This is a genomic window from Sphingomonas carotinifaciens (assembly GCF_009789535.1).
Lineage (GTDB): Bacteria > Pseudomonadota > Alphaproteobacteria > Sphingomonadales > Sphingomonadaceae > Sphingomonas > Sphingomonas carotinifaciens.
The window spans coordinates 1,178,217-1,233,286 of sequence record NZ_WSUT01000005.1 but is presented as its reverse complement, the minus strand read 5'-3'; the positions used below and the strand labels follow the sequence as shown (position 1 = coordinate 1,233,286).

Genomic DNA, 55,070 nt, shown 5'->3' with positions numbered 1-55,070 from the left:
ATATACCGCCCATCCCCCGCGCACGGCCGTTCCAATATTGCGCATCGGTCAGGGCCCCGATGCGCACATCGTAGTGCTTGCGCTCGCACCGGGTCAGCGCAGGGTCGTTGCGTTCCGGCTTCTTCCAATCGCGCTGTTCGGGAAGATCGGTCGTGCCCTCTTCGGTCGCCATGATCGCGATCCGCAGGCCACGCGCGATCATTCAGTGCCGCAGGTCGGGCCGTTCGGTCAGCATGTCTTCAACGATGTCACGCGCGAACAGCAACGCCACGGACGGCACCTTGTGCGACGCCGCGATCGGAATGCCATGCGCATCGAGATAGCGTGTGTAAAAGGAGTCGAGCTTCAGCGCAGCCAGCGGCTTTCCGATCATGGCGGCGGCATAATCGGGCAGTGTATGGGCGGGGTCGGCGGGGGCCTGCGCCACCGCTTGGCTGGCCAACAGCATGGCGATCATCGCACCCGGCGTCTTCATTATGCCCCCCTTCGTAGATAATATACGAATAAGTCAGGCAGTCCAATTCTGCAATGCGGGCGTCAAGCCATCGCCATCATCACACCGGCCGAGGCAAGCGCACCCGCAAACACCGCCTTGGCCTTCGGCGCCGCTTGCGCACAGCGCGGCAGCGTCGCCACCCGCCGGGGATCACGCAACAGGTCGATCAGCAATTCGACATCGGTCTGCGAACCGAAGGGACAGTCGCGGCACGGCGTCCTGCCCAGGCATTGCTCGCCCAGCCGAAGCACGCTGTCGATCACCGGGGCCAGCATGTCGTGGCCGATCGGTGCAAGCAATGCGTGGAGCGGGGGCAACACCGGGCGATCCGCCGCGCGCGCCGCGCGCCACACCGCTACCGCCCGCACGATCGTCTCCGCCGCGATCGATGATGCGGCAAGACGATCGGCTGTGACAGATGCTGCGACACGCATGGCCTTCTCCTTGGAGGTCAGGATTAACGCTAATGCGAGTCTATTGCAAGTTCATGGGATCAATCGATCCGCCCGCAAACGGTTGAACAAGGCGAAGAACGCATCATCCGTCGGCTGGTAGCTGGTGAAGCCCAGCCGCCGGCTCTTTGACATGTCGGTCACCACCTCGATCGGGCGGCCGAGATCGGCATCGCTATGCCAGGGCGAGGCCAGCCGCGACAGGTCCGGCTCGATCAGCTGGTGCCGCGCCGCGATCTCCCGCCACGCCTGCGCATCGCCAGCCATCTGCGTCTCCAGCGGCCGGACGACGCCGTCGAACGGCGCCGGCTCGATCCCGAACCATGCGGCGATACGGCCCCACATCCATTCCCAGCGGAAGATGTCGCCATTGACCACGTTGAACGCCTCGTCATGTGCCGCGGGCGTCTCCACCGCCCAGAGCAGGTGGCGGGCAAGCTGGCCCGCATCGGTCATGTCGGTCAGCCCATGCCACTGCGCGGCCGATCCCGGAAAGACGAATGGCCGCCCGGTTTCGCGGCACAGCGTGGCATGAACCGCCAGCGTCGTCCCCATGTTCATCGCATTGCCGACCGCCTTGCCGATCACCGTGTGCGGCCGGTGCACGCTCCAGGTGAGACCGTCGCGTGCCGCCGCGGCGAACAGTTCATCCTCCTGCGCATAATAGAAATTCTCGACGTCCAGCCGCCCCTGCTCTTCGCGGAACGGCGTTTGCGGCAACGTGCCTTTGCCGTAAGCCTCGAACGGCCCCAGATAGTGCTTGAGCCCGGTGACCAGCGCGACATGCCGCGGCCCAGTGGCGGGCGTTAGGCCATGCAGCAGGTTGCGCACCATTGCGGCATTGACGCGGATATTCTCCGCCTCGCTGTCCTGCCGCGCCCAGGTGGTGATGAACACCGCATCGGGCGCGATGTCGGCCAACGCCGCACGCGTGTTCGCCGCATCGTGCAGGTCTGCGACGACGGGCCGCACGCCGTCCTGCGCCACCGGTCGGCGTGCCAGTCCGTGCACCGTCCATCCCTGCTCTGCCAGCAATGCCGCCGCCGCACTGCCGACAATCCCGCTCGCCCCTACTACCAACGCCGTTTTTGCCATGATCCTCGCACCTTGATCGTTCAAAGATCACAGCTAGGCGTCGCCGGTCGCAGCTTCTAGACGGCACCAAATAGGAACCTAGTCACCAAAAGGTAACCACCCATGCGCCCCGGATCGAACGACGAGGAATGGCGGGAGGATTGCGCCCCGCGCCGCGTGCTGGCGCTGTTCGCGACCAAATGGACCAGCATGATCCTCCACGTGCTCCACGCCCGTCACGCCGGCGCGGCCCGCACCGGCGTCCTCCACCGCAGCCTGCCCGGCATCTCCAAGAAGATGCTGACCCAGACGCTGCGCGAGATGGAAGATACCGGCCTGTTGACGCGTCATGTCGAAAGCGTGGTACCGCCAGCGGTCGAGTACCGCCTCACCCCCCTCGGCACCCGCTTCGTCGAGCCGGTCGAACTGCTCTACGCCTGGGCCCGCACCAACCCCGACGCCCTCGACCAGCTCGCCCCCCGCCCTACGGCCCGACGTACTTAGACCGGAACGCAGAACGCCCGCACGGATGATCCGCACGGGCGCTCCTGCTCGATCGATACGATCGGCGCGTCAGTAAACGCGCTTCTTCGGCTTGATATAGTCGATATCGTCGGTCAGCGTGTAGTCGTGGACCGGGCGATAATCGATCGCGGTCGCACCGCCCTTGCCGCCCCAGCCGTCGAACGTGGTGATCGTGTGCTTCATCCAGTTCGCGTCGTCGCGCTCGGGGAAGTCCTCGTTCACATGCGCGCCGCGGCTTTCCTTGCGGTTCAGCGCCGACTCCATCGTCACCACCGCCTGCGACACCAGATTGTCGAGCTCCAGCGTCTCGATCAGGTCGGTGTTCCAGATCAGCGAGCGATCCTTGATGCCGACATCCTGCATCCGGTTATAGGTGCCGCGGATCTTCTCGCGGCCCTCGGTCAGCAGTTCGTCGGTACGGAACACCGCGCAGTGACGCTGCATGGTCTTTTGCATTTCCGAACGGATCTCCGCGGTCGGCGAGCCGCCGGCGGCGTTGCGGAAATGGTCGAGACGGCCGAGCGACAGTTCCTCCGAGCCCTTGGGCAGCGGATTGTGCGCCGTGTTCGGCTTCAACTGGTCCTTGATGCGCAGGCCCGTCGCCCGGCCGAACACCACGAGGTCGATCAGCGAGTTGGAGCCCAGACGGTTGGCGCCGTGCACCGATACGCACGCCGCCTCGCCCACCGCGAACAGGCCGGGGACGACCGAGTCCGGGTTGCCGTCCCGCAGGCGCACGACCTCGCCGTGATAGTTGGTCGGGATGCCGCCCATGTTGTAATGGACGGTCGGCGTCACCGGCAGCGGCTGGCGCGTCAGGTCGACACCGGCAAAGATCTTGCCCGTCTCGGTAATGCCCGGCAGCCGCTCGTGCAGCACCTTGGGATCGATATGATCCAGGTGCAGGTGGATATGGTCGCCTTCCTTGCCGACGCCGCGGCCTTCGCGCATCTCCATCGCCATCGAGCGCGACACGACGTCGCGGCTGGCGAGGTCCTTGGCGGACGGGGCATAGCGCTCCATGAAGCGCTCGCCCTCGGAGTTGGTCAAATAACCGCCCTCGCCGCGCGCGCCCTCGGTGATGAGCACGCCCGCGCCGTAGATGCCGGTCGGGTGGAACTGCACGAACTCCATGTCCTGCAGCGCGATGCCGGCGCGCAGCGCCATGCCGCCGCCGTCGCCGGTGCAGGTGTGCGCCGAGGTGGCGGAGAAATAGCAGCGGCCATAGCCGCCCGTCGCCAGCACCACGTTATGCGCGCGGAAACGGTGGATCGATCCGTCTTCCATGCACAGCGCGATCACGCCGCGGCACGCGCCGCTCTCGTCCATGATCAGGTCGAGCGCGAAATATTCGACGTAGAAATCCGCGTCATACTTCAGCGACTGCTGGTACAGCGTGTGCAGCATGGCGTGACCGGTACGGTCGGCCGCGGCGCAGGTGCGCTGCGCGGGCGGCCCCTCGCCCATATTCTGCATCATGCCGCCGAACGGGCGCTGGTAGATGCGGCCCTCGTCGGTGCGGCTGAAGGGCATGCCGGCATGCTCCAGCTCGTACACCGCGGCGGGTGCCTCGCGGCACAGATATTCGATCGCGTCCTGGTCGCCGAGCCAGTCGGAGCCCTTGACGGTGTCGAACATGTGCCAGGTCCAGTGGTCCGGACCCATGTTGCCGAGCGAGGCGGCGATGCCGCCCTGCGCCGCGACCGTGTGGCTGCGGGTCGGGAACACCTTGGTGATGCACGCGGCCTTCAGGCCCGCCTCGGCGATGCCCATGGTGGCGCGCAGGCCCGATCCGCCGGCGCCGACCACCACCGCGTCATAGGTGTGGTCGATGATCTTGTAGGCAGCAGGCATTACGCAGCGGCTCCAAAGGCGATCTTGAGAACGGAGAAGATGGCGACCGATGCGGTCACCGCGGTGAACACGTTGAGGGCGACGAGCGCGGCGACGCGGCTCTCGTCATGCTGGTAATCCTCGATCACCACCTGCAACCCCATGCGGAAGTGCGAGAAGACCGACAGGACGAGCAGGATCATCGGGATCGCCACCCACGCGCTCGACAGCCACATGCGCATCGATTCGTAATCGAATGCGGGCTGGCGCAGGATCGACACGAGCAGCCAGACGAGCAGCAGGAAGTTCGATCCCGCGGTCAGCCGGTGGTGAAACCAATGCTTGGCGCCCTGCTTGGACGAACCCAGACCGCGCACGCGGCCGATGCTGGTTCCCGAACGCATCACTTGATGATCCCCAGATAGAGCCAGAACAGCACGGTCAGCGTCACCGACGCGACCATGGTCAGTACGGCATAACGCTTGTTGGTCTTCAGCTCGAACCCCGCGCCCAGGTCGAGTACCAGGTGGCGGATGCCCGTCATCATGTGCTGGAACAGGCAGGCGGTCAGGCCGATGCCGATGACATAGCCGATGATGTTCAGATTGCCGGCATCCGTCGTGAACACGTCGCGGAACGTCGCATAGCTCTCGGCTCCGCCCGCGATCGCGGCCAGGAACCAGACGAGCAGCGCGGTGCCGACGGTCGCCATGCCCGACCCGGTCGCGCGGTGGAGGATGGAGACCAGCATGTGCGGGCCCCAGCGCCAGATCTGGAGGTGGGGCGATAGCGGGCGGGCGGGGTTGCGGGAAGCCAAGGGCAGGTCCTCAGAGCAGTCGATGTCCGGATGATCGCAAACGCCTATGAGGCGAGCGCCCGCGCGATGCAACCCAAGAGCGCATTGCAAGGCCTGGCACCCGGTACCGGTCCGCCGGTGCCACGTTCCTCTAACCGCGCCTTAACCTGTTGGCGGCATATGGATCGACGATCAACAGGGGGATCATTCCTTGGACCATATCGACCTTCCGGCGCCGACCACGATTGCCGCCACCATCGATCTCGACGCGCGAATTCGCGCGTTCGACGGCGGCGACGGCAATCTGCGCCGTCAGGCGGCCGAGTTGTGGGAACTGGTCGAGCCGCGCATCGACGACATCATCGAGGCCTATTGGGACCATTGGCGCCGCTCCCATCCTGGTGAGGCCGAGTGGACGGTGCTGGACCGCGAACGCCGAATGGCCGCTGGCCGCGCCTATCTGCGCAACCGCCTGTGCAACTTGAGCGGCCGCGAATGGGTCGAGTCGCTCGAACGCTCGGTGGCTGCTGCCTATGCCAAGGGCGTGGCGACCATGGAGGTGCTTGCCATGTCCTGCGCCAGCGACCGTGCGCTGCTGGCCGTACTGATCGAGCAACTGCCCGCCGGCGATCCCCGGATGCAGCCCGCGATGCATACGCTTCTTCGCCTCTTCGGCATGGAAACCGAACTGACGGTCGAGCTGTTCGCCGGCTTTGCCGCACATACCGCGCAGCGTTCGCGCGAACGGCTGGCGATCGATTTCCAGGGGGGTATCGCCTCCATGGTCGATTCGGCGACGATCGACGGGCAGGATCTCCGCTCCCAGGCGCAGAACGCCTCCACCGCGACGCGCGGCATGCTGGGCAAGTCGAGCGAAGTCGCCGCCGCGGCCGAGCAGTCCGCAGTCGCCATGCGCGAGGCGGCACAGACCGCCGCCGGCCTGATCCGCGCAATCGAGGATGCCCGCTCCGAGGTGGAGGCCGCGGCCGAGATCGCCACCCGTGCCTCCGTTCAGGCGAGCCAGGCGGTGGGCATGTCGGAAACCCTCTCCGATCACGCCAAGTCGATCGAATCGATCCTGGGGCTGATCCGCGACATTGCCGGCCAGACCAACCTGCTGGCGCTGAATGCCACCATTGAGGCGGCGCGCGCCGGCGACGCGGGCCGCGGCTTTGCCGTCGTCGCGCAGGAGGTGAAGAGCCTCGCCAGCCAGACCGCGCGCGCCACCGACGACATCGCCGCCAAGATCGCCGCGATCCAGGCGGCGACCCGCTCCACCGTGGACACCAACGCCTCGATCAAGGCGACCGTGGCGGAGGTTCAGGAATCGGCCGAGCGGATCCGCTACGCCATGGAGGCGCAGGCCGGCACCGTCACCGCGATCACCGCCGCGGTGGATGAAACCGCGCTTGCGGCCGATTCCATGTCCAACACCATCGCCGCGATCCGCGAGGATACCGAAAGCGTCGCGGACGAGATCGACGCGGTCGGTCGCGGCTTCGACATGCTCGATGGCCGGCTGGGCGATCTGAAGTCGAGCGCGGACCGCTTCATCGCCCGCGTCGCCGCCTGATCCGCGCCGGCCCGGAAAATCAGATGGCAAGGCAAGAGATTGCGGTCGGAACCTGGAGCAGCGCCGAGGAATCCACCTCGGCGATCATGCGCAACTATGACTGGGACAACAGCGTCACCTCCACCTGTGCGGAGATCACGTCGCTGCTGACGGACGAGGACATCGACATGATCTCCCGGACATTCTGGGATCATTATCTCGGTCAGGCCGAGTTGCGCGACCGGCGCTCGGCCCTCACGCCCGACCGGCTGCGCGACCGCATCGCCAGCAGCGCGCGCTATACCCGCGAGAAATATGGCCGTCCGTTCGACCAGACATGGCTGGATATGGCGGTGAACTACGCAATGCGCGCGCGCGACAGCGGCGTTTCGCTGCGCACGCTGATGAACGCGCTCAACTATTCACAAAGCCGCACCATGCATGCGCTGGAACAGCGGGTGAAGGGCGACAGCGCGCGCATGTGCCGCCTGGCCGACATGACCGCGCGCATCTCGCTTGCGGAGGCGGGCATCATGGCCAGCGCGCTCGGCCGGTCGGATGCGATGCTGTCCAGGGACGCCCGTCACGAACAGGCGGAAGCGTTTCGCCAGACCATCGCCGGGGCGATCGGCAATGCCGCAGCGCGCGGCGACACCTTGCGCGAACAGGCGAGCCACGCCGCCGGCTCCACCACCCGCATGCTCGGCAAGTCGCACGAGGTGGCGATCGCCGCCGAACAGTCTGCGCTGGCGATGCGCGAAGCGGCACAGACCGCCGCCGGCCTGATCCGGGCGATGGAGGCCGCGCGCGAGGAAGTGGAAAGCGCCGCCGCGATCACCACCCGCGCCGCGGCGCAGGCGGACGAGGCGGTCGCCCTGTCGGGTGCGTTGTCCGGTCATGCCCGCTCGATCGAATCGATCCTGGGGCTGATCCGCGACATTGCCGGCCAGACCAACCTGCTGGCGCTCAACGCCACCATCGAGGCGGCGCGCGCCGGCGATGCGGGTCGCGGCTTTGCCGTCGTCGCGCAGGAGGTGAAGAGCCTCGCCAGCCAGACCGCGCGCGCCACCGACGACATCGCCGCCAAGATCGCGGCGATCCAGGCCGCGACCCATGCCACGGTCGAGACCAATGCCTCGATCAAGACCACCGCGGGCGATGCGCTGCTGATCTCGCAGCGGCTGCGCGGGGCGATGGCGGCGCATGCGCAAACCGTGATCTCGATCACCGCCGCGGTGGACGAGACCGCGCTGGCCGCCGATTCCATGTCGGGCAGCATCGCCGCCATTCGCGAGGATACCGAGACGGTTGCCGGCGAGATCGCGGCGCTGGGCGGCGGCTTCCAGGATGTCGACCGCCAGTTGCACGACCTGTGCGCCGCAGCCGAGGTGTTTTCCGCCAGCGTCGGTTGACGCCTCCCCGGCGCTTGCGGCAGGCGGGCGCGATGACCACCATTCTCCTGACCGGCTCCAGCCGCGGCATCGGCGCCGCGATCGCCGACACGCTGTCCGCCGCGAATGCCACCGTTATCGGCCACGGCACCGCAAGCGGGATCGCCGCCGACTTCGCCGATCCCGCCGCGCCCGCCGCCTTGTGGCAGGCCGCGCTGGCCCGCGCCGGCGGCGCGATCGACGTGCTGGTCAACAATGCCGGCGTGTTCGAGGCGGCACCGCTCGACGCCGGGGACTGGTCCGAGCGTTGGGAGCGCACCATGCGCATCAACCTGACCGCCTCGGCCGAACTCTGCCGCCTTGCCGTCCTGCACTGGCAGGAACGCCGCGCCGCCGGATGGCAGGGGGATGCGCGCATCGTCAACGTCGCCAGCCGCGCCGCCTATCGCGGCGACTCGCCCGCCCACTGGCATTATGCCGCGTCCAAGGCGGGCATGGTCGCGATGACCAAGACGATCGCGCGCGGCTATGCGGGTGCGGGCATTCTCGCCTTTGCCGCCTGCCCCGGCTTCACCATGACCGGCATGGCCGACGATTATCTCGCCAGCCGCGGCGGCGACACGCTGCTGGCCGACATCCCGCTCGGCCGCGTCGCCATGCCGGATGAGATCGCCACCACCGTCCGCTTCCTCGCGCTCGACGCGCCCGCCTCGATGACCGGCGCGGTGCTCGACGTGAACGGCGCCAGCTACGTCCGCTGAAGGAGTTCGCATGAGCTGGAAACTCACCCTCCCCTGCACCCGCGCCGAGGCCGAGGCGATCGACGCCGCCGATGATCTCGGGCTGGACGCGGCCCCCGTGCTGATGACCACCGAAACGGTGGAGGACGATACCGAGACATGGCGCCTCGACGCCTATTTCGAGGATGAGCCGGGTGCGGCCGCCATCGCCGCGGTCCGCGCGCTGGTACCCAGCGCCAGCGACACCGCGCCCGCGATCGAGGAACTCGGTGACCAGGACTGGGTGACGATGAGCCAGTCGGGCCTGGAGCCGCTGCGCGTCGGTCGCTTCTTCGTCCACACCAGCGCTCATCCCGCCGAAGTACCGGAGGGCGGCCGCGCCTTTCTGATCGAGGCAGGGCAGGCGTTCGGCACCGGCCATCATGAAACCACCAGCGGTTGCCTCGCGATGCTCGATGCGATGGCGGGCACGCCCGTGTCGAACGCGATCGATGTCGGCACCGGTACCGGCCTGCTTGCCTTTGCGGTGCGGCATCTCTGGCCGGATGCCGCGGTGATGGCGACCGATATCGATCCCATGGCGATCATCGTCACCCGCGAAAATGCGCAGGCCAATGCGATCGACCGCGTGGAGTGCATCGTCGCAGACGGGGCGCTGGATGACGCGATCACCGCCGCGGCGCCTTACGACCTCGTCATCGCCAACATCCTGGCCGGCCCGCTCGTCTCGATGGCGCCCGAACTCGCCGCCATCGCCGCACCCAACGCCACGATCCTGCTCGCCGGCCTGCTGGAAACGCAGCGGGACGATGTCACCGCCGCCTATGCCGCCCGCGGCTGCACGGTGGAGGCGGTCGACCGCCGCGGCGACTGGAGCGTCCTGCGCCTCATGGCCGGCGCCGAACGCTATGTCCCCGCCGCCCCCTTCGACCCCAAGGGCCGCGACGGCTGGGCACTCGATCTGTAGGCGTCCCGCAGTCGCCGCAAAGAGGCGCCATCCCTTTTCCCGTTCGTGCCGAGTAGAGATCGAGTAGGCTCGTCAGAGCCGTATCGAGAGCTCGTATCGAGGCATCCTCCGCGCGCGGACCTATCGCTCGTTACACGGCTTTGCCGCTACTCGGCACCTGCTCGGGACGAACGGGTAGCTGGCTGCTATCTGATCCCAGACTTCATCCAGCACCCGGCCTTCACTCGGCCGGATGCGTCCCCAGCTTGCCCTGCGCACCGGGTAACGCCGGGGGTTCGCCCGGCCCCTCGATCAGCGGCCCGCCATCGTCGCCCGGACGGTAGGTCAACAGCTTGTGGCCGAGCTTCGGCCCCAGCCACTGCTCCATCCCGATCGCCAGGCTGAACCCCGCCGGCACGATCAGCAGCGTCAGCAGCGTCGACAGGAACAGCCCGCCGATCACCGTCACCGCCATCGGCTGGTTGAACGATCCGTCGCCGGTCAGCGACAGGGCGGTCGGGATCATCCCCGCGATCATCGCCACCGTGGTCATCACGATCGGCTGCGCGCGCTTGTGCCCGGCATCAAGGATCGCGGCCAGCGGCGGCACGCCGGCGCGCATCTCCTCCAGCGCAAAGTCGATCAGCAGGATCGAGTTCTTGGCGACGATGCCCAGCAGCATCAGCAACCCGATCAGCACCGGCAGCGACACCGGCATCCCGAACAGGTGGAGCGCCACCGCACCGCCCAGCGGCGCCAGCAGCAGCGAGCCCAGGTTCACGAACGGCGGCATCGCGCGGCGATACAGCAGGATCAGCACCGCCAGCACCAGCATCACGCCCGCGAACACCGCGATCACGAAGTTCAGCAGCATTTCCGCCTGCCACTTCGCCTCGCCCGATGCGGCATAATGCACGCCCAGCGGCAGCTTGCTCATATAGGGCAGCTTCAGCACCTTAGCGCGTTCCTCGCCCGCGATCGCGCCGGGCGCCAGGTCCGCGCCGATGATGACGCGGCGTTCCTGGTTGAATCGCCTGATCTGCGACGGTCCCGCGCCAAAGCCGATATCGGCCACCACGCGCAAGGGAACGGTGCTGCCGCGCGCGGTCTGCACCGGCAGGTTCTGGATCGTCGACAGGTTGCGCCGGCTATAGGGATCGAGCGCGACGCTGATCGGGATCTGCCGGTCGGGCAGCGAGAATTTCGCCGCATTCTGCGCGATCTCGCCCTGCGTGGCGATACGGATCGTCTGGCTCAGCGCCGCCGTTGTCACGCCCAGATCGGCGGCAAGGTCCAGCCGCGGCCGGATAACGATCTCGGGCCGCGGCAGATCGCCCTCGACCCGCGGGGAGCGCAGGTTGGGCAGCGCCTTCATCTCCTGCACCAGCCCTTGCGCCGCCTTTTCCAGCGCTTCCGGATCGGAACCGGCCAACATGATGGAAACCGCGCGGCCGCCGCCGCCACCGCCGCCGCCACCGAAATTGATCCGCGCATCGGCGATCTTGTTCAGCTCGGCCGCCGTTTCCCGCTCGAAATCGGTCGAGGTCCGCACCCGGTCCTTGCGCAGCGTGATCTCCAGGATCGCGCTGCCCGCCTTGATCGTCTCGACCGCGGACTTCACCTCTTGCTGCTGGCGCAGGATGCCCGACACCTGATCGGCCACCGCCTCGGTCTGCTCCAGCGTGGTGCCAGGCACCATGGTGATCGACAAACGGCTGAAATCATTGTCGCGCGGCGGCTGGAAGGTGAAGGGCAGCGTCGCGAACGCGACGATCGTGGCGACGAACGCCAGCCCGCCCAGCCCCATGGTCTTCCACCGATTGGCCAGCGTCCAGCGCAGCACGCTCATATAGCGGTCCATCGCCGGGCCCTCGCCATGCTCGGCATGGCCATGCGCCTTCAGGAAATAAGCCGCGACCATCGGCGTGATCAGGCGTGCGACCGCCAGGCTCATCAGCACCGCGACGACCACGGTGATGCCGAAATTCTTGAAGAACTGGCCCGCAATGCCCGGCATCAGCCCGACCGGCAGGAACACCGCGACGATCGAGAAGGTGGTCGCGACCACCGCCAGCCCGATCTCGTCGGCCGCGTCGATCGATGCCTGATAGGCCGATTTGCCCATCCGCATGTGGCGCACGATGTTCTCGATCTCCACGATCGCGTCGTCGACCAGCACGCCCGCGACCAGGCTGAGCGCCAGCAGCGTCATGAAGTTCAGGCTGAACCCCATCAGCGCCATGATCCAGAAGGTCGGGATCGCCGACAGCGGAATGGCGAGCGCCGAGATCAGCGTCGCCCGCTTGTCGCGCAGGAACAGGAACACCACGATCACCGCCAGCACCGCGCCCTCGATCAGCGCGCGGATCGCCTCCCGGTACTGGTGCTTGGTGTAATCGACGCTGGTGAACTGCTCGACGAAGCGGAACTTGGGGTTCTCCTTCTGGATCTTCGCCAGTTCCGCCACCGTCGCATCGTACAATGCGACCTCGGACGCGCCGCGCGCGCGCTGGATGCCGAAGCCGACCACCTGGCGCCCGTTCGCCTTGAACAGGCTGGTCTGTTCCAGCGAGGTGTCGCGGATCTCGGCGATGTCGGCCAGGCGCACGGTGCCCGGCTGGCCGTTGCCCAGAGGGATCTGCAACTGCGCCAGCTCGCGCGCCGTCTCGGCGCTGCCGACGATGCGCAGCGACTGTTGCGCGCCGCCGATATCGGCCCGGCCGCCTGCCGCGTTCTGGTTGATCGCGCGCAGCGTCTGGTTCACCTGCGCGGCGGTGATGCCCAGTGCCTGCATCCGGCCCGGGTCCAGGATCACGCGCACCGCGCGCTCGACGCCGCCGGTCATCTCCACCTTCTGCATGCCCGGAATACCGAGCAGCCGCTTGACGACCACCGTGTCGACAAAGGCGGACAATTCTTCCAGCGTCACGTCGGTGCTCGCCACCGACCAGGTCGCGATCGAATCATTGTTGATGATCACGCGGCTGACGTTCGGCTCGATCACGCCGTCGGGCAGTTCGGACCGGACCTGCGCCACCGCGTCGCGCACGTCGGTGACTGCGCGGTCCACCGGCGTGGCGAAGCTGAACTGCACGAAGGTGCCGCTCGATCCTTCGCTGATCGTCGAATTGATCTCGTCCACGCCTTCCAGCCCGCGGATCGCGGCCTCGATGCGCGTGGTGATCTGCGTCTCGATCTCGCTGGGCGCCGCGCCCGGCTGGCTCACCTGCACCCATACCGCCGGAAACGTGATCTCCGGGCTGTCGTTCACCTGCATGCGGTTGAACGAGATAAGCCCGGCGATCGTCAGCGCCATGAACAGGACGAGCGGGACGACCGGGTTGCGGATCGCCCAGGCGGACATGTTGCGGAAGCCCATGGGATCAGCGCGCCTTCTGCACCGACGGTTTGATGACCTGGCCCGGCGTCAGGAACGCGCCCGCGGTCAGCACCACGCGCTCGGTCCCGTTCAACCCGTCCAGCACGGCAACGCCGTTGTCGGATGCCTCGCCGGTCTTCACCACGCGGCGCTCCACCTTGTTGTCCTTGCCGACGACATAGACATAGGTCGACTTGTCGTCGCTCAGGATCGCCGTCTCGGGCAGCAGCGGCGCCACCGCGGTGCTGCCGTTGATCGCGGCCGTGGCGAAGCCGCCGGGGCGAAGCGCCGAGTCGTGGCGCAGGGCGATGCGGACCACGCCCTGGCGGGTCTGCGCGTCGATCACCGGCGAGATCTGCCAGACCTCGCCCTCGAAACTGCGGTTCGACCCGACGGGCGTCACCCGCGCGCGCGATCCCACCGACAGCCCGGCCAGATCGCTTTCCGACACCGCCGCGCGCAGCTCGACCTGCCCGTCCTGCTCCAGCCGGAACAGCACGCCGCTGCCCGAACTGACGATCTGTCCCGGCTCGGCGGTGCGCGTCAGGATCAGCCCGGCGGCCGGCGCGCGGATGTCCAGCCGGCCGTTGCGGGCCCGCGCTTCCGCCAGGCTCGCCTGCGCCGCCTTCACCCGCGCCGCCGCCGCATCGCGCGTCGCCTCGCGCCGCTGCAGATCCGCCTTCGAGATGAACCCGCGGTCGACCAGCGTCTTGGCCCGGTCCAGCTCCGCCTGCGCCAGCACCTGGTCCGACCGTGCGACCGACACCTGCGCCGCCAGTTGCGCCGCCGTCTGCGTCTGCACCGACCGGTCCACCGTCGCCAGCACCTGCCCCGCCTTCACCCACTGCCCGGGCTCCACCAGCACCCGCGTGATCATCCCGCCCTCGCCGGCGATACCGATCGGCAGATCACGGCGTGCCGCCAGCGTGCCCGTCGCCGACACCGTACGCGCCACCGTCTGCCGCCCCGGTACGCTCACCGTCACCACCGGCGCCTGCGACGCATCGTCCCCCGCCGGCCTGGCAGCCTCGTTCTTCTTGCCCCCGAACAGGAACCACGCCGCCACCGCCAGCACCACGATCGCCGCCACGATCCACGGCCACCGCCGCCGACGCGGCGCCTCCGGTGCCGGCAACGCCAGCCGCTCCTCCTGCTCGATCGCCCCGGTTTCGTAGTTCATGCCCGCCATCAATCCTCGCCCGGCCCACCGGCCCCTGACAGGGCTGTGTTATCGGAATATATCACTTCGCTCAAGCCCGTGATTGCCCTTGCTTATGTCGGACGATTACGGCGTCCATGTGTCGATCCGGGGCACCTGTACGTTCAGCCCCCGTTTTGCGCAGGCACGCCAAGGAGCGTCCACCGCTATTTAGGGGAAACAGGCATGAAGACGATGTTCGCACTAGCGCTGGCCACCGCACCGCTGATGGGCGGTGCCGCCGCCGCGCAGGGCGTGCCGCAAACCGTGGAGCCGCTGGTGCCCGCCGCCGGCACGATCCTGGACGTCAGCGCAGAAGGGCGCACGACCCGCGTTCCCGATCTGGCGACGATTCGCGCAGGGGTCGTCTCGCAGGGGGCCACAGCCGCCGCCGCGCTGTCGGACAACGCCCAGCGCATGGCCCGCGTTCTCGCCGCCCTCAAGCGCGCCGGCATCGCCGAGCGCGACGTGCAGACCGCCACCGTGCAACTGCAGCCGCAATATCGCTACGGGGAGAACGTGCCGCCGGTCATCACCGGCTATCAGGCGACGAACAGCGTCGCCATCCGCTTCCGCGACGTCGCCCGGTCGGGCACGATCCTCGACACGCTGGTCGCGCAGGGCGCCAACCAGATCGAAGGTCCGAACCTATCCATCGACAAGCCCGATGCCGCGCTGGACGAGGCGCGCCAGGATGCGGTCGCCCGCGCCCGCGCGCGCGCCGACCTGTATGCAAAGGCGTCGGGCCTGCGCGTCCTGCGTATCGTCTCGATCGCGGAGGGCGGCAGCGATGCCGGCGGCCCTGAGCGCCCCATGGCCTTTGCCGTCTCGATGCGGGCCAAGGCCGATGCCCCGACCGAGATCGCGGCGGGCGAGCGCGACGTGACGGTTTCGCTCAACGTCCGCTTCCTGCTCGGGCAATAGGCAAAGGAAAACCCTCTTCCCGCATCGGGGAAGAGGGTCGGGAGGCAAAAGAAAACCCTCTCCCCGGTGGGGGAGAGGGTCAGGGGGCCGCCCAACGGCTTTGAGCCTGCGAGCCCCCTCAAGCCTTTCCGGAGAAAGGCAGCGTTCCGATTTAGCGCACCCGGCCGCGACGGACCAGGTTCACGATCGCGAGCAGCACGACCGCACCCAGCAGCGACACCAGGAACGAATAGATCGTCAGGCCCGAATTGTTGATCGAACCGCCCGAGAAGATCAGGCCGCCGATGAAAGCGCCGACGATACCGACGACGACGTTAAGCAGAATGCCCTGCTGGGCGTCGGTGCGCATGATGATGCTGGCCAGCCAGCCGATGACGCCACCGATAATCAGCCAAAGAATAATACCCATGGTCTTCCCTCCGTTGGGCCCGCAAGCGGGTCGCAGGGATAGACGTACAAACCCATATTGTTGTTCCACCCGCGTATCGTAAAGCTTGACAATCGCTGGGGAAAGGATCGGTGCACCGCGCAGGCAAACCGCCCCCCGACGGGAGGGCGGCCCACCGTTCACCGCAACATGTTCACCGCGTTCAATATTTCTGCTGGCGCTCGTACAGGGTGCGGTAATGCTGGATGCGCGTCACCCGCAGCCCCGGCATGCCCGATCGGTCGATCGCGCGCTGCCATCCGGCAAATTCCTCCACCGACAGGCCGTAGCGCTGGCACACCTCGTCGACGGACAACAGGCCGCCATTGACCGCCGCGACCACCTCCGCCTTGCGGCGGACGACCCAGCGCGTCGTGCTGGGCGGGGGCAGCGTGTCCAGGGTCAACGGTTCGCCGAGCGGACCGATCACCCTGGCGGGGCGGATTTTCTGGTTCTCGATCATCATTGTCCCCCGAAATGCTCCGCTCCTGCCCAGGCGCGGTCGTACCAGTCGAGCTTGAAGATCGGCTGAAATGCCACGGTTAACAGCGCCTTCACTCCTTCTTCCATGCGGTCAGCGCGCCTGCCATCGGCCCGTTGAACGCTCCGTCCAGCGGCGCGAACAAACGGGGATCCGCCGCCGCGCGCACGAATCCGGCCTGTCGCACCGCGGTGGGGCTCGCCGCCTGGCGCGCCGCCACCCCCACCATCAACACCGCAAGGTCGCTTGGCAGAACCGTGAGCTCGATCTCGCGATCGAAACGAGGAAAGCTCAGGTCCAAGAAGGCGCCTCTTGCTGCCGGGGTGGAGTGACCCGCTTAGCGACGGAGGATGAATGGCTGGTAAAAATGCTGTAAATTTCTGATGTTCACGGCCAGTCAGTTGATCGAAATCAAAACCGCGGGATGCCGACGAAAGGCGCGCATCCCGGCTCGGCTTTGCATGTTCGCTCTCCCGCCCCTATGTGCGCGTGCATCATGGACGAAGCGGTGGATTTCCAGCTCGGCGGCGACGCGCGGGGCAAGCGGATCGTGGTGGCGATGTCGGGCGGCGTCGACAGTTCGGTGGTGGCGGCACTTGCCGCGCGCACCGGGGCGGAGACGATCGGCGTCACCCTGCAACTCTACGACCATGGCGAGGCGGTGGGCCGCGCGGGTGCCTGTTGCGCCGGGCGCGACATTCGCGACGCGCGCGCGGTCTGCGACCGGCTGGGCATCGCCCATTACGTCTTCGATCATGAAACCAGCTTCCGCACCCAGGTGGTCGATCGCTTTGCCGACGAATATCTGGCGGGGCGCACCCCCATCCCGTGCGTTCAGTGCAACATGGGGCCGAAATTCACCGATCTCCTGACCCTTGCCCGCGATCTCGGCGCCGATTGCCTCGCCACCGGCCATTATGTCCGCCGCATGATCGGCGAGGACGGGGCCGAACTGCACCGCGGCGCCGATCCCGCCCGCGACCAGAGCTATTTCCTGTTCGCCACCACCCAGACGCAGCTCGATTTCCTGCGCTTTCCGCTCGGCGCCCTGCCCAAGCCCCGCGTGCGCGAGATCGCCGCCGAACTGGGCCTCGGCGTCGCGGCCAAGCCCGACAGCCAGGATATCTGCTTCGTGCCCGACGGCGACTATGCCGGCCTCGTCAAGAAGCTGCGCCCGGATGCCGACACCCGCGGCGACATCGTCGACATGGCCGGTCGCAAGCTGGGCGAGCATCGCGGCCTGATCCACTACACCGTTGGTCAGCGCCGCGGGCTGGAGATCGGCGGCAGTCCCGAGCCGCTCTATGTCGTCCGCCTCGATGCCGACACCCGCCGCGTCGTCGTCGGTCCGCGCACCGCGCTGGCGGTGGACGCGGCCCGGCTGACCGACCTCAACATCCTCGGCCCGCTCGGTGGGCCGCTGACCGCCAAGGTCCGCTCGATGGCGCGACCGGTCCCAGCACGCATGGTCGGGGACCGGCTGGTCTTCGACACACCCGAATATGGCGTCGCCCCCGGCCAGGCCGCGGTGCTCTATGCCGGCGACCGGGTGCTCGGCGGCGGCTGGATCGCCGAAACCGAGGCGGCGACGCTGGCGGCATGAGCCGGATCGCGCAGCTGCAGGCCGAGATGGAGGCCGCCGCCGCCGCGCTCGATTTCGAGCGTGCGAAGCGCCTGCGCGACGAGATCAGCCTGCTGCGCGGATCGGATGCCGAAGCCGCCGATCCCACCGGCCTGCACCGCCAGCAGCCGGGCGCCATGGGTCTGGGCACCAGCCGCCAGCGTGTCGAGCCGCCCGAGGGCTGAACCCCGCCGCCGCGCCCCGATCCGATGACGAAAGGCCGCTCGCGCCGCCGTTAGGGCAGCAGGAACGTGCCTTCGATCACCGTCACGCACGCCCCGCCCAGCACGACCCGGTCGCCATCCAGTGTGCACCGCAGCCGCCCGCCACGCGCGCTCGCCTGAAACGCGCTGAACCGGTCGCGCCCCAGCCGCTGCGTCCAGTACGGCGTCAGCACCGCATGCGCCGATCCCGTCACCGGGTCCTCATCCACCGCAAAGGCCGGCACGAACACCCGGCTGACCACGTCCGTCGCCTCGCCCGGCGCGGTCACGATCACCACATAAGGGCCTTGCGCGGCCAGCGCGCGCATGTCGGGCGTGCAATCCCGCACCGCCGCCTCGTCCGCCACCACGACGACCACATAGCCCTTGTCGTGGAACAGCACCGCCTCGGCCGTGACGCCCAGCGCCGCGACCACCCCCGGCATCTCTTGTGGCGTCGGCGCCCATGCCGGCAAGGCCATGGCATAGGCCGCCCCGTCGCGCGCCACCTCCAGCACCCCCGCCTGCCGCGTCGCGAAGCGCACCGCCGCCCGGTTGGTGTCCGACGACAGCACGACATGCCCGCTCGCCAGCGTCGCATGGCCGCACAGCGCCACCTCGGTGCCCGGCGTGAACCAGCGCAGCTCGAAATCCGCCACGCCGCCCTCGATCGGCACCAGGAAAGCGGTTTCCGACAGGTTGTTCTCCTGCGCGATCTTCAGCAGCGTCGCATCGTCCGGCCAGCGCGACAGCGGCATCACCGCCGCCGGATTGCCGCCGAACGCCGCATCGGCGAACGCGTCCACCTGGGTAAAGGGAATGCGCATCGAACAGTCCTTACAGCCGCTTGCCGAACCAGTGCGGCGTCACATCCGCCTCGACCAGCGGATTGTCGGTATCGACATGCCCTTCGGGGTCGAGATGGATCAGCACCTCCACCTTGGGAAAGGCGCGGCGCAGCGCCACCTCGACATCCTCGACGATGTCGTGCGCGGCCGCGACGGTCAGCGTCGCGTCCACCTCCATGTGGAACTGCGCAAAGTCATGGCTGCCCGAGCGGCGGGTGCGGAAGTCGTGAATGCCCTTCAGCCCCGGCTGGCGCGCCGCCACGTCCAGAAAGGCCGCCCGCTGCTGGTCCGGCCATTCCTTGTCCATCAACTGGTCGATCGCATTGGACGACGCCTGGAACGCGCCATATGCCAGCCACAGCGCGATCGCGATGCCGAAGATCGGGTCCGCTCCGTGCCAGCCGGCATATTGATCCAGCGCGATCGCGACGATCACGGAGGCGTTCAGCAGCACGTCCGACTGGTAATGGACATTGTCCGCCATGATCGCGACCGATCCGGTCTGCCGGATCACGCGGCGCTGATACCAGAGCAGCAGCGCGGTCGCGCCGATCGCGACCAGCGACACGCCGATGCCGAACTCGGCCGCCTGGGTGGGCTGGGTTTCGCCCAGCGCCATGATCGCGCGCCACGCGATGCCGGCCGCGGATGCGGTGATCAGCGCGACCTGGAACAAGGCGGCCAGCGCCTCCGCCTTGCCGTGCCCGAACCGGTGGTCATGGTCGGCCGGCGTCGCCGCCAGCCGCACGCCGTACAGCGTGACGAGGCTGGCGAGCAGGTCGAGCGCGGTATCCGCCAGGCTGCCCAGCATCGCCACCGAGCGCGTGTGCCACGCCGCAAAGCCCTTCAGCCCCAGCAGGAACAGCGCCATCGCGACGCTGGCCAGCGCCGCGCGCGTGGCAAGCGGGATCATGCGCCGGCGTTCTTCCCAGGTCATGGGAACAACAGCCCCTCGCGCCACCCCGCGCCTTCCGCAACGAACAGCCGCCGCTCATGCAGCCGGTGGGCCCGGTCCTGCCAGAACTCGATCCGGGTCGGCGCGACGCGGTATCCGCCCCAATGCGCCGGCCGCGGCACGTCCTGCCCCTCGAACCGCGCCTTCATCGCCTCGAACCGCGCCTCGAACGTTTCGCGCGAATCCAGTGGCCGCGACTGGTCCGACGCCCAGGCGCCGAGCTGCGAGTCGCGCCCGCGACTGGCGAAATAGGCGTCCGATTCGGCATCGGTGACGCGCGTCACCGGCCCCTCGATCCGTATCTGGCGGCGCAGCGATTTCCAGTGGAACAGCAGCCCCGCCTTCGCATCCGCGCCCAGATCCTGTGCCTTGCGGCTTTCCCGGTTGGTGTAGAACACGAAGCCGCGAGGATCATGCCCCTTCAGCAGCACCATGCGCACAGAGGGTTGCCCGGCGGCATCGACGGTGGCCAGCGCCATCGCATTGGGGTCGTTGGGTTCGCTCGCCCTGGCTTCTGCGTACCAGGCGTCGAACAGTTCGAAAGGGCTATCGGCCATCGCCGCTCCATACGCCTTTCGCTATCGAAAACCAACGCCATGCCCGTGCCGGAACGAGTCCGCCTGTTCACGGATTAAATCGCTCGCGAATTGAATCGCCGCCGCAACGGAAAGGACGACGATGCCCGCACGCGCCTATTGGCAAGGCCAGATCCGCCTCGCGCTGGTGTCGATCCCGGTCGAGATCTATTCGGCCACCAAAAGCGGCGCGACCGTCAGCTTCAAGCAGATCCACGAACCCAGCGGCAAGCCGATCCATTATGAAAAGGTGGTGACCGGCATGGGCCCGGTGGACACCGACGAGATCATGAAGGGTTACGAGATTTCCAAGGGCGAGTTCGTGCTGCTGGAGCAGGACGAGATCGACGCGGTAAAGCTCGAATCGAAAAAGACGCTCGAACTTACCCAGTTCGTCGACGCGCACGAGATCGACGTGCTGTATTACGAGAAACCCTATTTCGTCGTCCCCGCCGACGATCTGGCGGAGGAAGCGTTCATCGTCCTGCGCGAGGCGCTGCGCCGATCGAAAAAGGTCGGCCTCGGCCAATTGGCGCTGCGCGGCCGCGAATATGTCGTCAGCCTGAAGCCGTGCGGCCGCGGCATGGTGCTGGAAACGCTGCGCTACGCCGACGAGGTGAACAAGGCGCAAAGCTATTTCCGCGAGATTCCGGATGCCAAGCCCGACCCCGAACTGCTCGACCTCGCCCAGGCGCTGATCGACAAGAAAAGCGCCGCCTTCGATCCGCAGGAATTCCACGACCGCTATGTCGATGCGCTGAAGGGCCTGATCGAACGCAAGCGCAAGTCGAAAAAGGGCGCCCGGATCATCGAGGAAGATGATGACAAGGGCCCCTCCGGCGCCAACGTCGTCGACCTGATGGCGGCGCTCAAGAAGTCGATGGAGAAATCGGGGGGCAGTGCAAAACCCGCGGCCAAGAAGGCACCGGCGAAGAAAGCCGCGGCGAGGAAACGTGCATAACTTTCGCCCTCTCCCCGTGGGGGCGAGGGAGCCAATCGGAACCGCCCGATGACCGACCCTCTCGCGCGCTACAACGCCAAGCGCGACTTCACCCGGACCGCTGAACCCGCCGGCACCCTCGCGCCCGGCAAGGGCTCCGGACAGGCGCGCTTCATCGTCCAGAAGCATGACGCCACCCGCCTCCACTGGGATTTCCGGCTGGAGGTGGACGGCGTGCTGAAAAGCTGGGCGGTCACCCGCGGCCCCAGCCTCGACCCCGACGAGAAGCGGCTTGCCGTCCGCACCGAGGACCACCCGCTCTCCTATGCCGGCTTCGAGGGCACGATCCCGGCCGGCGAATATGGCGGCGGCACCGTCATGCTGTGGGACCGCGGCACCTGGGCGCCGGTGAAGGGCAAGTCCGCCGCCGACCTCGACAAGGGCCACCTCCATTTCGTGCTCGATGGCGAGCGGATGAAGGGCGAATGGCTGCTCATCCGCCTGAAGCCCAAGGCCCGCGAAAAGCGCGAGAACTGGCTGCTCCGCAAGATTGCCGACGACTTTGCCGGCGGCACCGACACGCTGACCGAGGACGCGCTGACCAGCGTCACCACCGGCCGCACCATGATCGAGATCGCCGGGAACAAGCCGCCCGCGCGCAAGACCGCCGCCAGGAGGAAGGCACCCAAACGCGCCAGCGGCAAGGCGGCCGCCATGCCCGATTTCCGCCCGCCCGCCTTGTGCACGCTGGTCGACCACGTCCCTCCCGGCAATGCCTGGGTGCATGAGATGAAATATGACGGCTACCGCGCGCTCGTCGCGGTCGCCGGCGGCACGGCCCGGGTCTTCACCCGCAACGGCCTGGACTGGACGGACAAGTTCCCCGGCATTGCCGAGGCCGCAGCGGCGCTTCCCGTCACCGCCGCGCTGATCGATGGCGAGATCGTCGCGTTCAAGGATGGTCGCCCCGATTTCTCGACGCTCAAGGACGCGATCGGCAGCGGCGGCGCGATGACGCTCTTTGCCTTCGACCTGCTCGCACAGGATGGCGAGGATCTGACCGCGCTCCCCCTCGTCCAGCGCAAGGCCCGGCTGCAACCGCTGATCGCGCACGACGACCGCCTGCTTTATGCCGAACATATCGTCGGCGCCGGCGAACAGCTTTTCGCCTCACTATGCGGCGAGGGGATGGAGGGCGTCGTCTCCAAGCGTGCCGACAGCCCCTATCCGAACGGGCGCAGCAACGACTGGCTGAAGATTAAATGCCTCCACCGCCAGGAGTTCGTCGTGCTGGGCTGGCTTCCCTCCGACAAACGTCGCGGCTTCAAGTCGCTGCTGCTCGGCGTCCACCGGGAGGGCGAACTCCGCTACGCCGGCAAGGTCGGCACCGGCTTCACGCAGGATGCGATGACCGAATTGCGCGAGGCGCTGGATGCCCGCCCCGCCGATGCCGCACCGGTCAAGGCCCCCCGCGCGATGACCCGCGGCGCCCGCTGGGTGAAGCCCGAGCTGGTCGCGCAAATCGCCTTTACCGAAATGACCCCCGACGGCCTGCTCCGCCATCCCAGCTTCCTCGGCCTGCGCGGCGACAAGCCTGCCAGCGATGTCGTCATCGAAGAGCCCGCCCCCCTGCCCGACACGCCCCGGCCCGACGCCGTCACCATCACCCATCCCGACCGGGTGATCTTTCCCGACAGCACGCTGACCAAGGGCGACCTTGCCGCCTATTGCCGGGCGATCGCCCCGGTCATGCTCCCCTGGACCGCCAACCGCCCGGTCAGCCTGGTGCGCTGCCCACAGGGGCGCGCCCGCGCCTGCTTCTTCCAGAAGCACGACGCCGGCAGCTTCGGCGAACAGGTCCATCATGTCGACGTCACGGAAAAGGACGGCTCGGTCGAACCCTATCTCTACGTCACCGATGCCGACGGGCTGGCCGCCTGCGTGCAGATGGGCTCGATCGAGTTTCACGGCTGGGGGTCGTCGGTCGCCACGCTCGAACAGCCCGACCGGATGATCTTCGACCTCGACCCCGACGAGGGCCTCGACTTCGCCGACACCAGACAGGCCGCCGAGCATCTGAAGAACCAGTTGGCCGAACTCGGCCTGACCAGCTTCCCGCTGCTGTCGGGCGGCAAGGGCATCCATGTCGTCGTGCCGCTCACGCCGCAGGCCCGGTGGCCCGCGGTGAAGGATTTCGCCGACCGCTTCGCCCGCGCCCTTGCCCAGGCCGAGCCCGACCGCTTCGTCGCCGTCGCCACCAAGGCGAAGCGAAAGGGCCGCATCTTCATCGACTGGCTGCGCAACCAGCGGGGGGCGACCGCGATCCTGCCCTATTCGGCCCGCGCCCGCGCCCATGCCCCGGTCGCCGCCCCGGTCTCCTGGACAGAACTCCGCAACATCGACACCGCCGCCCGCTGGACCATCGCCGATGCCGCCGAACTGCTCGACCGCGCCGGCAGCGCGGCCCTTGCCGGCTGGGGCATCGCCGACCAGACGCTGCCGGATCTTTGAGCGCCCCCCGATTCCCGGTTGCGCGCGATCCGGAAACAGTGGAACGGTCCACCGCAGCAAGGCTTACGGCAGGCGTACGGCAAGACCATGGGAACAGCGATGGCGACGCAGATCGACGCTTGCGCGCATGCCGGCCGATGGATCGCCGACTATTGTGCCGGGGCTCCCGCGCATGACGTGCTGTGCGCCGGCGACCGTGCCGCCTGGCACGCCACGCTGGAGGAACTCGCCGCCGTCGCTCCCGACGGGCTCGGCCATGCGCGGGAACGGGTGCAGCGCCACGCCGCCGACATGGGCACCGGCTTTCGCATCCCCGGCGAATCGGACGAGCGCCCCTGGCCCGTCTCCCCCGTCCCGCTGCTGATCCCCGCCGCCGAATGGGCGACGATCGCGGCCGGCGTGGTGCAGCGCGCCACGCTGATGGAGGCGATCACCGCGGATCTCTACGGCCCCGGCCGGCTGGTGGCCGACGGCCATATCCCCGCCGCGCTCGTCACCGGCAGCCCGCATTTCCTGCGCCCCATGGTCGGCCTGCCCCCGCCCGGCGGCCATCATCTCAGCTTCGTCGCGTTCGATCTCGCCCGCGGGCCCAGCGGCGAATGGCGCGTGCTGGCCGATCATCTGCGCGGCCCCGCAGGCGCGGGCTATGCCCTGGAAAACCGGCTGGCGGTCAGCCGCACGCTGGGCGGGCTCCAGGCCCGGCTGAACGTACAGCGCCATGCCCCCTTCTTCGCCGCCTTCCGCGCCGGCCTCGCCGCCCAGTGCCGCCGCACCGATCCGCGCATCGGCATCCTCACCCCCGGCCGCTACAATCCCTCCTACCCCGAACAGGCGCACCTCGCCCGCTATCTCGGCCTGTTGCTGGTCGAAGGCGCCGATCTCGCCGCGCTGGAGGGCAAGGTGTATGTCCGCACCGTTGGCGGGCTGAAGCGGATCGATGCGCTGTGGCGCCGGCTCGACCCGCGGCTGCTCGATCCGCTCGCCTTCGACACCCATTCGCAGATCGGGGTGCCCGGCCTGATCGACGCCTATGCCGCGGGCGAGGTGATCCTGGCCAACGCGCCGGGCGCGGGCCTGCTGGAAAGCCCGGCGGTATCCGCCTTTCTTCCCGGCCTCGCCCAGCACCTCCTGGGCGAGCCGCTGCGCCTGCCGACCATCGCCACCTGGTGGTGCGGCGCCGATCCGGAGCGCGACCATGTGCTGGCGAATCTGGACCGGATGCTGGTCGCCCCCGCCTTCGCCGCCCGCCCCCTCGGCCTCCCCGCCGGCCCCCGCCCCGGCCCCGGCCTGTCCACCGCCGAGCAGCAGGCGCTGCGCGAGGACATGGCCCGCCGCCCGCAGGATTATGTCGGGCAGGAGATGGTACAGCTTTCCACCATGCCCGTGGTGGTGGACGATCGGCTGGTTCCCCGCCCCTTCACGCTGCGCGTGTTTGCCGCCCGTGACGCCGATGGCCGCTGGATCGTCCTGCCCGGCGGCTTCGGCCGGATCGGCGAGCAGGCGGATGCCACCGCCTCCGTCATCGGCGAAGGCATCTGGTCCGCCGATGTCTGCGTGCACGGTGACGATCCGGTCGCGCCCGTATCGCTGCTCGCCGCGCCCGATTCGCTGCATGTCCGGCGCAATCCCGGTACGCTGCCCAGCCGCGTGGCCGACAATTTCTACTGGCTCGGCCGCTATCTGGAACGCGGCGAGGCCCTGCTGGCGGCGATCCGCGTCATGCTCGGCAACTCGATCGATGCCGATGGCGGCGCGGCGCTGGCCGACCGCACCGTCGGCCGTCTGGCGGGCCTCATCACCGGTGCCGGCGCAGCGCCCTCGCCGCCCAGCCTGCGCCGCGCCGACCTGACCCAGTTCGCCCGCACCGCGATGGAGGACGAGCGCCATCATTCGGTCGCCGCGATCAACCGGCTGGCCCGCGCGATTGGCGCAGGGTCGCGCGACCGGCTGTCGGCGGACATGGTGCGCCTGCTGGAGGCGCCGTTTCCCTCGCATCGCGGCCTGCTCGACCGTGCCGGCTCGCTTCAGCGCCGCTATGCCGCGATCGCCGGGTTGTCGGCCGAACATATGGTGCGCACCACTGCATGGCGCTTCCACGATCTCGGCCGCCGCGTCGAACGCGCCATGGCACTTGCCCGCGCCTGTCGGCTGTTCGGCATGGCCGGCGCGTCCGCCGACGATCTGTCGACACTGCTCGATCTCGCCGACAGCCAGATCAGCTATCGCCAGCGCTATCCCACCGGGCTTGCTCGCGTCGCCGTGATCGATCTTGTCGCACTCGATCCCAACAATCCGCGCGCGCTCGCCTTCCAGGCGCAGCGGATCGCCGCACTTCTGGCGGAACTTCCCGTCCTGTCGGATGACGAAATGGCCGAACCCCAGCAGGCGCAGGCGACCAGGTTGCGCGCCCTCGTCGACACCGCCGATGCCGCCACCCTCGACGCCGACCTGATGGGCGAAGTCGAACACCGGCTGACCGCGCTGTCGGAGGCGATCGCCCGCCGCTATTTTCTGCAAGGCGCCGAACCGCTGCGCGCCGGCGGACTGACGCTCGCCTGATGCGCTACGATATCCGCCACGTCACCCGCTTCGATTATGGCGCGCAGGTCAAGTTCGCGCGCTGCAACCTGCGCCTGCGCCCGATCGACTGGCCCGGCCAGCGGGTCGAGGATTATGCGCTGACCGTCGAGCCCACCGGCCGCACCGCGCCGGCGCTGGCCGAGGCCGGTCTTGCCCATGTCACCCGCCTTGTCGTCGACCGCGCGGTGCAGACGCTCACCATCGAAAGCCGCGCCCGCGTCCTGGTCGACCGCCTCGTCCCCGTTCCCGACGCGTCCGATCCCACGCTCGCCGACATCGCCCGGATGGCGCGCGGCAGCGGCGACCTGTCGCCTGCCGGCCCGGCCAACTACATCTTCCCCTCCGGCCTCATCCCCCTCGACCGCGACATCGCCGCCTGGTGCGCGCCCGACCTCCCCCCCGATCGCAACGCGCTCGAAGCCGGCATTGCACTGGCCCGCCGTATCCAGGACGAATTTGCCTTCGACGCCACCGCCACGCTGGTCGACACGCCCCCGCACGAGGCGTTCCGCCACCGCCGCGGCGTGTGCCAGGATTTCGCGCAGATCATGATCACCGGCCTGCGCGCCGCCGGCCTGCCCGCCGCCTATGCCTCGGGCTATATCCGCACCCTGCCCCCGCCCGGACAGCCGCGGCTGGTCGGCGCCGATGCCACCCATGCCTGGGTGTTGCTGTGGTGCGGACCGGTGCGTGGCTGGGTCGGGCTCGACCCTACCAACGGCATCTGGATGGCCAGCGATCACATCGTCATGGCGATCGGCCGCGACTATGCGGAGATCGCACCGGTCGACGGCGTCGTGCTGGGATCGGGCGCGCAGAAGATGGACGTCAGCGTCGACGTCGCGCCACTCGACGAATAACGGCCCCTCCCCGAAAAGGGAGGAGCCGCCGGTTCACTTCGTTACCGCATTCTCGTTACCGACATCCGGGTCATCGTCGGTCCCGCCTTGTCCGGTGCCGTGGTAATCGATCTCCGTCTGGCCGCCATGGCCCATGAAGCCGCTGTTATCGCCCTTCTTTCCGGTATGCGGATTGGGATAGGCGCCGCCGTCGCTTTCACTGCCGCCCTGTTTGCCGTGCGTGATGTTGGTACCATCGGGTGCGCCCTTCAGGCCGTCGCCGCCGGTCGCCTGGTTCCGTTCGGTCATGATTCTCTCCTTCGCTGCCACGCACAACGCATCAGCGCCGCGTTGCGCTCCGCGCCGCGCTGCCCCACATAGGCGGGTAATACACCGTTTTGGGGACCAGAGTGGCCGATCCGTATCAGACCCTCGGCGTCGCGCGCACCGCCAGCGAAGCCGACATCAAGAAAGCCTATCGCAAGCTCGCCAAGGAGCTGCATCCCGACCGCAACAAGGACAATCCCAAGGCGGCGGAGCGGTTCAGCCAGGCGACCTCCGCCTATGACCTGCTGTCCGACAAGGACAAGCGCGCCCGCTTCGATCGCGGCGAGATCGATGGCGACGGCAATCCCGCCAGCCCGTTCGGCTATGGCGGCGCGCGCGGTGGACCGGGCGGCGGGGGCGGCGGGCCGGGTGGTTTCTCCAGCCACCAGTTCGATTTCGGCGGTGGTGACGCGGACATGTCCGGGATTTTCGAGGGGCTGTTCGGCGGCGGCACCCGTCCCGGTGCCGGTGGGGGCTTTTCCAGCGGCTTCGGCCGGCGCGGTGCCGCACCCAAGGGGGCCAATACCGCCTACCGCCTGGCGGTACCGTTCATCGACGCAGCGACGCTTGCCCCCCAGCGCGTCACGCTGGCCGACGGCAAGACCATCGACCTGAAACTGCCCGCCGGCACCGAAAGCGGCACGCAGATGCGCCTCACCGGTAAGGGCGAGAACGGCCCGGGCGGCGCGGGCGATGCGATCGTCACCATCGACGTGCAGCCTCACCGCTTCTTCACCCGCGATGGTGACGACGTTCGCCTCGACCTGCCGATCACGCTGGCGGAGGCGGTGCTCGGCGGACAGGTCAAGGTGCCCACCGTCGAGCGCCCGGTGATGCTCAAGGTCCCGGCCGGCACCAGTTCCGGCCGCACATTCCGCTTGAAGGGCAAGGGTTTCCACAAGAAGGACGGCACCCGCGGCGACCAGCTCATCACGCTGATGATCACCATTCCGGCCGATGACGCGGCGCTTGCCGCCTTCGTTCGTGATTGGAACGGCGCCGAAACGGGGAACCCGAGGGCCGATATGGGCGTCTGACGCCCTGATGAATGCAACCAGCGGCCTGACCCCGGAAGATCGCGCGCGCCACCACGGCGCGCGCCGCAAGCTCAACAAGCAACTGGCCAGGGTCAGGCCCGGCTCGCAGGTGTTCGAAGTCGCGAAGCGCGCGCTGCTCGGTGTCTATACCGACGGCTTCATCCATGCCGGCAACCTTGCCTATCTGGCACTGATGACGGTGTTCCCGTTCTTCATCGTCGCCGCCGCCATCGCCTCGCTGGTCGGCCAGAGCGACGAGACGCAGCGCGCCGTCACCTCCTTCCTGCACGTCCTGCCGCCCGATGTGTCCAACATCCTGCGCAAGCCGATCGCCGACGTGCTGGCCGCGCGCACCGGCTCGCTGCTCTGGCTGGGCGGTCTGGTCGGCTTGTGGACGGTCGGCAGCTTTATCGAGACCATTCGCGACATTTTTCACCGCGCATATGGCGTGCGCTCCACCGCGCCGTTCTGGAAATCGCGGCTGTCCTCGTCCTTCGTCATCGTCTGCTCGGTGGTGCTGGCGCTGCTGTCCTTTCTGGTCGGCGGTATCCTGACCGCGGCCGAGCAGTTCATCTACCGCCTTGTTCCGCTGGCGGAAAATGTCGCGGGCTGGGTCGGCTTGTCGCGCTTCATCCCCGGCGCGGTGATGTTCGGCGCGCTTTACATGCTCTTCTACTCCGTCACCCCCTCCAAATACCGCGAAAGCGCCTGCCGCAAATGGCCCGGCGCCCTCTTCACCGCCATCTGGTGGGTCACCATGACCGCCGCCCTCCCCCTCGTCCTGGCGCAACTCGGCGGTTACGATCTAACCTATGGCAGCCTGGCCGGCGTTGTGGTGATGCTGTTGTTCTTCTATCTGATCGGTCTGGGGTTGGTCTTTGGCGCGCATTTGAACGCGGCACTGGCGGAACCGCCCGAACCGGCGCTAGAGGAGCAGCCGGACCAAGGGACACCGGCAGGAGCGGTAACGGCGTGAATGGATTGATGGCGGGCAAGCGGGGGCTGATCATGGGCCTCGCCAACGACAAGTCGCTGGCCTGGGGCATCGCGCAGAAGCTGCGCGAGGCCGGCGCCGAACTCGCCTTCGCCTATCAGGGCGATGCCCTGCTGAAGCGGGTCAAGCCGCTCGCCGAACAGCTCGGCTCCGACCTGCTGATCGATTGCGACGTGTCCGACATGGCCCGGCTCGACGCTGCCTTCGCCACGCTGGCCGAAACGTGGCCGACGATCGATTTCGTCGTTCACGCGATCGGCTATTCGGACAAGAACGAGCTGCGCGGCAAATATGTCGACACCAGCCTCGACAATTTCCTGATGACCATGAACATTTCCGCCTACAGCTTCGTCGCCGTCGCCAAGCGCGCCCGCGCGATGATGCCGGAGGGCGGCAGCATGCTGACGCTCAGCTATTACGGCGCGGAAAAGGTCGTGCCCCACTACAACGTCATGGGCGTCGCCAAGGCGGCGCTGGAGGCCAGCGTCAAGTATCTTGCCATGGACCTCGGCCCCGAGAAGATCCGCGTCAATGCCATCTCCGCCGGCCCGATCAAGACGCTGGCGGCCAGCGGCATCGGCGACTTCCGCTACATCATGAAGTGGAACGAGCTGAACTCGCCCCTGCGCCGCAACGTCACGATCGAGGATGTCGGCGGCGCGGGCCTCTACCTCCTGTCCGATCTCGCCAGCGGTGTCACCGGCGAGACGCACCATGTCGATGCCGGCTACAATGTCATCGGCATGAAGGCCGAGGACGCGCCGGATATCGCCCTTTCCTGATCCGATGAGCATCGCCATCCGTCCCGCGACCGGCGGCGACATCGCCGCGCTGGACGCGCTGCTCCGCACGGTCTTTCCCGCCCCGGACGAGGCGTTGCTGGTCCAGCGCCTCTGCCTGTCGGGCGACATGGTGCTGACGCTGATCGCGGACGACGAGGAGAGCGGCGAACTCGCCGGCACGGTGGTGTTCAGCCGCATGCAGGTGGATGTCGCGGGCAAGGCGATCGCCGCGGTCGCGCTGGCCCCCGTCGCGGTCGCCCCGGCCTATCGCCGCCAGGGTGTCGGCGAAGCGCTGGTCGAGGCCGGGCTCGCCCATCTGCGTCAGGCTGGCGTCCATCTGTGCTTCGTGCTCGGCGACCCGGCCTATTATGGTCGCTTCGGCTTCGCGGCGGATTGGGCACAGGGCTTCGCCTCGCCCTATGCCGGCGAGCATCTGATGGCGCTCCCCCTTCAGGGCGGTGCCATGCCGTGCGGCGTTCGCGGCGACGCGGTCCATGCGCCGGCCTTCGCGCATCTGGGCGAGGGCGCGTGATGGCGCTTCGGTGAAGACAGATGCCTGTCGTGTTCCGGGACCATGGCTTTCGCTTCTTCTTCTATTCGAACGAGGGCGATCCGCGCGAGCCGGTGCACATCCATGTGGCCAAGGACGGCGCGGACGCGAAGCTGTGGCTTCATCCCGTGGTCGAGTTCGCCTATAATCACGGCTTCGACGCCAGAACCCAGCGTTGGATCATGACCTGCGTCGAGGATCGGCGCGACGCTATCGAGGACGCATGGCATGACCATTTCGCCTAGAGCACTGGACGTTGCCTTTGATGACGACCAGATGTGGGTGAAGCTGGAGGATGGCCGCACGCTCGGCATACCCCTTGCCTGGTTCCCACGCCTGCTCCGCGGTTCCGCGCAGGAACGTGCGCAGGTTGCGATCAGCCCTACCGGACTGCATTGGGATGCGCTTGACGAAGATATCTCGATCGCCGGCCTGATCGCCGGGCGCGGCGATCTCACCCGGACAAAGTCGCACGCTGCATGAGCTTCAACACCTTCGGTCGCCTGTTCCGTTTCACCACCTGGGGCGAGAGCCACGGGCCCGCACTGGGTGCCGTGGTCGACGGGTGCCCGCCGGGCATCCCCTTGGCCGAGGCGGACATCCAGCCTTGGCTCGACAAGCGCCGCCCCGGCACCTCGCGCTTCACCACGCAGCGGCGCGAACCCGATCAGGTCCGCATCCTGTCCGGCGTGTTCGAGGGGCGCACCACCGGCACCCCGATCAGCCTGATGATCGAGAATGTCGACCAGCGGTCGAAGGATTATTCTGACGTCGCCAAGGCCTATCGTCCCGGCCACGCCGATTATGCCTATGACGCCAAATACGGCTTTCGCGATTATCGCGGTGGCGGGCGCTCGTCGGCGCGCGAAACCGCGGCGCGCGTCGCGGCCGGCGCCGTGGCGCGGGCGGTGATCCCCCGGGTCCGCATCCGCGCCTGGGTGGAGGCGATCGGCGGCGACGCCATCGACTATGCGGCGTTCGATGATGCGCAGATCGACGCCAACCCGTTTTTCTGTCCCGATGCCGCCGCGGCGCAGCGCTGGGAAACGATCGTCGATGCCGCCCGCAAGGCTGGGTCCTCGGTCGGCGCGGTGGTCGCCTGCGAGGCGACGGGCGTTCCCGCCGGCTGGGGTGCGCCGCTCTATGCCAAGCTCGATTCCGAACTGGCCGCCGCCTGCATGAGCATCAACGCGGTCAAGGGTATCGAGATCGGCGACGGTTTCGCCGCGGCAGCGCTCACCGGCGAGCAGAATGCCGACCCCATGCGCCCCGGTGCGGATGGCCCGCACTTCCTTGCCAACCACGCTGGTGGCATCGCCGGCGGCATCGCGACCGGCCAGCCGATCCGCCTGCGCTGCGCGTTCAAGCCGACCAGCTCGATCCTGACCCCCGTCGAGACGATCGATCGCGACGGAGCCGCAGCCGAGATCGCGACGAAGGGCCGTCACGACCCTTGTGTCGGTATTCGCGGGGTGCCCGTGGTGGAGGCGATGGTCGCGCTTGTGCTTGCCGACCAAGCGTTACTTCATCGGGGTCAGTGCGGATAAAGTCCGGAACACACCCTATCCCGCTTCGTTGAGAGCAAACACAACAAAGCAGGAGAGAAAGCCATGCGTATCAAGCATATGATCGCGGCTGGCGCGCTGATTGTCCCGGCCATGGCAATGGCGCAGACGTCCACCACGGGCGGCTCCATGGGTGGCCAGACCGGCACCATGGGCGGCCAGACGGGCACGATGAGCGGCCAAATGGGCACGCCGAGCACCACCATGTCGCCTACTCAGGATCGGAGTACCGGTACGACCCAGACCCGCGAGCGCGGCAAGACCACGCGCGATCGCAACCGCGGCTCGGCCACCACGACCGGCACCACCTCGACGCCGGGCACGCCGACCACGATTGACGACACGGGCACCGGCACGACCGGTGACACCATGGGCGGTACCGGAACGACTGGAACCACAGGTTCGATGGGCACCACCGGCACCATGGGCACACCGGGCGGCAGCGTTGGCGGTACGGTTCCGACCACGCCGGGTACCGGCGGCACGCCGTAAGTCACATTATACGGGACACCCCCGCGCCACTGGCGTGGGGGTTTCGCCTTTGGGAAGGATGACGGCCATGCATCGTATCGCGGCCACGACCCTAGTCGCAATCGCCCTGCCCGCCACCGCAACGGCGCAAATTAGTGGCGCTCCGGTCGAATCCAAACCGGGTGAGGCCACCGCGCCGGGCGAAGAACAGCCATCAATGCGTGGCGGCGATGATCGCCCCTCTTCGCGCGACGAGCGCCAATCGGACCCACCGGCCACTACCGCGCCCGCTCCCCGGCCGAGCAACCCACCATCGCCCGATGGCACAACCGAGCCATCCGACGGTGCACCGACGAGCATGTCGGACGCGCCCGCGAAGAACTGACGCTTCCCCCGTACCAACACGCAGGAAGCGCCCGATTCCTCAGTCGACGAACGGATCGCGGACCAGGATCGTGTCCTCGCGCTCCGGGCTGGTCGACACCAGCGCAACCGGGCAGCGGATCAATTCCTCGACCCGGCGGATATATTTGATCGCCTGCGCCGGCAGGTCGGCCCAGCTTCGCGCGCCCGCGGTCGACTGCTGCCAGCCTTCCATCGTCTCGTAGATCGGCTCGACCTTGGCCTGCTCGGCCGCATGCGTCGGGAAATAATCGAGCGTCCGATCGCCCAGCCGGTAGCCGGTGCAGATCTTCACCTCGTCGAACCCGTCCAGCACGTCCAGCTTGGTCAGCGCGATGCCGGTAATCCCGCTCACCGCGGCCGACTGGCGCACCAGCACCGAGTCGAACCAGCCGCAACGCCGCTTGCGCCCGGTCACCGTGCCGAACTCATGCCCGCGCACGCCCAGCCGCTCGCCCGTTTCGTCGTCCAGCTCGGTCGGGAACGGCCCCGATCCGACGCGCGTCGTATAGGCCTTGGCGATCCCCAGCACGAAGCCGACCGCGCTCGGCCCCAGGCCCGATCCGCCCGCCGCGGTGCCCGCGATCGTGTTGGACGAGGTGACGAACGGATAGGTGCCGTGATCGACATCGAGCAGCACGCCCTGCGCACCTTCGAACAGGATGCGCTTGCCGCCCTCGCGCGCTTCGTTCAGGTCGCGCCACACCGGCTTGGCGAAGGGCAGCACGAAGCCCGCAATCTCGCGTAGGTCGGACAGCAGGCGCTCGCGGTCGATCGGCGGCTCGCCAAAGCCCGCGCGCAGGGCGTCATGATGCGCGCACAGCCGGTCGAGCTGCGGCCCCAGATCGTCCAGATGGGCCAGATCGCACACCCGGATCGCACGGCGACCGACCTTGTCCTCGTACGCCGGGCCGATCCCGCGCCGCGTGGTGCCGATCTTGCCCGCCCCGCTCGCATCCTCGCGCAGGCCGTCTAAGTCGCGGTGGAAGGGCAGGATCAGCGTGCAGCTATCCGCGATGCGCAGCGTCTCGGGCGTGGCGACCACACCCTGTTCGCCCAGTCGCGCGATCTCGGCCTTCAGCGCCCAGGGGTCCAGCACCACGCCGTTGCCGATGAACGACGGCGTGCCGCGCACGATGCCGGACGGGAGCAGCGAGAGCTTGTACACCTTGTCGCCGACGACCAGCGTATGGCCGGCATTGTGCCCGCCCTGGAAGCGCACGACCATGTCGGCGCGCTCGGCCAGCCAGTCGACGATCTTGCCCTTGCCTTCGTCGCCCCATTGCGCGCCGATGACTGCTACATTTGCCATGGATGCATGTTCCCACCTGCCGCATCGGACCCGCGCGCCCTTCGACAGGACTCGGCACGCAGGCGGTTCATCAGTGGACGGGGGCGGCGGTTAGCGAGCCCGCGCGAACAGGTCAACCGGCAACCCGGTCCGCCCAGGGCAGGACCGGCCCTGCCGGTACGATGCCGCTGGGGTTCAGGTCGCGGTGGCTGGCATAATAATGCGTCTTGATGTGATCCAGATGCACCGTGCCCGCAATCCCGGGCACGTCCAGCATCCGCTCCAGCAGCGCCTCCAATGCCGGATAGTCCCGGATGCGGCGCAGGTTGCACTTGAAATGCCCGTGATAGACCGCATCGAAGCGCACCAGCGTGGTGAACAGCCGGATATCGGCCTCGGTCATCGCCTCCCCGACCAGCCATGCCCGATCCGCCATCCGCGTCTCCAGCGCGTCCAGCGTCTCGAACAGCGGATGCACCGCCGCCTCATACGCATCCTGCGACGTCGCGAACCCCGCCTTGTACACCCCGTTGTTGACCCGGTCGTAGACCTCGGCATTGACGCGATCGATCTCGGCCCGCAGCGGTTCGGGGTAGAAGTCGCCCGGCGTCGCGCCCAGCCCGTCGAACGCCGTGTTCAGCATGCGGATGATCTCCGCCGATTCGTTGCTGACGATGGTCCCGGTCTCCCGGTCCCACAGCACCGGCACCGTCACCTTGCCGCTGTAGCCGGGTCTGGCGCGCGCATAGAGCTGCCACAGATAGTCCGCGCCGTGCAGCGGATCGCCGGTGCCGCCGCGTCCCGTCTCGAACGTCCAGCCATGGTCCAGCATCACCGGATCGACCACCGACACGTCGATCATCGCCTCCAGCCCCTTCAGCGCCCGGACGATCAGCGTCCGGTGCGCCCAGGGGCAGGCATAGCTGACATAAAGATGGTAGCGCCCGGCCGCGGCGGGGCGCCCCGGCTGGCCATCAGGGCCTGGGCCGCCATCGGCGGTCACCCATTCGCGAAACCCCGAATCCTGCCGCTTGAAGGCGCCGTCCTTGGAGTCCTCGGTCACCTTGCCCGGCTGCCACGCGCCGTCCACCATCCTGCCCATCTGCGTCTCCCGGTTTTTCGGGGTTGCGAACGCATGAGAGGGGCAAGCGTGCCGCTACAGCCGCTGCGGCACCCCGCCGGTCCAGACGTGCGTGCAAAGCTGCGCTTGCGGCGTATCGTCCGCCTCCAGCGCCTGCACCGTCACCCATCCCTGCCCGCGCAGCGCCGCGCCATCGGCATGCGGCGTCCCCACCGGCAGGAACAGGCGCCGCCGCTCGGCTTTGGGCGCGGTTGCCACGATCGCATCGGCATATAGCGAGAAGCCCGTCGCCTTCTCCTCGCGGCCATCCTCGTGGATCAGCGTATAGGTGCCGCCCCGCCCGACCTCGCGCGGCGGTCCCGCCACGAACAGCGAGAAGCCCAGCCAGCTCTGATATTCGAAGCCATGCCGCTCGGTCGGGTCCAGCGTCATCGCGACGCCGTCGCCCAGCGCCGCTGCAATCGCCTCCAGCCCATCCAGCCGGCTGGCCAGCACCCCGTGCACGTCGAGGCGGCGCAACCGCTCGATCGCCGACGCGAACGGCCCCGCCGCTTCGACCAGCGGCAGATAGTCCGGCGCGATCGCCGCCACCCCGCCCGCATCCTTGGCGTCCAGTCGCTCGCGTAAAGGTCCGACCTGCTCCGCTGCCACCGGCAACGGCCCCGCCGCCAGCGTGTCGACCAGATCGGGCAGCGTGAAGTCGATCGAGATGCCCGTCGCCCCGGCCGCGCTCAGCGCCTCCACCGCGACGCGCACGATCTCGGTCGCCGCCGCCACCGAATCGAGCCCGATCAGCTCCGCCCCGATCTGTCGCCACTCGCGCGCAGGCGCCAGTTGCGACGCGCGCAGCTTCACCACCGTGCCCGCATAGGACAGCCGCACCGGCCGCGGGTGGTGCCCCATCCGCGTCGCCGCGATCCGCGCCACCTGCGCGGTCAGGTCGGGCCTGAGTGCCAGCGTCCGCTGCGACACCGGATCGACGAAGCGCACCGCATCGTGCAGCCCCCCCGCCTTCAACCGCGACGCCAACGCCTGCGCAAACTCGATCAGCGGCGGATCGGCCCGCTCATATCCATGCAGCCGCGCCGCCTCCAGCACCCGCGCCTCGACCGCCGCGGCAGCGTCGGCAAAAGGCGGCAGGCGGTCGTGGAATCCTTCGGGCAGTAGGGCGGTCATGCCGCCGCTCCATCACCAAGGATGACGCTCGCCACGCCCTCCGGATTGGTCGTGACATCTTGATTGGAGAAGCGGATCACACGATAGCCCTGCTGTTCGATCTGCACCGTCCGGCGCGCGTCGCGGGCTTGGTCCGTGTGCGTATCGCCGTCAAGTTCGATGACCAATCGCGGCGACCTGGCGGCGAAATCGGCGATGTACGGGCCGATGGGTACCTGCCGCGAAAACTTGATCCCACCGATCCGTCGATTGCGGATGATCCGCCAGAGCCGCGCTTCCGCCTCGGTCATCTGCCGCCGCATCGCACGAGCACGGTCCCGCAACACCGGATCGGTTTTCATGATGGCAAGCTACCACACCCTCTCCCCTCCGGGGAGAGGGAAGGGGCCCGCTGCCGTCAGGCAGTGGGAAGGGTGAGGGGCAGACCAGCAGAGCAGCACTGCTTGGCAACCCCTCACCCAAACCCTCCCCGGAGGGGAGAGGGCTTTAACGCCCCCTCATCTCAAAACTTCAACCCCATCGCCGTCTTCACCCCCGGCAATGCCTTCACCGTCGCCAGCAATTCGGCCGACACCACCTCGTCCAGCGACAGCAGCACCACCGCCTCGCCCCCGGCCGAGCGGCGGCCCAGGTGGAAGGTCGCGATGTTCACGCCCGCCTCGCCCAGCGTCGTGCCCAGGCGGCCGATAAAGCCCGGCGCGTCCTCATTGACGACATACAGCATCGGCCCGTCCAGATCGGCCTCGACCTTGATGCCGAACAGTTCGACGAGGCGCGGCGCCTCGTTGCCGAACAGCGTGCCGACCACCGAACGCTCACCGTCCGAGGTCTTGACGCTGACGCGCACCAGCGTGTGGTAATCGCCCTCGCGCTCGGTCCGCACCTCGCGTACCTCGATGCCCTTGTCCTTGGCCAGGAACGGCGCATTGACCATGTTCACCGTGTCCGAATGGACGCGCAGGAACCCGGCCAGCACCGCCGACACGATCGGCTTCTGGTTGAGTTCAGCCGCCGCACCTTCCGAATGCACCGAGATACGCGCGATGCCGCCATGCGCCAGCTGCCCGACCAGCGAGCCCAGCTTCTCGGCCAGCGCCATGTACGGCTTCAGCTTGGGCGCTTCCTCCGCCGACAGGCTCGGCACGTTCAGCGCGTTGGTGATCCCGCCCGTCACCAGATAATCGGCCATCTGCTCGGCGACCTGGATGGCCACGTTGACCTGCGCCTCGTTGGTCGATGCGCCCAGATGCGGGGTGGAGATGAAGTTGGGCGTGCCGAACAGCGGGCTTTCCTTGGCCGGCTCGGTCACGAACACGTCGAGCGCCGCGCCGCCGATATGGCCCGAATCGAGCCCCTGCTTCAGCGCCGCCTCGTCGATCAGGCCGCCGCGCGCGCAGTTGATGATGCGCACGCCCTTCTTCGTCTTGGCCAGGTTCTCGGCCGACAGGATGTTGCGGGTCTGCTCGGTCAGCGGCGTGTGCAGCGTGATGAAGTCCGCACGCGCCAGCAGATCGTCCAGCGTCACCTTCTCCACGCCCATTTCCAGCGCGCGTTCCGGCGTCAGGAACGGGTCATAGGCGACGACCTTCATCTTCAGGCCCAGTGCCCGGTCCGCGACGATCGAGCCGATATTGCCCGCGCCGATCAGGCCGAGCGTCTTGGAGGTCAGCTCCACGCCCATGAAGCGGTTCTTCTCCCACTTGCCTCCTTGCGTCGACGCGTCGGCTTCCGGCAACTGGCGGGCCAGTGCGAACATCAGCGCGATGGCATGTTCGGCGGTGGTGATCGAATTGCCGAACGGCGTGTTCATCACCACCACGCCCTGTGCGGAGGCGGCAGGAATATCGACATTGTCGACACCGATGCCGGCGCGCCCGACGACCTTCAGATTGGTCGCATGCGCCAGTATGTCCTTGGTCACCTTGGTCGAGCTGCGGATGGCGAGGCCGTCATACTGGCCGATGATCGCCTTCAGCTCGTCGGGCGTCTTGCCCGTGATCTCGTCCACTTCGACGCCACGCTCGCGAAAGATCTGCGCGGCCTTGGGGTCCATCTTGTCGGAAATAAGTACCTTGGGCATGACATTGCTCCTGCAAGGAATTTGGAATCTCGCCCTCTCCCCCACGGGGAGAGGGAGGGGACCCATGGCTCCGCCATGGGGAGGGTGAGGGGCAGACACGGGCGAAAGCGCTGCTTGGCAGCCCCTCACCCAACCCTCCCCGGTGGGGAGGGCTAGAAGGGATCACCCCCGCGCGGTCGTGTAGGCCCAGTCGAGCCACGGCCCGAGCGCCTCGATATCCGCGGTCTCGACGGTCGCCCCGCACCAGATACGCAGGCCCGACGGCGCATCGCGATACCCCGCCACGTCATAGGCCGCGCCTTCGGCCTCCAGCAGCGACGCCATCTTCTTGATCAGCGCGTCGTCCGCGCCCTCGACCGTCAGGCAGACGCTGGTGGTCGACCGGATCGCCGGGTCCTCCGCCAGATGGCCCAGCCAGTCGCGCGCCTCGACGATCCGGTTCAGCGCCGCCGCGTTCGCGTCCGACCTCTTGACCAGCGCCTCGGCACCGCCCAGCCCCTTGGCCCATTCCAGCGCGAAGATCGCGTCCTCGACGGCCAGCATCGACGGCGTGTTGATCGTCTCGCCCTTGAACACGCCCTCGGCCAGCTTGCCCTTGGAGACGAGGCGGAACACCTTGGGCAGCGGCCATGCCGGCGTATAGCTTTCCAGCCGCTCGACCGCCCGCGGCCCCAGGATCAGCACGCCGTGCGCACCCTCGCCGCCCAGCACCTTCTGCCACGAGAAGGTGGCGACATCGATCTTGTCCCACGGCAGGTCATAGGCGAACACGCCCGAGGTCGCGTCGGCGAACGACAGCCCCTCGCGATCCTCGGCGATCCAGTCGCCGTTCGGCACGCGCACGCCCGAGGTGGTGCCGTTCCAGGTGAACAGCACGTCGTTGGACCAGTCGACCGCGCTCAAATCCGGCAACTGCCCGTAATCGGCGCGCAGGACGGTCGGATCGATCTTCAACTGCTTGACCGCATCGGTCACCCAGCCCTCGCCGAAGCTTTCCCAGGCGAGCGCGGTGACGGGCCGCGCGCCCAGCATCGTCCACATCGCCATTTCGAAGGCACCGGTGTCCGATCCGGGTACGATGCCGATGCGGTGGGTATCGGGGAGCTTCAGCAGCTCGCGCATCAGGTCGATGCAATATTGCAGCCGCTGCTTGCCCAGCTTCGAGCGATGCGAACGGCCGAGGCTGTCCGTCGCGAGCTTGGCCGCATCCCAGCCCGGAGGCTTGGCGCAGGGACCGCTGGAAAAATAGGGGCGTACCGGCTTGGTAGCGGGCTTCGCAGGCGCAAGAGTGGCGTCGGCGGCAGTCGTATCAGTCATATAGACTCTCCTCACAGAGAGCACGCGCGGCGTTGGGACCGCGTGGCCCGACGTCGGCTCTAAGGAGGTAGGATGACAAGGGCAAGCACCTTTCTCGCCCTCGCCCCTCCGGGGAGAGGGAGGGGACCCGCGGCGCAGCCGTGGGGAGGGTGAGGGGCAGACCAACAGTGCAGCGCTGCTTGGCAGCCCCTCACCCCAGCCCTCTCCCCGGCGGGGAGAGGGAGCCGCGAACGCTTCACCGCTAAACCCTTGCATCCCGCGGACACCCTCCCGCACAGACGAACCGTGCGCCGACTGACCTCCATCCTCCTCCTCACCCTTGCCCTCACCGCCTGCGGCCGAACCGATCGCCCCACCACCCCGCGCGCCAGGGCCGAGCCGCTGCGGCCCTCCACCCGTGAAAACGCCCAGTGCCAGGCCGATCTCCGCCGCGAGGGCGTGGACTATCGCGAGCTGCCGCCGAAGGATTACGGAAACGGCTGCGGCCTCTACGGCGCGGTGCAACTGACCGATATCGGCGTCCCCGTTACCGGCGTCACCGCCATGCGCTGCGGCGCGGCGCGGGCCTTTGCCGGCTGGGTGCGCAACGCCGTCGCCCCCGCCGCCTATCAGATCCTCGGCTCCGAACTCGCGCGGGTCGAGGGGATGGGCACCTATGCCTGTCGCAACATCGTCGGCACGCGCGGCATGGGCGACCGGCGCTCGGGCCACGCGCTCGCCAATGCGGTCGATATCGGCGGCTTCGTGCTGAAGGACGGGCGGCGCATCACCATCCTGCGCGACTGGTCCTCGCCCGATCCGGCGACGCAGCGTTTCCTGCAGGCGATCCGCACCTCGGCCTGCCGCCGCTTCGGCACCGTGCTGACCCCCAATTACAACGCCGCGCACCGCAATCACCTCCATCTGGAGGACGACCGCGCCCGTTTCTGCCGGTAGCGCCGCCCCCTAGCAAGCGGCTGCACTTTCCCGTATTTGGCCGCGATGACCGATACCCGCGTACCAAACCGCGTCTTCCCGCGTGCCAGCCAGGATGCCGAGACCGCCAAGACCAGCGTCTCGACCCCGCAAACCGAACATCCGGCCTATCGCCTCGCCTTTCAGGACATGGATTTCCTGCTGCGCGAGGATCTGCGCCCGATCCGCTTCCAGCTCGAACTGCTGAAGCCGCAACTGCTGCTGGAGGAGGCCAAGATCGCCTCCACCTTCGTCTTCTACGGCTCGGCCCGCATCCCGGAGCCTGCCAAGGCGCAGGCGCTGCTCGATCTCGCCACCGACGATGCGTCGCGCCGGATCGCCGAGCGCCTCGTCGCCAAGAGCAAATATTACGACATCGCGCGCGAGCTTTCGCGCATCACCAGCCGCCTGCCGCGCGACGCCAACGGCATGCGCCACTTCGTCGCCTGCTCGGGTGGCGGCCCTTCGATCATGGAGGCGGCGAACCGCGGTGCAGCGGACGTCGGCGTCGATTCCATCGGCCTCAACATCGTGCTGCCCCACGAACAGGCGCCCAACCCTTACGTCACCCCCTCGCTCAGCCTGCAATTCCACTATTTCGCGCTGCGCAAGATGCATTTCCTGCTGCACGCACGGGCACTTGCGGCATTCCCCGGCGGCTTCGGCACGTTTGACGAGCTGTTCGAGCTGCTGACCCTGATCCAGACCGGCAAGATCCAGCCCATCCCGGTGCTGCTGTTCGGCCGCGAATTCTGGGAACGCGTCATCAACTTCGACGCACTGGTCGAGGAAGGCGTGGTGTCCGAGCGCGATCTCGGCATCTTCACCTATGTCGAGACCGCCGAGGAAGCCTGGGACGTGGTCCGCCACTTCTACGAGGAACAGGCCAAGAAGGCCGACGCGGTAGGCTAACACGCCCCCTCTCCCCTTCGGGGAGCATCAGGTAAACAGCGCCCCGCGCTGTTCAGGTCATGCCGGGGGCATGACCGACCTTCTGCTCCCCGAGGGGGAGAGGGCTTTACGCAGCTTTTCCCCGCATCTCGCCCGCAATCACCCGCACCAGATCGCCTGCCGGCATCGCCCGCGCCAGCGGCGCCCCCTGCCCCGCCCATTGCGCGCCGTATCCCGTCTCGCCGACGGCCTTTGCGGCCGCATTCAGCGCCTTGCCCGCATCATAAGCCACCGGATACGCCGGCACCGCCGCCGCCAGCCGCTCGCCCAGCGCCGTAAAGCGATTGGGCAAGCACCGCGCCGGCCGCCCCGAAATCGCCCGCGTCATCACCGTATGCGCCGCCCCCGGCCCCATCAGCGCCGCGCGGTACGCATCGTCCGCCGCACTTTCCGGACAGGCGATGAACGCCGTACCAAGCTGCGCCGCCACCGCCCCCAGCGCCAGCGCGGCATCGACGCCCGCACCGTCCATGATCCCGCCCGCCGCGATCACCGGCACCGGACCTCTGGCCAACAGCCGCACCAGCGCCAGCGTCCCCAGCGCATCGTCGCGCGCCGCCGGATCGAACACGCCCCGATGCCCGCCCGCCTCGATCCCCTGCGCCACCAGCACATCGATCCCGGCCGCCCGCGCCGCCGCCGCCTCGGCCGGCGACGTCACGCTGGCAAGCAGCAGGCAGCCCGCCGCCCGCAACGCTGCGATCCGGTCCGCACCGGGCAGGCCGAAGTGAAAGCTCACCACCGCCGGTCGCGTCGCCAGCAACAGCGCCAGCATGGCATCATCTTCGGCAAAGCTGGGATAGATGGCACGCAACGCCGTTGGCGGCACCGCGTCGAATTCGGCAAAGGTCGGCGCCAACGCGTCGATCCACGCCGCCGCGCGCTCGCCATCATCGTGCGGCGCGGCATGGACGAACAGATTGACCGCAAAGGGCCGCGCGGTCCGCGCCCGCAGGTCCGCGATCATCGCCGCCGCACCTGCCGCATCGCTCGCGCCCAGCGCGATCGACCCCAGCCCGCCGGCCTCGCACACCGCCGCCGCCATCGCCGGGGTGGAGACGCCCGCCATGGGCGCCTGCACCAGCGGCAGCGACAGGTTCAGCCGCGCCGCCGGCATGCGCCGATCACTTGACCGGCGACTTCTCGCCCTCGATCGCCGCCTGCGGGTCGACCGACGGTGCGCCGGAGGCGGGGGTGCCGGTGTTCGCCACCGCGCCCGTCTCGCCGCGCACATCGTCGGTGACGTTCTGCACCGCCTCGGGCGCCGCATCGCCGCCCGCCGCCGCGGCGGCCGGCGCGGCCGGCAAGGGCAGGTTCGACCCTTGCGCGTTCAGATAGACCAGCAGGTTCGCCCGGTCCTCGGCATTGGCGAGGCCGGCAAAGGTCATCTTCGTGCCCGGCGCGAACTTGCGCGGCGAACGCAGCCAGGCGTCCATCTTCTCGAAGTCCCAGTTGCCGCCCACCGCCTTCAGCGCATCGGTAAAGGCAAAGCCGCCCTTGCCCTGCCCGATCGGCTCGCCAAGCGTGTGATAGAGATTCGGCCCGATGCCATTGGCACCGCCCTGGTTGATCGTGTGGCACGCGGCGCATTTCTTGAACACTTCCGCGCCCTTGGCCGCATCGGCCGTGGGCAGCAGCGAGGCGATCGCCACCTCCGGCGCACCGCCGGCGCCGGCTTCCTCGACGCCTTCGATGGCATAGCCCATCTTTTCGGGGCGTTCGCCGTGGAAGATCATGCCCCCCGCGATCGCCAATCCCAGTGCGGCGCCGCACGCGCCCAGCACCCATCCCGCGATCGTGTTGGTCTTCAGATCCATGGCGCAAGGGCCCCCGTTTATGCTCTCCTGACACGACCCTTAGGAAACCACGCCCGCCCCTGCAAGCGGCGCTTGATCGATGCGCGCCGGCTGCGTACCGCGCTTGGCCATCATGGAGAGCTATCCCGCCCCCGCCCGCCCGATCGTCGCCGCCATGTCGGCCGCCGCCGCCGCCCAGCCGGAACGCGCGGTCGCGTTTCAGGGCGCGCCGGGCGCGAACAGCCATGTCGCCATGGCGCAGGCCTTTCCGGACGGCCTGCCGCTTCCCTGTTTCGACTTCGCCGATGCGCTCGATGCGGTAAAGGACGGTCGCGCCGATTGTGCGATCATTCCGATCGAAAACTCACTGCACGGCCGCGTCGCCGACATGCATTTCCTGCTCCCCGAATCGGGACTGGTCATCACCGGCGAGCATTTCCTGCCGATCCGCCACGCGCTGATGGGGCTCGGCACGCGCGACACGGTGCGCGAGGCGATGAGCCACCCGCAGGCGCTGGGCCAGTGCCGCCACTGGCTGCGCGCGCACGGGATACAGCCGGTCGCCTATCCCGATACCGCCGGCGCCGCCGCACGCGTCGCCGAATTGGGCGATCCCACCGTCGCCGCGCTCGCGCCGCCCGCCGCCGCGGACATTTACGGCCTGACCCTGTTCGCCACCGACATTGCGGATGCGGATCACAACATGACCCGATTCGTCACGCTCGCCCGCGGCGGCCGTCCGCCGGCGGGCGAAGGCCCATGGATGACGACGCTGATCTTCGAGGTGAAGAACATCCCCGCCGCGCTCTACAAGGCGATGGGCGGTTTCGCGACCAACGGCGTCAACATGACCAAGCTGGAAAGCTATCAGCGCGGCGGCACCTTTGCCGCGACCGAATTCTACGCCGATGTCGACGGCAGGCCGGGCGACGCGGCGTTCGACCGCGCGGTGGAGGAACTCGGCTTCCATTCCAAATGGGTCCGCATCCTCGGCACCTACCGCCAGGCCCGCGCACGGGGGTAGCCCCTTAGACCGTGATAACTTTACGTTGATCCGTTCGTGCCGAGTAGAGATCGAGTAGCTCCGCAGGCGCGTATCGAGGTGAGCAGGTCGGATCGTCCCCCGGACGATCCTGAACATGCCGGGGGCATGTTCACCGGCTCACCGTATCGAGGCACCGCCCCGCGCGCGAACCTGTCTCTCGATACGCCGTCTCGATACGCAGCTTCGCCGCTACTCGACGGCTACTCGAGACGAACGGATCATGGTTTAACCTCATGTCGTCTGGCTCTAGCCTCCGGCCCACACCCGCATCAGGTCATGCGCGATGGCATAGGCGGGCGGCGCCACGAACCGCCCCGCCTCGCCCGCCAGTGCCGCGCGCATCTCCGCCTTCGTCACCCAGATCGCATCCTCCAGCTCGTTGGTGTCCAGCGTGATCGCGTCGCTGTCCGCGCGGGCGATGCACGCGATCATCAGCGACGACGGGAACGGCCAGGGCTGGCTCGCCACATAGCGCACGTCGCGCACCACGACGCCCGCCTCCTCCGCCACCTCGCGCGCCACCGCTTCCTCGATCGACTCGCCCGGCTCCAGAAAGCCCGCCAGCGCCGAGTAGCGCCCCGGCGGAAAGGCCGGCTGCCGCCCCAGCAGCGCCCGCCCCTCATGCTCGGCGATCATGATCACCACCGGATCGGTGCGCGGAAAATGCTCGGTCCCGCACATCGGGCAGGCCCGGCCCCAACCGGCGCGGAACGGCCGGGTCACGCCGCCGCAATTGGCGCAGAAGCCGTGCCGCGCATGCCAGTCCAGCACGCTGCGCGCCGCCGCATAGGTCGCCGCCTCGCCCGCGTTGAGCGCGTGCAGCGCTGCGATCAGCTCGAACGAGCGCCCCCGCGCCGGCGCACCGGTGATCGCGGCGAAATGCGGCACCCCGCCCTCGTCCAGCCCCAGCAGCACCAGATCGCTCGGCATGCCCGGCAGCGCGGTCCAGCCCAGCCGCCCGTCCGCCATCGCCGGCACATAGTCGTCCATCACCAGCAGGCGCGCCGCCGGATCCGCCATCGCCGCCGCCAGCCCCTCGGCATCGTGGCGCAGCGCATCCGCGCGGTTCAGGCGGCCGCCGGTAAAGCCGATCGCGGGCATCTCGCTCATCGCACCCCCAACCGTGCCGCATCCCCGGCGAGCGCGCCCAGCGCCTGTTCGCGCAGCGGATACCGGTTGGACGGGAAGTAGTTGACCATGATCGTCCCGCGCACCCCGCGCGACGGATCGACGAAGGCCACCGTGCCCGCCGCACCGCCCCAGCCATAGGTGCCCTTGCCCGCACCCCCCGGCTGATCCGCCAGCAGCACCGATCCGCCCGCGCCGTAACCCATCGGCACCTCGGCATTGGTGCCCCCGGTACTCGCCGCCACGCCGCCGAAGCGCACGCCAGCCGGCAACAGGTTCGACATCGCCAGCGCCACCGTCTCGGGCTTCATCACCCGCACCCCCTCCAGCGTGCCGCCATCCTGCAGCATGTGCAGGAAACGGTCGTAATCGCGCGCCGACATCACCAGCCCGGCACCGCCATAGGGAAAGCTCGGCACCTGTCGAAAGACGGAGGTCGCCGCCGGATCGAGCGGCACCATCGTATCGCCGACAAAGCTGTAGTTGGTCGCCAGCCGTCCCGCCTGTGCCGCCGGCACCTGCCAGTAGCTCGACGTCATCTTCAGCGGCCGGAACAGCCGGGTGGAGACGAACTGCTCGAACGGCATGCCCGATGCCTTCTCGATCACCGCCGCCATCACGTCGAGCCCGATCGAATAGCTCCACCTGGTGCCCGGCTCCGCGATCAGCGGCAGCGTGGCGACGCGCGTGGCGAATTCGGCCAGCGTCTTCGGCCGGGTCGCGCGCATCTTCGCCTCGACCGCCGCGTTGACCGCGGCGGGCACGATCCCCAGCCGCTCATATTCCTTCAGGATCGGCCCCTTGGCATTGATCGAATAGCTGAGGCCGGCGGTATGGGTCAGCAGGTGGCGGACCGTGATCGGCGTCCTGGCCGGCACGGATGTCAGACTGGTGTCCGGGCTCGTCAGCACCCGCATCCTGGCAAAGCCGGGAAAAAAGTCGCTGATCGGCTGGTCCAGCTTCAACCGGCCATCCTCCACCAGCATCATCGCCGCCATGCCGGTGATCGGCTTGGTCATCGAATACACGCGCCACAGCGTGTCCGGCCCGGCGACCGCCGCGTTCGGCTCCAGCCCGCCCCGGCCGGCGGCGGGGAACAGCGTCGGCCCGTCCCCGCGCCCGATCGCCACCACGATGCCCGGCATCTTGCCCTCGCGGACATAGCCGTCGAGCAGGCTTTGCGTGGCGGGCAGGAGGGCGGCCGCCGGCCGGGCGGCAGGTGCCTGCGGCCGGGCCTGCGACGGCAACTGCCGCTGCGCTTGCGGCTGCGCCTGCACCATCGCCCCCGTCACACCCAGCCCCGCCACGCCCAGCGCGACGCCCACGACCATCATCCGCTTCATCGACCAGTCCTCAACCGTTCCGCAGCCTTGGCGAACACCGTCGGCAGACCCGCGGTTCCGATCGCGTCGATCGGCCACCATTCGCCCGCCACCGATGGTTCAACCTCCGCCATGCCACGCGCCAGCGCCAGTTCCAGATCGAAATGGGTGAAACCGTGCGCCACCGTACCGTTCAGCACCGTCCAGTCGGTCTCCGCCGGCGCCTCCGCCAGCCCCGGCGGCACCTCCACCCACGGCCCGGTCGGCAGCGCGCGCATACCGCCCAGCAACCCCCTGTCCGGCCGCCGCACCAGCAGCACGCACCCCTCCCGCTCCAGCCAGAAGATCGTCCCGTGCCGCTGCGGCTTCGCCTTCTTCGCCGCTTTCACCGGCAACCGCTCCGGCGCGCCCGAGGCAAAGGCGTCGCATGCTTCGCGCAATGGGCAGAGCAGGCATTTGGGTGCGCGCACCGTGCACACGCCCGACCCCAGGTCCATCATTCCTTGCGCGAAATCGCCCGCCCGCGCATCCGGGGTGATCGTCTCCGCCGCCGCCCGGATCGCCGGCCGCGCCGCAGGGAGCGGGGTGGTGATCGCGAACAATCGCGCCACCACCCGCTCCACATTGGCGTCCACCACCACCGCCCGTTCGCCGAACGCGATCGCCGCCACCGCCGCCGCCGTATACGCCCCCAGCCCCGGCAGCGTGCGCAAGCCCGCCTCCGTCCGCGGAAAGGCACCGCCATGCTCCGCCACCACCGCCCTCGCCGCCTTCACCAGGTTGCGCGCCCGCGCATAATAGCCCAGCCCCGCCCAGGCGGCCATCACGTCGGCCTCGTCCGCCCCCGCCAGGCTAGCGAAATCCGGCCAGCGCGCGACCCACGCCTCGAAGCGCGGCGTCACCGCCGCCACCGTCGTCTGCTGGAGCATCACCTCGGACAGCCAGACCCGGTAGGCATCGGGCACCTCGCCGGGTTTGGCGCGCCATGGCAGGTCGCGCCGGTGTCGGTCGTACCAGGCGAGCAGCCGGTCGGGTATCGAAGATCGCTTGGCGTCCACCCGCCCGCTATGGCATGGCGTCGCCCATGAGCAAGCGCGCCGGCGCCCCCCGACCTGAATCCGTTCGTTCGAACCGCTCGCGTGCGGTGTCCGAACTGCTGCCCGCCATCGGCGGCGCGGCCTTTCGCCGCTTCGGCTTCGTGCAAAGCGCGGTGGTCAGCCGCTGGCCCGATATCGTCGGCCCGCGCCTGTCCGCGGCCAGCGCCCCCGAATCGATTCGCTTTCCCCATGGCAAGAAGCAGGACGGCACGCTGACGCTGGTCGTGCGCGGCGCACACGCGCCGATGATGCAGCATATCCAGCCCGAGATCATCGAGCGGGTGAACCGCTTCTTCGGCTATTGCGCGGTCGCCCGCATCCAGATCCGCCAGGGCGAGCTGCCGGCGCGCATGCCCGCCAGGAAGGCGCCGCCTGCGCCGCAACCCGTGCCGCCCGAAATGGGCGACGGGCTGAAGGGGATCGCGGATCCCGAACTGCGCGCCGTGCTCGAATCCTTTGCCGCCGGCGTCGCTGCCACCCGCGGCCTGCCCAAGGTGTCCTGATGCGCCTGATCCTTGCCTTTCTCGGCCTTGCCCTGCTCACCGCCGCGGCACCAAAACAGGACTGGACGACCACCGTCGCCCAGACGTCCGCCGGCGCCTATGTGCTGGGCAATCCCGCCGCGCGCGTGAAGCTGGTCGAATATGCCAGCTATACCTGCCCGCACTGTGCCGCCTTCGCCACCGAATCGGATGCGGTGCTGAAAGGTCGCATGATCCGTTCCGGCTCGACCAGTCTGGAGCTGCGCCACTTCATCCGCGACCGCCTCGATCTCGCCGCCGCCGTGCTGGCGCGGTGCGGCGGCGCCCGGGGCTTTTTCGGCACGCATCAGGCGATCTTCGCCGCGCAGAAGACGTGGCTGCCCCGCGGGTCGGAATTCGACCAGAACAACGCCCAGCGCCTGTCCGCCTATCCGCTGGCCGCCCAGCTTCGCGCGCTCGCCGACGGCGCCGGCCTGTCCGACATCGCCAAGGCGCGGGGTCTGACCGATCCGGCCATCCAGGCCTGTTTCGCCGATCGCGCCGCGATCGACCGGATCGTCGCGATGACCAGCGCCGCGCCCGACACCATTCAGGGCACCCCCGCCTTCATCGTCAACGGCAAGCAGGCGGACAGCTTCGCCTGGGCCGGCCTCGAACCCCTGCTGCGCGCCGCCGGCGCGCGCTGATCAACGGAGTATCCATGCCATGATGCGTCGTCTTGCCCCGCTGGCCCTCACGCTCGTTCTCGCCGCCTGCGGCGGCGGCGGCGACGGCAACAGCACCACCGCGGCCAGCCCGGTCGCCCCGGTCGCCGCCCCTGCCGGCCAGAACTGGACCGACACCGTGTCCAAGACGGCGGAAGGCTATGTGATGGGCAACCCCAACGCCCCGATCAAGCTGGTCGAATATGGCTCGCGCCTGTGCCCCACCTGCGGCGCCTTCGCCCGCGAAGCCTATGAGCCGCTGACGAAGAACTATGTCGGCTCGGGCAAGGTCTCGTTCGAATTCCGCGAATTCCTCGTCCACGGCGCGCCCGATCTGCCGCCGGCGCTGCTCGGTCAGTGCGGCGGCGCACAGCCCTTCTTCCCGCTGCTCGAACAGATGTACCAGGCGCAGAACGGCTTCAACGACAAGCTGCAGGCGATGCCGCAGGCCATGCAGCAGCAGCTTCAGGCGGCAAAGCCCGTCGATGCGATCCGCATGATGGCCGAGCAGATGGACCTCATCAACTTCGTCAAGCAGCGCGGCATCCCCGAGCCCAAGGCGCGGGCATGCCTCGCCAACATGGGCGAGATCGACCGCCTGACCAAGCAGACGCAGGACAAGACGCAGGACGGCACCGTGTCCGGCACCCCCACCTTCCTTATCAACGGCAAGGTCGTCCCCAACGCGATCAGCTGGAAGGACATCGAGAGCGCGCTGAAGCAGAACGGCGCCTGACCCGACCGGCCCTCTCCCCTCCGGGGAGCATCAGGTGAACAGCGCCCCGCGCTGTTCAGCCCATGCCGGGGGCATGGGCGACCTGATGCTGGAGGAGCCCGCCGCGAAGCGGTGGAAGGGTGAGGGGCCGCCAAGCCGCGCAACGCTGGCGGTCTCCCACCTCCGGAGGTAAGACGCACCGGTGCAGATCAAGCGCCTTCGCATCACCGGCTTCAAGAGCTTCGTCGACCCGGCCGATCTACGCATCGAACCCGGCCTGACCGGCGTCGTCGGGCCAAATGGCTGCGGCAAGTCGAACCTTCTCGAAGCGCTGCGCTGGACGATGGGGGAGACCAGCGCCAAATCGATGCGCGGTGCCGGCATGGAGGATGTGATCTTCGCGGGCACCACCAGCCGCCCGCCGCGCGACTTTGCCGAGGTGTCGCTCCTCGCCGAGATCCCCTCCGCCACCGGCCCGCAGGAAACCGAGATCGTCCGCCGGATCGAGCGTGGCGCCGGCTCCGCCTACCGGATCGACGGGCGCGACGTGCGGGGCAAGGATGTCGCGCTGCTCTTCGCCGACGCCGCCACCGGCGCGCATTCGCCGGCGCTGGTCAGCCAGAACCGGATCAGCGCCGTCATCGCCGCACGACCGGCCGAGCGCCGTGCGATGCTGGAAGAAGCCGCCGGCATCGCCGGCCTCCACGTCCGCCGCCGCGATGCCGAGGCCAAGCTGCGCGCGACCGAGGCGAACCTCGCCCGACTGGACGAGGTCATCGCCGATCAGGACCAGCGTCTCGCGGCGCTTCGCCGCCAGGCCCGCACGGCGGAGCGCTATCGCCTGCTCTCCGACCAGATCCGCGTTGCGGAGGCGCGCATGGTCTTTGCCCGCTGGCGCGACGCGGCCGACGCCGCCAACGCGGCCAAGGCACTGGCGGAACAGGCCGAATTGCTTGTCGCCACCGCCACCGCCGCCGCCGCCGCCGCCACCGCGGCGGTCACCCGCGCCGCCCGCCGCCTCGCCACCCTGCGCGCCGACGCCCTTGCCGCCCGCGACCGCGCCGCGGAGGCCGCCCACGCCCTCACCCGCGCCCGCGACCAGCGCCACGGCCTCCAGCGCCGCCTGGACGACATGACCGCCGCCCGCGCCCGCATCGCCGAGGACCATGCGCGCGAAAACGCCCTGGCGCGCGACGCCGCCGCCGCACTTTCCCGCCTCGCCGACGAAGCCGCCTCGCTCGACGCGACGATCGCGGAGGCGACCGCCGCCCTCCCCCTGCTCGACGCCGCGCTGGCCGATGCCGAGCGCGACGCCCGCGATGTCGAGGTCGCGCTCGCCCGGGCGCTCTCCGCCCATGCCGCCGAATCCGCGGAGCGCCGCGTCGCCACCGCCGCCCGCGCCGCCGCCGCCCAGGCGCACGACCGCGCCCGCCGCGACGCCGCCCAGGCCGCCCACAGCCTCGCCGCCCTCGCCGACGCCGCCCGCTTCGAAACCGACCGTGACGCCGCGCTCGCCGCGCAAGAGGCCGCCGTCGAACAGGCCGCCCGCGCCCGCGCCGCGCTGCAATGGGCCGAAACCAGCGAAGCCGACGCGATCGCCGAGCGCGATCCCGCCGAGGCCGCCCGCGCCGCCGCGCTCGCCGCCCTTGCCGCGCTCGATGCGGAGGCCGCCGCACTGACCCGCGCCACCCAGCGCGGCGACGACCGCCTGCTCGATGCGGTTCGTGCCGAACCCGGTTTCGAACGCGCGCTTGCCGCCGCGCTGGGCGACGAGCTCGACAGCGTCCTGTCCGACTGGACCGGCTCGCCGCTCGACCCCGACGATCCCCTGCCCCCCGTCGGCACGCTGCCGCTCGCCGCGCGGGTCGAGGCGCCCGAGGCGCTCACCCGCCGCCTGTCGCAGATCTGGCTGGTCGAGGTCGATTCGGGCCAGACGCTCGCCTGTGGTCAGCGCCTCGTCACCCGCGAGGGTCATGTCCGCCGCTGGGACGGCTACGCCACCGAGGGGGGTGGTGCCGCCGCGGCCGAGCGCCTCGAACGCCGCAACCGTCTCGCGGCGATCGAGGCGGAACGCCCCCTCGCGCAAGCCGCGGTCGACACCGCCACCCGCCAGCGCGCCGCGATCGACGAGCGCCTCGCCCGCGCCCGCGCCGCCGCCGCCTCGGCCCGCGCGCTGCTCGCCCGCGCCGATACCGACACCCGCGACGCCCAGCGTGCCGAGGACCGTGCCACCGCCCAGCTTGAGCGACTGGCCGCCCAGCGCACCGACCTCGCCAACCGCGTCGCGCAGCTCGACGCGCAGGTCGGCGACGCCGCCACTGCGCTGTCCGCCGCGGAGGATGCGCTGGCCGCCCTCCCCGATGGCGTCGCCGCCAGCCAGGTGGAGCGCCTGCAAGCCGAGGCGCAGGCCGCCCGCGGCGCCGTCGCCACGGCGCGCACCGACCGGCTCGCCCGCGACCGCACGCTCGCCGCCGCGCGCGAGCGCCGCACCGCCGCACTGGCCGAGGCATCGGGCTGGCGCACCCGCGCAGACGAGGCGGCGGCGCGCATCGCCGCGATGGCTACCCGCGCCGCCGATCTCGACCGCGACATTGCCGCCCTGGCCGAGCGCCCTGCCGCGCTGGCCGTGGAGATCGAACGGCTGGACGGCGACCACGCCGCCGCCCGCACCCGCGCCGATGCCCTTCAGGCCGACGAACGCGCCGCCGACACGGCCGTGCGCGAGGCCGAGGCGGCATCGACCCGCGCGCAGGAAGCGCTGGCCACCGCGCGCGAGGGTCGCGCCACCGCCGCGGCGCGCGTCGAATCCCACGAACTCCGCCGCGTCGAGATGGGCCGCGTCTCCGGCGAGCGGTTCGGCTGCCCCGCCCCCGTCCTCCCCGCCAAGCTGGAATTCGACAGCACCACCGTCGATACCCCGCAGGCCGAGGCCGCCGCGCATGAGAAGCGCAATGCCGAGCGCGACCGGCTCGGCCCGGTCAATCTGGTCGCGGAGGCCGAACTGGCCGAGCTGGAGCAAGCCGGCCGCGCCACCATCGCCGACCGCGACGAGCTGGGCGAGGCGGTGCAGCGGCTGCGCGGCTCGATCGGCACCCTCAACCGCGAAGGGCGCCAGCGGCTGCTTACCGCCTTTGCCGCGGTCGACGCCCATTTCCGCCGCCTCTTCACCACCCTGTTCGACGGCGGATCGGCGCATCTCGAAATGGTCGATTCGGACGATCCGCTGGAGGCCGGGCTGGAGATCATGGCGCAGCCCCCCGGCAAGCGGCTCCAGTCGCTGACGCTTCTGTCGGGCGGCGAACAGGCACTGACCGCGATCGCGCTGATCTTTGCGCTGTTTCTCACCAACCCTGCGCCGATCTGCGTGCTGGACGAGGTCGATGCCCCGCTCGACGACGCCAATATCGAACGCTTCTGCGACCTGCTCGACCGGATGACGCGCGAAACCGACACGCGCTACCTGATCGTCACCCACAATGCCGTCACCATGAGCCGCATGCACCGCCTGTTCGGGGTCACCATGGTCGAACGCGGCGTCAGCCGGCTGGTCTCGGTCGACCTCCAGGCCGCCAGCACCCTGATCGCGGCCGAATAATCCTTCTGCCCGCAGCAAGAAGATCTCGGGGCCGATGCAGTCGGCGGTCAGGGGCCTTGCATCCCCGCCCCCGCATCCCCATGTTGGACCTGCTTTAGTCGCATATCGACGGTTTTCGGCGCTTTGCGGCCCATTCTCCTTCTTTCCCTGCAGCCACGGCACCGGGCGCACCGGTCTTCGGCACGCCCTCGAACGAAGGAAAATTCATGAGCATTACCGGCACCGTCAAGTTCTTCAATGCGGACAAGGGCTATGGCTTCATCGCACCCGACACGGGTGGCGCGGACGCTTTCGTCCATATCTCCGCGGTGGAACGCGCCGGCATGATCACGCTGAACCAGGATCAGCGCGTCGGCTACGAACTGGAACAGGATCGCCGCGGCAAGATGGCGGCAGTCAATCTCCAGCCGATCGACTGATCTTCGAATGGCGGCCCGTCCGGGCCGCCATTTCTCTTTGCCGCAACGGAGATGCCACCATGTCGAACGATGCAGCCTTTTTCCGCCAGCAGGCCACGATCCAGCGCACCGCTGCGGGCGAGGCGACGCTGACCAACGTCCGCGAACAATGCGAACGCGCCGCCGCCTCGTGGGAGGTCATGGCCTCGCGTGCCGAACGTACCGAAAAGCTGCGCGCCGATCGGGAGGCAAAGGTTCAGCACGCCGCGGTGATCGCCGCCGAATGACGCTGGGGCCGGCGTCCATCCCGCTCGTCCTGTTCTTCCCTCTTCTTTTCGCCGGCATCGTCCTGGTCGCGTGGCTGTCGCGCGGCCTGATCTTTCGTCTGTTGCGCTGGCATTACTGGCGCAGCCGCCGGTGAGCGGCCCCGCCTACGACACCATGCGTCGCGGTACCCGGTTCCTCGCCGCTATCGCCGCCGGCACCGCCTTCGGCACGCCCTGGCCGACCGGGCATGGCGGCCG

General features: G+C 68.8%; 58 protein-coding genes (2 of these 58 cut by a window edge). 31 read left to right on the top strand and 27 right to left on the bottom strand.

Translation table 11 applies throughout. The features are described 5' to 3' along the window. The 4 genes from GQR91_RS07810 to GQR91_RS07800 all read right to left on the bottom strand — a co-directional run. Positions 1–202: the 5' end (the start) of a glycoside hydrolase gene (locus GQR91_RS07810; RefSeq protein ID WP_249042525.1), read on the bottom strand. Its footprint begins 437 nt before the window's first position; only the first 202 of its 639 coding nucleotides appear in the window; its start codon is at positions 200–202; the stop codon falls past the left edge of the window. Then, positions 203–475: a hypothetical protein gene (locus GQR91_RS19510; protein ID WP_235903995.1), complete on the bottom strand. Its 273-nt coding sequence runs from the start codon at positions 473–475 to the stop codon at positions 203–205. 62 nt (positions 476–537) lie between these two features. Next, complete coding sequence (locus tag GQR91_RS07805; RefSeq protein ID WP_149682190.1) at positions 538–930, bottom strand: hypothetical protein; 393 nt, start codon at positions 928–930, stop codon at positions 538–540. A 51-nt stretch (positions 931–981) separates the two neighbouring features. After that, positions 982–2,043, bottom strand: coding sequence for an SDR family oxidoreductase (locus GQR91_RS07800; protein WP_149682191.1), 1,062 nt, complete (start codon positions 2,041–2,043; stop codon positions 982–984). A 102-nt stretch (positions 2,044–2,145) separates the two neighbouring features. On the opposite strand from GQR91_RS07800, the gene GQR91_RS07795 reads away from it, so the two are divergent. Next, the gene (locus GQR91_RS07795; protein ID WP_149682192.1) at positions 2,146–2,526 is read left to right on the top strand and encodes a winged helix-turn-helix transcriptional regulator; all 381 of its coding nucleotides are present in this window, start codon (positions 2,146–2,148) and stop codon (positions 2,524–2,526) included. A 69-nt stretch (positions 2,527–2,595) separates the two neighbouring features. Here the strand turns inward: GQR91_RS07795 and sdhA are convergent, their stop codons facing one another. The 3 genes from sdhA to sdhC are packed head-to-tail and all read right to left on the bottom strand — an operon-like array spanning position 2,596 to position 5,197. Continuing rightward, positions 2,596–4,401, bottom strand: coding sequence for a succinate dehydrogenase flavoprotein subunit (sdhA, locus tag GQR91_RS07790; RefSeq protein ID WP_149682193.1), 1,806 nt, complete (start codon positions 4,399–4,401; stop codon positions 2,596–2,598). Further along, positions 4,401–4,784 (bottom strand): succinate dehydrogenase, hydrophobic membrane anchor protein, encoded by a 384-nt coding sequence (sdhD, locus tag GQR91_RS07785; protein ID WP_112382022.1) that lies wholly within the window; start codon positions 4,782–4,784, stop codon positions 4,401–4,403. Before sdhD ends, sdhA begins: the two co-directional genes overlap by 1 nt. Next, on the bottom strand, positions 4,784–5,197 hold the full coding sequence (sdhC, locus tag GQR91_RS07780) for a succinate dehydrogenase, cytochrome b556 subunit (protein WP_112382021.1): 414 nt from the start codon (positions 5,195–5,197) through the stop codon (positions 4,784–4,786). Before sdhC ends, sdhD begins: the two co-directional genes overlap by 1 nt. Positions 5,198–5,387: 190 nt before the next feature. Here sdhC and GQR91_RS07775 point away from each other — a divergent pair, with 190 nt between their 5' ends. The 4 genes from GQR91_RS07775 to GQR91_RS07760 are packed head-to-tail and all read left to right on the top strand — an operon-like array spanning position 5,388 to position 9,826. After that, on the top strand, positions 5,388–6,749 hold the full coding sequence (locus tag GQR91_RS07775; RefSeq protein ID WP_149682194.1) for a methyl-accepting chemotaxis protein: 1,362 nt from the start codon (positions 5,388–5,390) through the stop codon (positions 6,747–6,749). A 23-nt stretch (positions 6,750–6,772) separates the two neighbouring features. Continuing rightward, on the top strand, positions 6,773–8,140 hold the full coding sequence (locus tag GQR91_RS07770) for a methyl-accepting chemotaxis protein (protein WP_235903996.1): 1,368 nt from the start codon (positions 6,773–6,775) through the stop codon (positions 8,138–8,140). A 32-nt stretch (positions 8,141–8,172) separates the two neighbouring features. Continuing rightward, positions 8,173–8,880 (top strand): SDR family NAD(P)-dependent oxidoreductase, encoded by a 708-nt coding sequence (locus tag GQR91_RS07765; RefSeq protein ID WP_149682195.1) that lies wholly within the window; start codon positions 8,173–8,175, stop codon positions 8,878–8,880. A gap of 10 nt (positions 8,881–8,890) precedes the next feature. Further along, positions 8,891–9,826 carry a 50S ribosomal protein L11 methyltransferase gene (locus GQR91_RS07760; protein WP_149682196.1) on the top strand — a complete coding sequence of 312 codons (936 nt, stop codon included), beginning with the start codon at positions 8,891–8,893 and terminating at the stop codon, positions 9,824–9,826. 220 nt (positions 9,827–10,046) lie between these two features. Here GQR91_RS07760 and GQR91_RS07755 read toward each other — a convergent pair whose 3' ends face one another. Both GQR91_RS07755 and GQR91_RS07750 read right to left on the bottom strand, forming a co-directional pair. Beyond that, entirely contained in the window at positions 10,047–13,184 is a 3,138-nt protein-coding gene (locus GQR91_RS07755; RefSeq protein WP_149682197.1) for an efflux RND transporter permease subunit, read from the bottom strand. 4 nt (positions 13,185–13,188) lie between these two features. Then, positions 13,189–14,364, bottom strand: a complete 1,176-nt coding sequence (locus GQR91_RS07750; RefSeq protein WP_149682198.1) for an efflux RND transporter periplasmic adaptor subunit — start codon at positions 14,362–14,364, stop codon at positions 13,189–13,191. A 204-nt stretch (positions 14,365–14,568) separates the two neighbouring features. Here GQR91_RS07750 and GQR91_RS07745 point away from each other — a divergent pair, with 204 nt between their 5' ends. Next, on the top strand, positions 14,569–15,306 hold the full coding sequence (locus GQR91_RS07745) for an SIMPL domain-containing protein (protein WP_112382016.1): 738 nt from the start codon (positions 14,569–14,571) through the stop codon (positions 15,304–15,306). A gap of 151 nt (positions 15,307–15,457) precedes the next feature. Here the strand turns inward: GQR91_RS07745 and GQR91_RS07740 are convergent, their stop codons facing one another. From GQR91_RS07740 to GQR91_RS19115, 3 genes are all read right to left on the bottom strand, one after another. Further along, positions 15,458–15,715, bottom strand: coding sequence for a GlsB/YeaQ/YmgE family stress response membrane protein (locus GQR91_RS07740; RefSeq protein ID WP_112382015.1), 258 nt, complete (start codon positions 15,713–15,715; stop codon positions 15,458–15,460). A gap of 181 nt (positions 15,716–15,896) precedes the next feature. Further along, positions 15,897–16,196, bottom strand: a complete 300-nt coding sequence (gene sciP / locus GQR91_RS07735) for a CtrA inhibitor SciP (protein WP_149682373.1) — start codon at positions 16,194–16,196, stop codon at positions 15,897–15,899. Positions 16,197–16,287: 91 nt separating this feature from the next. Next, complete coding sequence (locus GQR91_RS19115; protein ID WP_112382014.1) at positions 16,288–16,515, bottom strand: hypothetical protein; 228 nt, start codon at positions 16,513–16,515, stop codon at positions 16,288–16,290. Positions 16,516–16,710: 195 nt separating this feature from the next. On the opposite strand from GQR91_RS19115, the gene mnmA reads away from it, so the two are divergent. Both mnmA and GQR91_RS07725 read left to right on the top strand, forming a co-directional pair. Next, positions 16,711–17,817, top strand: a complete 1,107-nt coding sequence (mnmA, locus tag GQR91_RS07730; protein ID WP_149682199.1) for a tRNA 2-thiouridine(34) synthase MnmA — start codon at positions 16,711–16,713, stop codon at positions 17,815–17,817. Beyond that, positions 17,814–18,020 (top strand): UvrB/UvrC motif-containing protein, encoded by a 207-nt coding sequence (locus tag GQR91_RS07725; protein ID WP_149682200.1) that lies wholly within the window; start codon positions 17,814–17,816, stop codon positions 18,018–18,020. Before mnmA ends, GQR91_RS07725 begins: the two co-directional genes overlap by 4 nt. A gap of 50 nt (positions 18,021–18,070) precedes the next feature. On the opposite strand, the gene GQR91_RS07720 is transcribed toward GQR91_RS07725, so the two are convergent. Genes GQR91_RS07720 through pdxH form a run of 3 tightly spaced genes read right to left on the bottom strand, consistent with a single transcriptional unit; the run spans position 18,071 to position 20,398 of the window. After that, positions 18,071–18,865: a PhzF family phenazine biosynthesis protein gene (locus tag GQR91_RS07720; RefSeq protein ID WP_149682201.1), complete on the bottom strand. Its 795-nt coding sequence runs from the start codon at positions 18,863–18,865 to the stop codon at positions 18,071–18,073. A 10-nt stretch (positions 18,866–18,875) separates the two neighbouring features. Then, complete coding sequence (locus GQR91_RS07715; protein WP_428842980.1) at positions 18,876–19,799, bottom strand: cation diffusion facilitator family transporter; 924 nt, start codon at positions 19,797–19,799, stop codon at positions 18,876–18,878. A gap of 20 nt (positions 19,800–19,819) precedes the next feature. Beyond that, complete coding sequence (gene pdxH / locus GQR91_RS07710; RefSeq protein WP_149682202.1) at positions 19,820–20,398, bottom strand: pyridoxamine 5'-phosphate oxidase; 579 nt, start codon at positions 20,396–20,398, stop codon at positions 19,820–19,822. Between the two features lie 121 nt (positions 20,399–20,519). Between pdxH and ku the strand changes: the two genes are divergently transcribed. From ku to GQR91_RS07690, 4 genes are all read left to right on the top strand, one after another. Beyond that, positions 20,520–21,377, top strand: a complete 858-nt coding sequence (gene ku, locus GQR91_RS07705) for a non-homologous end joining protein Ku (protein WP_149682203.1) — start codon at positions 20,520–20,522, stop codon at positions 21,375–21,377. A 48-nt stretch (positions 21,378–21,425) separates the two neighbouring features. Next, positions 21,426–23,867 (top strand): DNA ligase D, encoded by a 2,442-nt coding sequence (gene ligD, locus GQR91_RS07700; protein WP_149682204.1) that lies wholly within the window; start codon positions 21,426–21,428, stop codon positions 23,865–23,867. A gap of 87 nt (positions 23,868–23,954) precedes the next feature. Then, positions 23,955–26,426: a circularly permuted type 2 ATP-grasp protein gene (locus tag GQR91_RS07695; protein ID WP_149682205.1), complete on the top strand. Its 2,472-nt coding sequence runs from the start codon at positions 23,955–23,957 to the stop codon at positions 26,424–26,426. Beyond that, the gene (locus tag GQR91_RS07690; protein WP_149682206.1) at positions 26,426–27,307 is read left to right on the top strand and encodes a transglutaminase family protein; all 882 of its coding nucleotides are present in this window, start codon (positions 26,426–26,428) and stop codon (positions 27,305–27,307) included. The genes GQR91_RS07695 and GQR91_RS07690 overlap by 1 nt, the downstream gene beginning before the upstream one ends. 33 nt (positions 27,308–27,340) lie before the next feature. Here the strand turns inward: GQR91_RS07690 and GQR91_RS07685 are convergent, their stop codons facing one another. Continuing rightward, positions 27,341–27,595, bottom strand: a complete 255-nt coding sequence (locus tag GQR91_RS07685; protein ID WP_112382004.1) for a hypothetical protein — start codon at positions 27,593–27,595, stop codon at positions 27,341–27,343. 101 nt (positions 27,596–27,696) lie between these two features. Between GQR91_RS07685 and GQR91_RS07680 the strand changes: the two genes are divergently transcribed. The 8 genes from GQR91_RS07680 to GQR91_RS07645 all read left to right on the top strand — a co-directional run bounded on the left by GQR91_RS07680 (position 27,697) and on the right by GQR91_RS07645 (position 33,033). Further along, entirely contained in the window at positions 27,697–28,650 is a 954-nt protein-coding gene (locus GQR91_RS07680; RefSeq protein WP_112382003.1) for a DnaJ C-terminal domain-containing protein, read from the top strand. Between the two features lie 7 nt (positions 28,651–28,657). Continuing rightward, positions 28,658–29,626: a YihY/virulence factor BrkB family protein gene (locus GQR91_RS07675; protein WP_149682207.1), complete on the top strand. Its 969-nt coding sequence runs from the start codon at positions 28,658–28,660 to the stop codon at positions 29,624–29,626. Further along, the gene (gene fabI, locus GQR91_RS07670; protein WP_112382001.1) at positions 29,623–30,426 is read left to right on the top strand and encodes an enoyl-ACP reductase FabI; all 804 of its coding nucleotides are present in this window, start codon (positions 29,623–29,625) and stop codon (positions 30,424–30,426) included. The genes GQR91_RS07675 and fabI overlap by 4 nt, the downstream gene beginning before the upstream one ends. A gap of 4 nt (positions 30,427–30,430) precedes the next feature. Beyond that, positions 30,431–30,958 (top strand): GNAT family N-acetyltransferase, encoded by a 528-nt coding sequence (locus tag GQR91_RS07665; protein ID WP_149682208.1) that lies wholly within the window; start codon positions 30,431–30,433, stop codon positions 30,956–30,958. 20 nt (positions 30,959–30,978) lie between these two features. Continuing rightward, positions 30,979–31,221: a DUF4160 domain-containing protein gene (locus GQR91_RS07660; protein WP_149682209.1), complete on the top strand. Its 243-nt coding sequence runs from the start codon at positions 30,979–30,981 to the stop codon at positions 31,219–31,221. Further along, complete coding sequence (locus GQR91_RS07655) at positions 31,205–31,459, top strand: DUF2442 domain-containing protein (protein ID WP_149682210.1); 255 nt, start codon at positions 31,205–31,207, stop codon at positions 31,457–31,459. The genes GQR91_RS07660 and GQR91_RS07655 overlap by 17 nt, the downstream gene beginning before the upstream one ends. Then, complete coding sequence (aroC, locus tag GQR91_RS07650) at positions 31,456–32,523, top strand: chorismate synthase (RefSeq protein ID WP_149682211.1); 1,068 nt, start codon at positions 31,456–31,458, stop codon at positions 32,521–32,523. The genes GQR91_RS07655 and aroC overlap by 4 nt, the downstream gene beginning before the upstream one ends. Before the next feature lie 63 nt (positions 32,524–32,586). Further along, positions 32,587–33,033 (top strand): hypothetical protein, encoded by a 447-nt coding sequence (locus GQR91_RS07645; RefSeq protein WP_149682212.1) that lies wholly within the window; start codon positions 32,587–32,589, stop codon positions 33,031–33,033. A gap of 403 nt (positions 33,034–33,436) precedes the next feature. Here GQR91_RS07645 and GQR91_RS07640 read toward each other — a convergent pair whose 3' ends face one another. The 6 genes from GQR91_RS07640 to GQR91_RS07615 all read right to left on the bottom strand — a co-directional run bounded on the left by GQR91_RS07640 (position 33,437) and on the right by GQR91_RS07615 (position 40,359). Next, positions 33,437–34,726, bottom strand: a complete 1,290-nt coding sequence (locus tag GQR91_RS07640; protein ID WP_149682213.1) for an adenylosuccinate synthase — start codon at positions 34,724–34,726, stop codon at positions 33,437–33,439. A 112-nt stretch (positions 34,727–34,838) separates the two neighbouring features. Next, on the bottom strand, positions 34,839–35,807 hold the full coding sequence (locus GQR91_RS07635) for a glutathione S-transferase family protein (protein ID WP_149682214.1): 969 nt from the start codon (positions 35,805–35,807) through the stop codon (positions 34,839–34,841). A gap of 54 nt (positions 35,808–35,861) precedes the next feature. After that, positions 35,862–36,962, bottom strand: coding sequence for an ATP phosphoribosyltransferase regulatory subunit (locus GQR91_RS07630; RefSeq protein WP_149682215.1), 1,101 nt, complete (start codon positions 36,960–36,962; stop codon positions 35,862–35,864). Continuing rightward, positions 36,959–37,303: an endonuclease domain-containing protein gene (locus GQR91_RS07625; RefSeq protein ID WP_149682216.1), complete on the bottom strand. Its 345-nt coding sequence runs from the start codon at positions 37,301–37,303 to the stop codon at positions 36,959–36,961. The genes GQR91_RS07630 and GQR91_RS07625 overlap by 4 nt, the downstream gene beginning before the upstream one ends. Before the next feature lie 161 nt (positions 37,304–37,464). Then, the gene (gene serA, locus GQR91_RS07620) at positions 37,465–39,042 is read right to left on the bottom strand and encodes a phosphoglycerate dehydrogenase (RefSeq protein WP_149682217.1); all 1,578 of its coding nucleotides are present in this window, start codon (positions 39,040–39,042) and stop codon (positions 37,465–37,467) included. Positions 39,043–39,204: 162 nt separating this feature from the next. Next, entirely contained in the window at positions 39,205–40,359 is a 1,155-nt protein-coding gene (locus GQR91_RS07615) for a phosphoserine transaminase (protein WP_149682218.1), read from the bottom strand. A gap of 285 nt (positions 40,360–40,644) precedes the next feature. Here GQR91_RS07615 and GQR91_RS07610 point away from each other — a divergent pair, with 285 nt between their 5' ends. Both GQR91_RS07610 and GQR91_RS07605 read left to right on the top strand, forming a co-directional pair. Continuing rightward, a complete protein-coding gene (locus GQR91_RS07610; protein WP_149682219.1) occupies positions 40,645–41,295 on the top strand; it encodes an extensin family protein in 651 nt (216 codons plus the stop codon). 45 nt (positions 41,296–41,340) lie between these two features. Further along, positions 41,341–42,225 carry an LOG family protein gene (locus GQR91_RS07605; protein WP_149682220.1) on the top strand — a complete coding sequence of 295 codons (885 nt, stop codon included), beginning with the start codon at positions 41,341–41,343 and terminating at the stop codon, positions 42,223–42,225. Positions 42,226–42,331: 106 nt separating this feature from the next. Here the strand turns inward: GQR91_RS07605 and GQR91_RS07600 are convergent, their stop codons facing one another. Together GQR91_RS07600 and GQR91_RS07595 are read right to left on the bottom strand one after the other, a co-directional pair. Next, positions 42,332–43,381: an NAD(P)H-dependent flavin oxidoreductase gene (locus GQR91_RS07600; RefSeq protein WP_149682221.1), complete on the bottom strand. Its 1,050-nt coding sequence runs from the start codon at positions 43,379–43,381 to the stop codon at positions 42,332–42,334. A 7-nt stretch (positions 43,382–43,388) separates the two neighbouring features. Then, positions 43,389–44,081, bottom strand: coding sequence for a c-type cytochrome (locus tag GQR91_RS07595; RefSeq protein WP_149682222.1), 693 nt, complete (start codon positions 44,079–44,081; stop codon positions 43,389–43,391). Between the two features lie 112 nt (positions 44,082–44,193). On the opposite strand from GQR91_RS07595, the gene GQR91_RS07590 reads away from it, so the two are divergent. Next, positions 44,194–45,084, top strand: a complete 891-nt coding sequence (locus GQR91_RS07590; protein ID WP_149682223.1) for a prephenate dehydratase — start codon at positions 44,194–44,196, stop codon at positions 45,082–45,084. A 267-nt stretch (positions 45,085–45,351) separates the two neighbouring features. Here the strand turns inward: GQR91_RS07590 and nudC are convergent, their stop codons facing one another. Genes nudC through GQR91_RS07575 form a run of 3 tightly spaced genes read right to left on the bottom strand, consistent with a single transcriptional unit; the run spans position 45,352 to position 48,613 of the window. Then, positions 45,352–46,206 (bottom strand): NAD(+) diphosphatase, encoded by an 855-nt coding sequence (gene nudC / locus GQR91_RS07585; RefSeq protein ID WP_149682374.1) that lies wholly within the window; start codon positions 46,204–46,206, stop codon positions 45,352–45,354. A gap of 5 nt (positions 46,207–46,211) precedes the next feature. Continuing rightward, the gene (locus GQR91_RS07580) at positions 46,212–47,576 is read right to left on the bottom strand and encodes a serine hydrolase domain-containing protein (RefSeq protein WP_235903997.1); all 1,365 of its coding nucleotides are present in this window, start codon (positions 47,574–47,576) and stop codon (positions 46,212–46,214) included. After that, entirely contained in the window at positions 47,573–48,613 is a 1,041-nt protein-coding gene (locus GQR91_RS07575; protein ID WP_375781570.1) for an A/G-specific adenine glycosylase, read from the bottom strand. Before GQR91_RS07575 ends, GQR91_RS07580 begins: the two co-directional genes overlap by 4 nt. 26 nt (positions 48,614–48,639) lie before the next feature. Between GQR91_RS07575 and GQR91_RS07570 the strand changes: the two genes are divergently transcribed. The 8 genes from GQR91_RS07570 to GQR91_RS07535 form a co-directional block, all read left to right on the top strand. Continuing rightward, positions 48,640–49,155, top strand: a complete 516-nt coding sequence (locus GQR91_RS07570) for a DUF721 domain-containing protein (protein ID WP_235903998.1) — start codon at positions 48,640–48,642, stop codon at positions 49,153–49,155. Continuing rightward, positions 49,155–49,820 carry a DsbA family protein gene (locus tag GQR91_RS07565; RefSeq protein ID WP_149682224.1) on the top strand — a complete coding sequence of 222 codons (666 nt, stop codon included), beginning with the start codon at positions 49,155–49,157 and terminating at the stop codon, positions 49,818–49,820. Before GQR91_RS07570 ends, GQR91_RS07565 begins: the two co-directional genes overlap by 1 nt. A 19-nt stretch (positions 49,821–49,839) precedes the next feature. Continuing rightward, entirely contained in the window at positions 49,840–50,574 is a 735-nt protein-coding gene (locus GQR91_RS07560) for a DsbA family protein (RefSeq protein ID WP_149682225.1), read from the top strand. Between the two features lie 181 nt (positions 50,575–50,755). Next, complete coding sequence (locus GQR91_RS07555) at positions 50,756–54,148, top strand: chromosome segregation SMC family protein (protein ID WP_149682226.1); 3,393 nt, start codon at positions 50,756–50,758, stop codon at positions 54,146–54,148. 206 nt (positions 54,149–54,354) lie between these two features. Continuing rightward, on the top strand, positions 54,355–54,567 hold the full coding sequence (locus GQR91_RS07550) for a cold-shock protein (protein WP_112381980.1): 213 nt from the start codon (positions 54,355–54,357) through the stop codon (positions 54,565–54,567). Positions 54,568–54,626: 59 nt separating this feature from the next. Next, positions 54,627–54,833: a hypothetical protein gene (locus GQR91_RS07545; RefSeq protein WP_149682227.1), complete on the top strand. Its 207-nt coding sequence runs from the start codon at positions 54,627–54,629 to the stop codon at positions 54,831–54,833. Next, on the top strand, positions 54,830–54,967 hold the full coding sequence (locus GQR91_RS07540) for a hypothetical protein (RefSeq protein ID WP_160146758.1): 138 nt from the start codon (positions 54,830–54,832) through the stop codon (positions 54,965–54,967). The genes GQR91_RS07545 and GQR91_RS07540 overlap by 4 nt, the downstream gene beginning before the upstream one ends. Beyond that, positions 54,964–55,070, top strand: the beginning of a protein-coding gene (locus GQR91_RS07535; RefSeq protein ID WP_149682228.1) for a hypothetical protein. Its footprint extends 403 nt past the window's final position; only the first 107 of its 510 coding nucleotides appear in the window; its start codon is at positions 54,964–54,966; its stop codon lies beyond the right edge, outside the window. The genes GQR91_RS07540 and GQR91_RS07535 overlap by 4 nt, the downstream gene beginning before the upstream one ends.

Bases quoted from the DNA above. Each gene is read 5' to 3' on its own strand.
- GQR91_RS19510 (WP_235903995.1), bottom strand. From the start codon at position 475: ATGAAGACGCCGGGTGCGATGATCGCCATGCTGTTGGCCAGCCAAGCG.
- GQR91_RS07805 (WP_149682190.1), bottom strand. From the start codon at position 930: ATGCGTGTCGCAGCATCTGTCACAGCCGATCGTCTTGCCGCATCATCG.
- GQR91_RS07800 (WP_149682191.1), bottom strand. From the start codon at position 2,043: ATGGCAAAAACGGCGTTGGTAGTAGGGGCGAGCGGGATTGTCGGCAGT.
- GQR91_RS07795 (WP_149682192.1), top strand. From the start codon at position 2,146: ATGCGCCCCGGATCGAACGACGAGGAATGGCGGGAGGATTGCGCCCCG.
- sdhA (WP_149682193.1), bottom strand. From the start codon at position 4,401: ATGCCTGCTGCCTACAAGATCATCGACCACACCTATGACGCGGTGGTG.
- sdhD (WP_112382022.1), bottom strand. From the start codon at position 4,784: ATGCGTTCGGGAACCAGCATCGGCCGCGTGCGCGGTCTGGGTTCGTCC.
- GQR91_RS07770 (WP_235903996.1), top strand. From the start codon at position 6,773: ATGGCAAGGCAAGAGATTGCGGTCGGAACCTGGAGCAGCGCCGAGGAA.
- GQR91_RS07765 (WP_149682195.1), top strand. From the start codon at position 8,173: ATGACCACCATTCTCCTGACCGGCTCCAGCCGCGGCATCGGCGCCGCG.
- GQR91_RS07760 (WP_149682196.1), top strand. From the start codon at position 8,891: ATGAGCTGGAAACTCACCCTCCCCTGCACCCGCGCCGAGGCCGAGGCG.
- GQR91_RS07755 (WP_149682197.1), bottom strand. From the start codon at position 13,184: ATGGGCTTCCGCAACATGTCCGCCTGGGCGATCCGCAACCCGGTCGTC.
- GQR91_RS07750 (WP_149682198.1), bottom strand. From the start codon at position 14,364: ATGAACTACGAAACCGGGGCGATCGAGCAGGAGGAGCGGCTGGCGTTG.
- GQR91_RS07745 (WP_112382016.1), top strand. From the start codon at position 14,569: ATGAAGACGATGTTCGCACTAGCGCTGGCCACCGCACCGCTGATGGGC.
- GQR91_RS07740 (WP_112382015.1), bottom strand. From the start codon at position 15,715: ATGGGTATTATTCTTTGGCTGATTATCGGTGGCGTCATCGGCTGGCTG.
- sciP (WP_149682373.1), bottom strand. From the start codon at position 16,196: ATGATCGAGAACCAGAAAATCCGCCCCGCCAGGGTGATCGGTCCGCTC.
- mnmA (WP_149682199.1), top strand. From the start codon at position 16,711: ATGGACGAAGCGGTGGATTTCCAGCTCGGCGGCGACGCGCGGGGCAAG.
- GQR91_RS07725 (WP_149682200.1), top strand. From the start codon at position 17,814: ATGAGCCGGATCGCGCAGCTGCAGGCCGAGATGGAGGCCGCCGCCGCC.
- GQR91_RS07720 (WP_149682201.1), bottom strand. From the start codon at position 18,865: ATGCGCATTCCCTTTACCCAGGTGGACGCGTTCGCCGATGCGGCGTTC.
- GQR91_RS07715 (WP_428842980.1), bottom strand. From the start codon at position 19,799: ATGATCCCGCTTGCCACGCGCGCGGCGCTGGCCAGCGTCGCGATGGCG.
- pdxH (WP_149682202.1), bottom strand. From the start codon at position 20,398: ATGGCCGATAGCCCTTTCGAACTGTTCGACGCCTGGTACGCAGAAGCC.
- ku (WP_149682203.1), top strand. From the start codon at position 20,520: ATGCCCGCACGCGCCTATTGGCAAGGCCAGATCCGCCTCGCGCTGGTG.
- ligD (WP_149682204.1), top strand. From the start codon at position 21,426: ATGACCGACCCTCTCGCGCGCTACAACGCCAAGCGCGACTTCACCCGG.
- GQR91_RS07695 (WP_149682205.1), top strand. From the start codon at position 23,955: ATGGGAACAGCGATGGCGACGCAGATCGACGCTTGCGCGCATGCCGGC.
- GQR91_RS07690 (WP_149682206.1), top strand. From the start codon at position 26,426: ATGCGCTACGATATCCGCCACGTCACCCGCTTCGATTATGGCGCGCAG.
- GQR91_RS07685 (WP_112382004.1), bottom strand. From the start codon at position 27,595: ATGACCGAACGGAACCAGGCGACCGGCGGCGACGGCCTGAAGGGCGCA.
- GQR91_RS07675 (WP_149682207.1), top strand. From the start codon at position 28,658: ATGAATGCAACCAGCGGCCTGACCCCGGAAGATCGCGCGCGCCACCAC.
- GQR91_RS07665 (WP_149682208.1), top strand. From the start codon at position 30,431: ATGAGCATCGCCATCCGTCCCGCGACCGGCGGCGACATCGCCGCGCTG.
- GQR91_RS07660 (WP_149682209.1), top strand. From the start codon at position 30,979: ATGCCTGTCGTGTTCCGGGACCATGGCTTTCGCTTCTTCTTCTATTCG.
- GQR91_RS07655 (WP_149682210.1), top strand. From the start codon at position 31,205: ATGACCATTTCGCCTAGAGCACTGGACGTTGCCTTTGATGACGACCAG.
- aroC (WP_149682211.1), top strand. From the start codon at position 31,456: ATGAGCTTCAACACCTTCGGTCGCCTGTTCCGTTTCACCACCTGGGGC.
- GQR91_RS07645 (WP_149682212.1), top strand. From the start codon at position 32,587: ATGCGTATCAAGCATATGATCGCGGCTGGCGCGCTGATTGTCCCGGCC.
- GQR91_RS07640 (WP_149682213.1), bottom strand. From the start codon at position 34,726: ATGGCAAATGTAGCAGTCATCGGCGCGCAATGGGGCGACGAAGGCAAG.
- GQR91_RS07635 (WP_149682214.1), bottom strand. From the start codon at position 35,807: ATGGGCAGGATGGTGGACGGCGCGTGGCAGCCGGGCAAGGTGACCGAG.
- GQR91_RS07630 (WP_149682215.1), bottom strand. From the start codon at position 36,962: ATGACCGCCCTACTGCCCGAAGGATTCCACGACCGCCTGCCGCCTTTT.
- GQR91_RS07625 (WP_149682216.1), bottom strand. From the start codon at position 37,303: ATGAAAACCGATCCGGTGTTGCGGGACCGTGCTCGTGCGATGCGGCGG.
- serA (WP_149682217.1), bottom strand. From the start codon at position 39,042: ATGCCCAAGGTACTTATTTCCGACAAGATGGACCCCAAGGCCGCGCAG.
- GQR91_RS07615 (WP_149682218.1), bottom strand. From the start codon at position 40,359: ATGACTGATACGACTGCCGCCGACGCCACTCTTGCGCCTGCGAAGCCC.
- GQR91_RS07605 (WP_149682220.1), top strand. From the start codon at position 41,341: ATGACCGATACCCGCGTACCAAACCGCGTCTTCCCGCGTGCCAGCCAG.
- GQR91_RS07600 (WP_149682221.1), bottom strand. From the start codon at position 43,381: ATGCCGGCGGCGCGGCTGAACCTGTCGCTGCCGCTGGTGCAGGCGCCC.
- GQR91_RS07595 (WP_149682222.1), bottom strand. From the start codon at position 44,081: ATGGATCTGAAGACCAACACGATCGCGGGATGGGTGCTGGGCGCGTGC.
- GQR91_RS07590 (WP_149682223.1), top strand. From the start codon at position 44,194: ATGGAGAGCTATCCCGCCCCCGCCCGCCCGATCGTCGCCGCCATGTCG.
- nudC (WP_149682374.1), bottom strand. From the start codon at position 46,206: ATGCCCGCGATCGGCTTTACCGGCGGCCGCCTGAACCGCGCGGATGCG.
- GQR91_RS07580 (WP_235903997.1), bottom strand. From the start codon at position 47,576: ATGAAGCGGATGATGGTCGTGGGCGTCGCGCTGGGCGTGGCGGGGCTG.
- GQR91_RS07570 (WP_235903998.1), top strand. From the start codon at position 48,640: ATGAGCAAGCGCGCCGGCGCCCCCCGACCTGAATCCGTTCGTTCGAAC.
- GQR91_RS07565 (WP_149682224.1), top strand. From the start codon at position 49,155: ATGCGCCTGATCCTTGCCTTTCTCGGCCTTGCCCTGCTCACCGCCGCG.
- GQR91_RS07560 (WP_149682225.1), top strand. From the start codon at position 49,840: ATGATGCGTCGTCTTGCCCCGCTGGCCCTCACGCTCGTTCTCGCCGCC.
- GQR91_RS07550 (WP_112381980.1), top strand. From the start codon at position 54,355: ATGAGCATTACCGGCACCGTCAAGTTCTTCAATGCGGACAAGGGCTAT.
- GQR91_RS07545 (WP_149682227.1), top strand. From the start codon at position 54,627: ATGTCGAACGATGCAGCCTTTTTCCGCCAGCAGGCCACGATCCAGCGC.
- GQR91_RS07540 (WP_160146758.1), top strand. From the start codon at position 54,830: ATGACGCTGGGGCCGGCGTCCATCCCGCTCGTCCTGTTCTTCCCTCTT.